This window comes from Chryseobacterium sp. MMS23-Vi53, assembly GCF_047651245.1.
Lineage (GTDB): Bacteria > Bacteroidota > Bacteroidia > Flavobacteriales > Weeksellaceae > Chryseobacterium.
In genome coordinates this window covers 4423429-4481099 of the sequence record NZ_CP180265.1, presented here as the reverse complement: position 1 = coordinate 4481099, position 57671 = coordinate 4423429, and the positions used below count along the sequence as shown (strand labels likewise).

Below are 57671 nucleotides of genomic sequence, written 5' to 3'. Positions count from 1 at the left end.
AATTCACGGAACAAATCTCTGTCTTCCGCTCTGTTGATCGCTGAAAGTTTTGTTCCTAAAACTTCTACTTTACATTCTTCAAGAATTCCTGATTTTTCCAATTCTACCGCCATATTCAGGCCTGTTTGTCCACCCAAAGTTGGTAAAAGCGCATCCGGACGCTCTTTTCTGATGATATGACTTACAAACTGAAGCGAAATCGGCTCGATATATACTTTATCTGCGATTTCAACATCCGTCATAATCGTTGCAGGGTTTGAGTTGATCAAAATTACCTTGTAGCCTTCTTCTTTTAAAGACAGACAAGCCTGCGTTCCTGCGTAATCAAATTCCGCCGCCTGACCGATGATGATTGGACCTGAACCGATTACTAAAATTGTTTTTATGTCGTTTCTTTTCATTTTTTTCTTTTTTATTATTCCATGGGTTTCACCCACGGCTATTCATATTGAATCCTTCGGATTCGTTGAATTCTGATACTTAAATTTCAGCGGCGAATTGCACGCAGCCCGACTTGAGCGGAAATCCTTTTTTGCCATCCTGATTTTTCTATTTTAGCCGAAATGTTCTGCAAAAAAGATTGGGAGCGGAAGGCGGATTAAGCTGCCCAAATTAATCTTCTACTTTTTAAAATCTTCCATTAACTGGATAAACTCATCAAATAAATAGTTCGCATCTTCTGGACCTGGACTAGCTTCCGGGTGATACTGAACAGAGAAACAAGGGTGAATTTTATGTTTCAGACCTTCGTTTGTTCTGTCGTTCAATGCGATGTGCGTTTCAATTAAATCTGTTCCTTTTAAACTTTCCTGATCAACTGCATACCCGTGGTTCTGAGAAGTGATGGCCACTTTGTTTTTCTCTAAATCCAACACCGGGTGATTTCCTCCTCTGTGTCCGAATTTTAATTTGAACGTTTTTGCTCCACAAGCCAAACCGATCAATTGGTGCCCTAAACAGATTCCGAAAATGGGAACTTTTCCTAGAATTCCGTTAATCATTTCAAGAGCTTGTTGGTTATCTTCAGGATCTCCAGGACCGTTTGACAACATTACTCCGTCCGGATTCATCAGTAAAATTTCTTCTGCCGTCACATCCTGAGAAACTACCGTGATATCGCAGTTTCTTTGAGATAATTCTCTGATAATTCCTAATTTAGAACCAAAATCTACCAATACTACTTTCAACCCTCTTCCCGGATTTGCGTAAGGTGTTTTTGTAGAAACCTGCTCCACTTGGTTTGTTGGGAAGTTTGTTGATTTTAATTCTGCAACCACTGCACTTTCGTCTGCATCAGCGTTTACGATTTTACCTTTCACAACTCCGTGGTTACGAAGAATTCTTGTCAGTCTTCTGGTGTCGATTCCTGAAATCCCTGAAAGGTTTTTCTTTTTAAATAATTCATCTAAAGTAATCTGAGTACGGAAATTTGAAGGCAAATCACAAAGTTCTTTTACGATAAGACCTTTGATAGCCGGTTCGATACTCTCATAATCATCTCTATTAATCCCATAGTTTCCGATTAATGGATAGGTCATACACACAATCTGACCGCAGTAAGACGGGTCAGAAATCAGTTCCTGATACCCTGTCATTCCGGTATTGAAAACCACTTCTCCCGCTGTTTCCAATTCTGCTCCGAAACCTTCTCCATGAAAAACTTCACCGGACTCCAGTATTAACTTTTTCTTCATTTTAAACTTTTATCTCTTATTATTTATTTTATTGATCTTCATTAACAGATCGCTCCTACGGAGCTCTTTTAATCTTTATCTTTGTTCCATGGGTTTCACCCATGGCTATTAATAGATCGCCCTTCTGGGGCTTGGATAATCTTTATCTTTTTTTGTTTTCCACGGATTTCACCTGTGGCTATTGATATTTCGTCCCTTCGGGGCTCACCAACTTTTTACTTATTTCTTTTAGATTGGCTCTTTTTATTTAAAAGTATATCCTTCTTTCTCTAAGGCTTCTTTTAAGATTGCCATTCTTGCGAAAACACCGTTCTGCATTTGTTTGAAAACTCTTGAGCGTTCGCATTCTACCAAGTCGGTATCAATTTCAACTCCTCTGTTGATGGGAGCTGGGTGCATGATGATGGCTTCTTTCTTCATTGCTTTTTCTCTTTCTTTCGTCAAACCATATTTTCTGTGGTATTCTGAAGCTGAGAAGCTCATTTTTGCATCGTGTCTTTCGTGTTGGATTCTCAATAGCATCAAAACATCAACCTCAGCAATTAATTGATCAACATTTAAATATGTTCCATTAATTAGAGCGCCCTCATCAAACCATTGTTCAGGTCCTGAGAAATATACTTTTGCGCCTAATCTCCTCAAGGCTTCTGCGTTTGAATTGGCAACTCGGCTGTGTTTCACGTCTCCTACAATTCCTACCTTTAAGCCCTCAAATTTTCCGAATTCCTGATAGATTGTCATTAAATCCAGCATACATTGAGAAGGGTGGTTTCCTATTCCGTCTCCACCGTTGATTACAGGAATTTTAATATTCTCTAACTCATCAAAATATCTGTCTTTCTTATCTCTTATTACCACAAGATTTACTCCAAGACTCTCGATGGTTTTTACCGTGTCATAAAGACTTTCCCCTTTGTTTACTGAACTATGAGAAGCATCGAAAGAAACGACCTGTAAACCCAATTTTCTTTCGGCAATATCAAAACTTGTTTTTGTTCTCGTACTGTCTTCGAAGAAAAGATTTGAGCAAAAAACTTCTCCTTCAATTTTAGCAGTTTTTCCGTTGGCAAAAGCCAGTGCTTCTGTTACTATACTGTTGATTCTCTCGGTGCTTAGTTCTGTAATCGTAAACATAATTTCTTTAATTTTTTACAAAAAAAAAGCGAAGAAAATATCTTCGCTTAATATAAATAAATATCGTAAAGGGCGTCTACGCCCGGTAATTCTAATGATATAAATACTGTGTTATTCATTAGGTGCAAAGATACAACAATTTCATAAACCAACAAAATCTAAAACCGATTTAGATTAAAAAAAATTAATCATACTATATTTTAATTTTTAAATACTATTTTTGTTAAAACTCAACCCTTCTATTATATGGATTTAAAAGACAAAATGATTCTCAGTATTATTCAGGAAGACTCGACCTTATCGGTGAAAGAAATTTCAGAAAAGATCGGGCTTACCTTTACTCCGACGTATGAACGCATCAAACAACTGGAGAAGCAAGGAATTATTGAGAAGTATGTCGGACTTTTAAACCGTGAAAAATTAGGGTTAAATATTGTCGTGTACTGCAACGTTCGTCTAAAAGAACAATCTCAAAAAGTATTGGAAACATTCGAGAAAAATGTTGGTAAACACGATGAAGTTCAGGAAATCATCAGTCTTTCCGGTGAATACGACTATATGTTGAAGATCATTGCAAAGGATATCAATTCTTACAATGAATTTGCCGTGAACGTTATTTCAAATATTCCTAATATCGGACAATATCATAGTTCTATCGTGCTTCACGAGGTAAAAAAATCTACTAAGTTTAAGATTGATTTGGATTAAAATTATATTTAAACTAAAACTTTCCCTTTATAATCTAGATGCTTCGACAGGCTCAGCATGACATTTCTAATATTAACTGTTTTTATTAACGATTCATTTGTAGCGGTGTCATGCTGAGCCTGTCGAAGCATCTCATCATCAAATCTAAACAATTCTCCTGTTTAAATTCAACCTAATAATTTATTTTTCAGTTTATTAAATTGATATTCAATTTTATCCAAACAAAGATTCCCAATACTTCCCTGATGGGTATGATTTAAGTTTTCAATTTCAAAATCAAACTCATTATTTTCAATCTCCTGCCCTACTTTTACATACGCATCGCGGAATGAACTTCCATTTTTTACTTCTTCATTAATTTTCTCTACGCTGAAAAGATATTTATACTTTTCATCTTCCAAAATGCCGTCTTTTACCTGAATGTTTGGCAAGGTGTAATTTAAAATTTCCAGACATTCTTTTAACGAATCGATTGCAGGGAAAAGAATTTCCTTTGTCAACTGCATATCTCGGTGATAGCCAGAAGGTAGATTATTGGTCAACAAAATAAACTCATTCGGCAACGATTGAATTCTGTTGCAACGCGCGCGAACCAGTTCGAAGATATCCGGATTTTTCTTGTGAGGCATAATGCTGCTTCCCGTTGTAAATTCTTTAGGAAAGCTTATAAAATCAAAATTCTGACTCAAATATAGACACACATCATAAGAAAATTTACCCAATGTTCCCGCCAAAGTCGCCATTGCCATTGACAACATTTTCTCTGATTTTCCACGTGTCATTTGAGCATAAACTGAATTATAATTCATAGACTGAAATCCTAAATTATACGTCGTACTTTCACGATCGATCGGAAAAGATGAACCATAACCTGCCGCCGAACCCAGTGGATTTTTATTAATGATATTTTTTACTGAAAACAATTGTTCAACATCATCCAACAACGCTTCTGCATACGCACCAAACCATAATCCAAATGAGGATGGCATCGCAATCTGTAAATGGGTATATCCCGGAAGCAAAACATTTTTGTGCTGTTCTGCCAGTTTGATTAATATTTGAAAGAATTTATCTGTTAAAGCTGTAATTTCACGGATTTCATCAACTAAATACAGTTTAATATCTAATAAAACCTGATCGTTACGAGATCTTGCCGTATGTATTTTCTTTCCGGTATCCCCTAATTTTTCAATTAAAATAGATTCAACCTGAGAGTGAATATCTTCCGCACTTTTATCAATTTCAAAAGTTCCGTTTTCGATATCTTCTAAAATTCCTGCCAAAACAGACAACATCTTTTCTGATTCATCATGGGAAATAATTCCAACTTCTGCCAACATTTTACAGTGCGCCATTGAACCCTTGACATCGTATTTTGCCAGACGTTCATCAAAGTCAAGATCTTTTCCGACTGTAAATTTATTGACTAATATATTCGTGGCAGTATTATCTTTTTGCCATATTTTTTTCATAAAATTTCTTTTTTGTTGGAAGATGGAAGCTGTGAGGGATAGAAGTTTACCATCAACTGTTTTATCTTCCTTTTTATTTAATTTAAAATATAATTTTGTCATTCCGACGAAGGAGGAATCTCTTTTAAAAACGCTGGAGATTCTTCAATCCACTTCGTTCCTTTCAGAATGACAATTCTAAGTGTTTTTATTATAAAGTTGCATTCGAATAACAGACTACAAAAACCCCATCATCCTGCTTCAAGCCTATAACACTTTCTCCAAAATTTTAATATAAATCTCAATTCCTTCCGCGATTTCTTCAATGAAGATAAATTCATCTGCAGTGTGAGAGCGCCTGCTGTCGCCCGGACCGAGCTTCACAGATGTACAAGGAATAATCGCCTGATCGGATGAAGTTGGCGAACCGTAAGTTGTCCTTCCGATTTCCAGACCGGCCTGTACGAACGGATGATCCATTTCAATTTTTGAAGAGTTTAGCCTGAAAGATCTTGCCGTTAAAGTTGATTTCATCTGCGACTGAATAATTTCAAATGCTTCTTTATTGGAATATTCATCGGTCACTCTTACATCTAAAGTAAAAGTACATGATTCCGGAACAACATTGTGCTGAACTCCCGCATGAATTCCCGACAACGTTATCTTTACCTCACCTAAATAATCCGAAACCTTTGGAAATTTGAAACTCAGAATATTCTGCAAATCTTCCATACATTTCACAATCGAGTTATCATCATTCGGATGAGCAGCGTGAGAAGGAGTGCCTTTCATTTCCCCGTCAATCACCAAAAGTCCTTTTTCTGCAATCGCCAGATTCATCTGCGTGGGTTCTCCTACAATGGCGAGCTCCACATTCGGAAGCTGTGGAAATAAAGCCTCGATCCCATCAAACCCTGAAATCTCCTCCTCTGCCGTCAAAGCAATAACTAAATTATATTGTAAATCTTCTTTATCATAAAAATGTAAAAAAACCTGCGCCATTGAAACCAAAGAAGCTCCCGCATCGTTGCTTCCCAATCCGAATAGTTTCCCGTCCTTTTCTATTGGTAAAAACGGATCTAAAGTATACGCTTTATTCGGTTTTACAGTGTCGTGATGCGTATTCAGCAAAATTGACGGTTTGAAAACATCAAAATTTTTATTCACCGCCCAGATGTTATTTTTAAACCGTTTTGTAGGAATATTGTTCTTCTTGAAAAAATTTTCAATCTCCACCGACGTATTAAATTCATCTTTGCTGAATGATGGAATCTCAATCAGTTTTTTCAGCAATTCTACTGCATTATTCAGTAATTCATCTTTACTATAAACAGATTTCAGTTCCTGCATGATGGTTTTCTATATGGTTTTTTAGTTCGGTTTCTTTAATTAAGAACACCTTTCTTACATTATTTTTTACTGCTCCAAGAGCATTTTCTAACTTTGGAAGGATTCCTTTGTGAAGTTTTCCTTCATCTTTTAAGGCTGAAAATTCTTCTTCTGAAATATTTTTAATGGTAGATTTCGGATTGTTTATATCTTCCAAAACTCCATTTTTGTCAAAGCAATACAATAATTCAACATCGTATTTTACCGATAAAGCCTGTGCAATAACCGAAGCAATCGTATCTGCATTCGTATTGAAAAGGTGACCTTTTTTATCATGAGTAATCGCCGAAAAAACAGGCACTAATTCAAGTTTAAGCAACTTTGAGATCAACTTTCTATTCACACTTTTTTCGGTGATGTCACCTACAAACCCGAAGTCAATTTCAGCATGTTCTCTTTTTTTGGCTTTAATTAAATTGGCATCTGCACCCGAAAAACCTATGGCTTTACACTTCTTTTGCTGAAGTTTTGCCACAATATTTTTGTTGATTCCTCCCGCATAAACCATCGCCACAATATCCAACGTATCTTTGTCAGTGATTCTTCGTCCGTTCACCAGCTTTTGCTCAATGCCTAATTTATCTGCTAAAGTCGTTGCTAATTTTCCGCCTCCATGAACAAGGATTTTCTTTTCCTGAATTTCAGAAAACTGTTGAAGAAATTGTTCTAATAATTCCTCATCATCGATTAATGCTCCGCCAATTTTTATGATGTATAATTTTTCTTTCATTTTTATACATTTTTAGATAGGATTACATCCTATCCTGATTTAAGTAGTCCTTTTAGGACTCCAATAATTTATTTAGAATTCAACTCATCTAAGATTTCAGAGAAAACCACCTGAGCCGAGAAAATTCGGTTTTTTGCCTGCTGATAAATGATAGAATTTTCACCATCCATTACCTCATCACTCAATTCTACATTTCGACGAACCGGAAGACAGTGCATTACTTTTGCCTGATTGGTATTTTCTAATTTTTTATTCGTCAGCATCCAGCTTTCTTTTACCTCAGGCATTGCCGCATAATCATCAAAAGACGACCAGTTTTTAACATAAATAAAGTCTGCATCTTTTAATGCTTCATCCTGATCGTGAATTACTTCCACATTTTTTGTGAAATTTTTATCCAAATCATATCCTTCAGGATTGGCGATGACAAAATCCACATCCATTTCCTGCATCCATTCTGCAAAAGAATTTCCTACTGCGTGGGCAATCGGCTTGATGTGAGGCGCCCAAGTTAAAACCACTTTAGGCTTAAGTTCTTCTTTCCAGTTTTCTGTAATCGTGATACAGTCTGCTAAACTCTGCAAAGGATGACGTGTTGCCGATTCCAGTGAAATCACCGGAACTTTTGCATGCTGCTCGAACTGGCTTAAAATACTTTCATTAACATCATCTTCTTTATTCTTCATTCCAGCAAAACAACGAACCGCAATAATGTCGCAATATTGATTTAATACTTCAATCGCATCTTTAATATGTTCAACTGTATCGCCGTTCATTACCGCACCATCTGCAAACTCCAAATTCCATGCTTCCTGGGCAGCATTTAACGTTAAAACATTTAAACCTAAATTCTGTGCTGCAATCTGACTGCTTAAACGGGTTCTTAAACTTGAATTTAAAAATACAAGTCCAATGGTTTTTCCTTTTCCTTTCTCGGTTTCCGAAAGAGGATTTTCTTTAATGTGTAAAGCTTTTTTTATAATTTCCTGTAAGTTTTCAACATCACTTACCGAGGTGAATTTTTTCATTTTGAATTGATTTTAAAGATTTTTTATCTTACATATTATGTTGAGTTTTTAACGCTATGGTTGTAAAGTTTTTTTTTCGATTTAAGTTGAAAAATATTTTCGATCCCAAGGGCGTTTCACTCAGCAATTGAAAGGTATGTTGTCATTCTGACGAAGAATCTCATACAACCTTTAATTCGATAGAGATTCTTCACTCCACTTTGTTCCGTTCAGAATGACAGACTTTATAATTTTCACAGGTTAATATTCTCCAACACTTCTTTCAAAGCATTAATAAAAATATCAGTTTCTTCTTTTTTAATGTTAAGAGCCGGAAGAATCCTCAACACAGCCTTATCATTAGAATTTCCTGTGAAAATATGATGATTGTACAACAGGCTGTTCCTCGCTTCCGAGCAATCCCTATCAAGTTCAATCCCAATCATCAACCCTTTCCTTCGGATCGTTTTAATATGTGGAAAATCTTTAATTTCATTTTCAATATAAGCGCCCATTTGCTGAGCATTTTCTATAAGATTTTCATCTTTCATGACGTCTAATACCGCAATCGCTGCAACACAAGCCAAATGATTTCCTCCGAAAGTTGTTCCCAGCAAACCGTTGCTTGCCTCAAATTTCGGGTGAATCAAAACGCCGCCGATTGGGAAACCATTTCCCATTCCTTTAGCTGTGGTAATAATATCCGCTTCGATCCCAAATTCCTGATGGGCAAAGAAATAACCGCTTCTTCCGTATCCTGACTGAACTTCATCCAAAATCAAAATAACATCATGTTTTTTACACAATTCTTTGATTTTAGTTAAAAATTCAACGGTTGGAATCATAATTCCTCCAACTCCTTGGATTCCTTCTATTATTACAGATGAAATTTCGTTTCCTTGCTTTTCGAAAACCTGTTCAAGCTGCTCGATATTATTCCATTCAGATTTGATGAATCTTTCATCATAGTTTACCGGAGCTACAATTTTTGGATTATCTGTAACCGAAACTGCTGCCGAAGTTCTTCCGTGGAATGAACCTGAAAAATACAGCACTTTATTTTTTCCATTGTGGAAAGAAGCCAGTTTTAAAGCATTTTCATTCGCTTCAGCACCTGAATTGCACAGAAACAGATTGTAATCTTCCAAGCCTGAAAGTTTTCCTAATTTTTCTGCCAGTTCAGTTTGTAATTCATTCTGAACCGAGTTTGAATAGAAAGATATTTTATCTAACTGGTTTTTTAATTGATTCTGATAATGCGGATGGTTGTGCCCGATAGAAATCACGGCATGACCTCCGTAAAAATCAAGATATTTTTCTCCTTTATCATCCCAAAGAAATGATCCCTGAGCTTTTACAGGATTTATGTTGAATAATGGATATACGTTGAATAAATTCATATTTTGTTTTTTTATCAATTTCTTTTGCCTTGAAGCAAAAGAAACAAAAGTTCAAGACTGGAAACTTCCGCTAAAAAATATTTTTGTTCTCTAAAAATTCTAAAACTTGCGCGAAATTTACATTTGTTCTTCGGTTCGACATTTGTGTCGTGCTTCGAACAGTAGAATTTTCTTAACGTTCACAAAACTATTTTTCTTAACGCTCCATTTTCCTAGGTCGTTTTTAAATGGAGTTATAAATTCACAATTGACTCATTGACAATTCACAATTTTAATTCACTTTTAAAACGCAATCGGCTTTAAGTTCAATCCTGAATTTTCTTCCCAACCCATTGCAATATTCATATTTTGGACAGCTTGTCCGGAAGCCCCCTTCAACAAATTGTCAATCGCTGAGTGAATGACCGCAACATTCCCACATTTTTCAATCTGTATCACACAGCGATTTGTATTGACAACCTGTTTTAGATCAATTGCTTTTTCGCTTACCTTCACAAAAGGCTCATCTGCATAAAAATCCTTAAACAATTGCTCAATATCTGAAAGTTCTAAATCTGTTTTCACCGTGGAACTTGTAAAAATTCCCCTCGCAAAATCGCCTCTCCATGGAACGAAATTTAGATTAATTTCATTTGAATTAAAAGAAACTAACTGCTGTAAAATCTCATCCACATGCTGATGCGTCAAAGTTTTATAAGCTGAAATATTATCATTCCTCCAAGTGAAGTGCGTCGTCGCCTGTAAAGACTGACCTGCACCTGTTGAACCTGTAATTCCTGTTGTATAAACTTCATTCAACAAACCTTTTTGTGCTAACGGAAGCAAAGCCAGTTGAATTGCCGTTGCAAAGCATCCCGGATTCGCAATACTTTTCGCCCCTGAAAGTTGTTTTTTGTTGATCTCAGGTAATCCGTAGATAAAATTTCTGTTTTCGAAATTACCGTCTAAGCGAAAATCATTTCCTAAATCAATGACTAATGTTTCATCTTTTACAGCATTTTGAGCCAGCCAATTTTGACTTTCTTTGTGAGGAAGACATAAAAATAAAATATCTACATCTTCAGATTGGTCCGTTAAAACCATTTCACAAACTGTCGCTAAATCCGGGTACAAATCTGAAATCTTTGTTCCCGAATTCGAACGACTATATAAAAAACGCAAAGACACATGAGGATGAAAAGCCAGCAGACGAACCAGTTCGCTTCCTGTATAACCGTTGGCTCCGATAATTCCTGCTGTTTTGTTAATTTCAATCATTTTTATTATTGTCCATAGGTTTCACCTACGGCTACTTTATTGAACCCTTCGGGTTCTATGTTTATGTTGATCTTTTTTAATCCATAGGTTTGGCTTCGCCGAATCTCGTTCCTCGATTTCACCTACGGCTATTCCTATTGAACCCTTCGGGTTCGTCATCATAATGTTGAATTAATCTGATGATATATATTTAATGAATTGCTTACAATTTTGGTGTAGCCTTTCACATCTTCGCCTGTCCATGCTCTGTTTGCTTCTCCGTAGCTTCCGAATTTATCAGACATTAAATCATGTTGAGATTCAATTCCATTTAAAATAAATCTGTAAGGATGAAGGGTTACAAAAACTTTTCCACTGACTGTTTTTTGAGAATCTACCAAGAAAGACTCAATATTTCTCATCACAGGATCTAAGAAAAGTGCTTCGTGAAGCCAGTTTCCGTACCAATCGGATAATTGAGACTTCATCATCTGCTGATATTTTGAAAGCGTATGTTTTTCCAATAAATGGTGCGCTTTGATAATCACGGATGCTGCTGCCGCTTCAAACCCAACTCTTCCTTTGATTCCTACAATCGTATCTCCCACGTGAATATCACGACCGATTCCATAAGCTGAGGCTAATTCTTCAATTTTCTGAATCGCATAAACTGAATGTTCAAAATTTTCTCCGTTTACCGCTACAACTTCCCCATCTTTAAACTCAATTTCCAAGTCCGAAGGCTGAGTTTCTTTAATTTGAGAAGGAAAAGCTTCTTCCGGAAGATAATTTCTTGAGGTCAATGTTTCTTTTCCACCCACTGAAGTCCCCCAAAGCCCTTTATTAACCGAATACTGTGCTTTTTGGAATTCCATTTCATAGCCATGATTTTTCAAAAACTCGATTTCTTCTTCACGGGATAAAGCCATATCACGAATCGGCGTAATGATTTCCACATTAGGACATATCACCTGAAAAATCAAGTCAAAACGAACCTGGTCATTTCCTGCACCGGTACTTCCATGAGCAATGGCGTCGGCTCCGACTTCAATTGCAAATTTTGCAATTTCCTGCGCCTGAATGGTACGTTCCGCACTTACAGAAAGAGGATAAGTATTATTTTTTAGCACATTCCCAAAAATCAAATACTTCACACAAGAATTATAATAATCTTCCTGAGCATCCACGCACCTGTATTCTTTTACCCCAAGATTCAGGGCTTTTTTCTCCAGTTCTTTTTCCTCTTCTTTTGAAAAACCTCCGGTATTTACAGTTACTGCATACACATCATATCCCAGTGTCTCACTAAGATATTTAGCACAGTAAGAGGTATCCAAACCTCCGCTAAACGCTAAGATTACTTTCTTGTTCATTGCTATATTTAATTTCCGGCTGCGTATGGGCAGCTCCATTTTTTGTTATATTTTCAGGAACGAAAAGCATGGCCGTACACAGGCAGTTTTTACGTTCTTTTTTCATTAAAATTTCATAGTTCACACAGTTTTTACAGCCGTTCCAGAACTCTTCATCCTGAGTCAGCTCAGAATAAATTACTGGTTTGTAGCCTAAATCACTGTTGATTTTCATCACGGCAAGACCTGTCGTAAGCCCAAAAACTTTCGCATTTGGATATTTATCTCTAGATAATTGGAAAACTTTATTTTTAATTAAAGTCGCAGCACCCCTTTCCCTATATTTTGGTGAAACAATCAACCCGGAGTTGGCCACAAACTGACCATGCGACCAGGTTTCTATATAACAGAAACCTACCCACTCTCCGTTTTCAGTAGCCACCACAGCATTGCCTTCTGAAATTTTTTTGCTTAAATATTCTATGGAACGTTTGGCAATCCCCGTTCCTCTACGCTGTGCAGAATCGTACATTTCCTGCTGTATTTCACTCACATACATCAGATGTATGGATGAGGAAATTTCTATTTCCATTTATTTATCTAAATTTTTTGGCAAATTTAAAATATAATTTCTTTTAAAACCAAATAAAAAAGATAATTTTATTGAATTAATATAATATACAGGTAATTTTATCTTTACACTAAATTAATATTTTGCTAAATTATTATATATTTGCTAAAAAGATATAGATATGGAAAATCAATGTCCTAAATGTAATGGTAAAAAAGTGGTAAAAAGCGGAATCGTGAATGAAAAACAACGTTTTCTTTGCAAGGATTGCAATTACTATTTTACCGTAAAAAAATTAGGAAAACAAATTGATGATTACTACGTAACAAAAGCATTACAACTATATCTTGAAGGTTTAAGTTTTCGTGAAATAGAGAGGATTATCGGTGTTTCTCATGTTACAATTAGTTCATGGATCAAGAAATATAATATCGTAAGACCTCCTCATTCAGAATTTCATCCGGTGTATAAAATTTTAAAGCAAAATGAACTGATTGAATATATGAGCAAAGAAGAAAATATTAAAAATTCAGGCTTAATTATTACTCAGTTTGCTGATAAATATATGCTGATAAAATGGGAAAGATTTAAAAAATAGGCTTTAAAAAGTTATGAGTTTCGAGTTATAAGTTATGAGTTTTATTACAGATAAATAAAATCATAAATATTTAAAAATCAAAATATTAAATAATATTTTAGTACAAAAATTCAAACATTTTAAAAACTTATAACTTATAACTCGAAACTCATAACTATATAATTAGCACTAATATATATTAAATTTCTTCAAATAAATTATTAATTCCAATTTGGCTTTCATAAAAAATAACGCCAAAAAATGATAATTTATGAAGAAATTACTCACTTTTATTGGATTAGCTTTAATCAGCAATTCTTTATATTCTCAAGGTTCGCCTGATTATGGAAATGGACTGAAAGTTAACTTAAATCAACAAGGCGATAAGTATGTCAGATTTATTTTGTGGGACCAATTTTGGTTGAGAAACACCCAAATGAACCCTGGAAGTATGGTTGGCGGAGAACCTACAGATAATTCCTGGAGTCTAGGGAACAGACGATTACGTGCTTTAACATATGCCCAAATTTCCAAAAGATATATGATTTTAGCACATTTTGGAATTAATAATCAGACATTTATCAACGGTGGTGGTTCGGGAACTTCAGGAACGGGAGGCTATGGAAACGGGAAAAAGCCACAGATGTTTTTTCATGATGCCTGGAACGAATATGCAGTTATTTTACCTGGTGAAGCGGGCAAATTCAGCTTATCTCTGGGAGCGGGATTGCATTACTATATGGGACTTTCCCGAATGACAATGGCTTCAACATTGAATTTTCTTACCGTCGACTCCCCTATTTTCTCATGGCCTTTGATTGACAATTCCGATCAGTTCGCCAGACAATTGGGAATGTTTGCGAAGGGAAAATATGGAAAATTGGAGTATCGTTTTAGCCTAAACAAGCCTTTTGCGACAGATTTAACGCCAACAAATGTTACAGATCCGGCAAAAGCAGTAGCCGTTGATAACAATGGAAATCCGAATTTCTCAAAAGCCGGATATGTTGAATATCAATTTTTGGATGAAGAATCTAATCTATTGCCTTTTAAAGTTGGATCTTATTTGGGAACGAAAAAAGTTTTTAATGTTGGCGCAGGTTTTTATCATCAAAAAGACGGAACGAGAACTTCAGTGAATTCAACTATTGAAAAACACGACATTACCCTCGTTGCCGTAGATGCTTTTGCAGATATTCCTTTGGGAAATGCAAAAAATAAAATGGCAGTTTCGGCCTATGCAGGATATTACAATTATCAATTCGGGCCGAATTACATCAGGAATTTAGGGATCATGAATATTGCTTCTGCAGATCCAAATTTTATTGGCGATAAAGCGATTGCAGGACCGGGAAATCTACAACCTACTATCGGAACAGGTAATATTATCTACGCACAAGCTGGTTTGCTCTTGCCAAGTCAGGCAGAAAAACCGAAAATCAGAATCCAGCCTTTTGCAGCTTATACACATAAAAGTTTTGAGGCTTTTGATAAATCTTCCTCACAATTTGATGTTGGTGCAAACTGGTTTATCGATGGTCATCACGCGAAAATTACAACGCAGTATTCTACAAGACCAACTTACACAAGTCCGACGGAAAGCCCAAAATCTAAAGGAGAATTCATTGTGCAATTCCAGATTTATTTATAAAACCGTTGAATTTTTAACCACAAAAGATACAAAAGACATTATTCTGTTTAGAAAGACAAAGTTTACAAAAGAATAAAAATCAAAGATTTTCACCAAAAAATATTCTACAAATTTTATCGAAGATAAAATCTTTGAGTCTTAAAAAATAAATACAAAAACTTTTCTTGTGCCTTTGCGATTACCAACAGTTAAAACAAATTTTTAGAAAACTCAATATCAATTTAAACTAACATCAAAATTTAAGCAATATGAGCGAAAATCATCACGATGCCTACGAAAATATGACCGACAAGCAGAAAAACCGCACGATTTGGAGCGTGATCACTGCATCATCACTCGGTACACTGATAGAATGGTACGATTTCTACATCTTCGGAAGTCTGGCCGTAGTTTTAGCAACGAAATTTTTCCCGGCAGATAATCCGACCGCAGCATTTTTATCTACGCTTGCAACTTTCGCAGCAGGATTTGTGGTAAGACCTTTTGGAGCATTGTTCTTCGGAAGATTGGGAGATATTATAGGAAGAAAATATACCTTTTTGGTAACTTTATTAATCATGGGGTTCTCAACATTCCTGATCGGATGTATCCCAAGTTATGAAACCATTGGATTTATGGCACCTGTTTTAGTTTTAATTTTAAGATTATTACAAGGTTTGGCTTTAGGAGGTGAATACGGAGGTGCCGCGACTTATGTTGCCGAATATGCACAACCCCATCGCAGAGGTTACTGGACATCATGGATTCAAACCACTGCAACGGCGGGACTTTTCATTTCATTGATTGTTATTCTAGTTACAAAAACAACACTTTCCGCCGAAGAATTCGATGGTTGGGGTTGGAGAATTCCTTTCTGGATTTCCATTTTAATGGTAGGAGTTTCTTACATCATCAGAAGAAACATGAAAGAATCTCCGCTTTTTGCTAAGGCTAAAAGTGAAGGAAAAACTTCAAAAAATCCTCTAAAAGAAAGTTTTGGGAATAAATTCAACTTTAAATTTGTCTTATTGGCATTATTCGGAGCCGCGATGGGACAAGGGGTAATTTGGTACACCGGACAATTTTACGCCATGAGTTTCCTTCAAAAAGTAATGAACGTAGAATCTGCGCAAGTCGATTCATTAATGGCAACAGCCTTATTTTTAGGAACGCCTTTTTTCGTTTTCTTCGGATGGCTTTCGGATAAAATTGGTCGAAAAGCAGTGATGATGACAGGAATGCTGGTTGCAATTTTAGCATACAGACCTATTTATGATTCCATGTTTAAAAGCATTAATCTTGAAAACAAAACTGTTGCAGCGAACGGAATTACAGAGAAAAGAACAGCGAAAATTCATGATAAAATCACAACCGACAGCCTGGTAAGCTTCCATAAAGAAACATTGTACACCGACGGAACTTTAATTAAAAAAGACAGCGTTGTGCACTGGTCACCAAGCGGACCCGTTATGAAAGACGGAAAAGCGGAAGAACCGAAAGTTTCCCAAAGCATCAAATTAGCTGACAATACAAAATGGTATTTGGTATTTTTAGTATTCATTCAGGTGATTTTTGTAACGATGGTTTACGGTCCGATTGCGGCATTCCTAGTTGAAATGTTCCCCGTGAGAATCCGCTATACATCAATGTCTCTACCATATCATATTGGAAACGGAGTATTTGGAGGCTTGCTTCCGGCAGTTGCAACTTATTTAGTAACAACAGGAAAAGAAGCAGGACACGCAACATGGTATCTGGAAGGACTTTGGTATCCTATCGGAGTTGCCGCAGTCTGTTTATTGATCGGATTGTTTTATCTTAAAAATAAGAACAATAATATTCACGATTAAGCATTAAATCACTTAAAAATTTATTAATTTTAAATCAACTAAAAATGAACGGACTCAAAAAAATATTAGGTATAGTTTGGATAGCCATTGCGCTGGTGGTGGGATATTTCGGAATTACAGTGTTGGGAATCCCCAAAATCACCTCAGGAAAACAGGAAGACCTGGTTTTCGGGATCATTATTCTCTTTGTTTTAATGCCAATCATCTCAGGCGGAATGGCGATATTCGGTTATTATGCTTTAACCGGAGAATATTCTGATGACAATGTTTAAATAAAATAAGTTAGTGGTAATTGGCGGATCTTTTCGTTCGTCAATTATCTTTTATATAGCATGAAAAAAAGACACGAACAAAAGCTAATCATTCTGAGCATCGGGCTTCTGATTGCTTTCAGTATTCCTGTCTCATTGTTATTCAATAGTGACAAGGAAGTTTTTGGTTATCCGATGATGTTGATTTATATTTTCGCTGTCTGGATGGTTTCCATCATTATTTCTTTTATAATCGTAAAAAGATATGATGAGTAGTTTCGCTTTATTTACCGTGGTTATGTTCTATCTCGCACTTTTGTTCTTAGTTGCTCATTTGGCAGAGAAGAAAAAAAGCAAGATTTGGATCAACAATCCTTATATCTACGCGCTTTCTCTGGCGGTATACTGCACAGCTTGGACGTATTACGGAAGCATTGGTGTGGCTGCAACAAGCGGACTAAATTACCTTCCTATTTATATTGGTCCCATCATCGTTATTCCTGCCTGGATTTACATTAATACACGAATTGTAAGAATTGCAAGAGTCAATAAGATAAGCAGTCTTGCAGATTTTATTTCATTACGATACGGAAACAGCAGGAGTTTCAGTGCGATTATTACGATCGTGTGTCTTTTAGCGATTGTTCCTTATATCGGTTTGCAAATCAAAGCGATCTCCGAAACTTTTCATTTGGTAACAGAAACTCCGATGTCAAATGATATTTTGACGGATAACGCAACTTTCGTTGTAGTTTTAATTGCTTTATTTTCATCTTATTATGGAACAAAATACGTTGATGCTTCGGAAAAACGTTTGGGAATTATTTCTGCGATCGCTTTAGAAAGCTTTCTTAAGCTTTTCTTTATCATCATTTTAGGATTATTTGTTATCTATTTTGTTTTTGATGGGTTTTCCGATATTTATCAAAAAGCCAGTCAATTTGATGACTTCAAAGAAAAAAACACTTTCAACGGCGTTGAAGGTGCGATGAACTGGATGGTTTTGTGCATGATTTCCGGAACGGCAATCTGCATTCTTCCAAGACAGTTTCACACGGCTATCGTTGAAAACAGACAGGAAAAACATATCAAAACAGCGATCTGGTTTTTCCCACTTTACTTGTTGATTTTTACTGTATTTATCTTTCCGATTGCGTGGGGCGGAAGACTGATCTTTGAAGGACAAAAAGTAAATCCGGAGTTCTACTCTATTTTGATTCCACAGCATTTTGGTAATACCTTAATTACCGTTTTGGTATTTCTCGGAGGATTAAGTTCCTGTATTTCGATGATTATCATTTCGGCGATTACTTTATCCATCATGCTTTCCAACAATTTAATTATTCCTTACGGATTATTAGGAAAGTTAAAATCCGAGAATGAAGCACAAAATACAAAACTCATTACTAACATTAGAAAGTTCAGTATTTTCGCATTGATTATTATGGCGTTTGCCTTTTATAAATATTTTATTTTAAAAACGTCACTCGATTCTGTTGGATTGATTTCATTTGTCGTGATTGCACAATTGGCACCCGCATTTTTCGGAGCTATTTTCTGGCGGAGAGGAAGCTACAAAGGTGCAGTGATCGGATTATTGGCAGGATTGATCATCTGCTATTTCGGATTGATTATTCCGCAGTATTATTTTTCATACAACCAGGAATTCAAAGGAGTTTTAAGAGAAATGTATGATGCTTTTGATTTCTTTAAAATTTCATTTCTGGGAAGAATTCCACAGATTTTCTTTTGGTCGATTTTAGTGAATACAGGCTTGTTTGCCATTCTTTCCGTGAGCAGCAAAGGAAATTATCGTGAAAGAAATTTCGCCGAATTGTACGTTGATATTGATAAATATATTCAAAATCATGAAAATGCATTTATTTGGCGCGGAACTGCTTATGTTTCAGACATTAAAAACATTCTTGAAAGATTTTTAGGTAAAAATAAAACAGAACAGGCACTAAGAATTTTCAATTTAAAATATAATATTGATTCTCAGACTGAAACCGCAGATTCAAGATTTATCAAATTTTCGGAAAACCTATTAGCAGGGAGAATTGGAACTGCTTCTGCGAAAATTTTGATTGAAGGTGTCACCAAAGAAGATAAAATTTCTTTAAAGGAAGTTTTAAACATTTTAGAAGAATCCAAAGAAAATATTACACTAAATAAAAAGCTAACCGAACAATCGGAAGAGTTACAAAAATTATCCGATGATTTAAGAAAAGCCAACGAAAGTTTAATCATTAAAGATCATCAAAAAGACGATTTCCTGGATTCCGTTGCTCACGAATTAAGAACCCCAATTACTGCAATCCGTTCGGCAGGAGAAATTTTGGCAGACGATGACGATATTCCCTTGGAAATCAAAAGAGAATTTTTAAATAATATCATTACAGAATCTGATCGATTGAGTGAAATCATTAATGATATTCTTTATTTAGACAAACTTCAACATGGCGAAATCGTTTTAAATATTCAGGAAAATAATATTATTGAAACTTATAAAAAAGCAGTAAATCCACTTTTGCATTTGATTCATCAGAAAAATATTCATTTAAGTGAAGTTAATCTTCTCAATAATTTTGTGTTTGAATATGATGAAGCGAGAATGATTCAATTATTTCAGAATATTTTAGGAAATGCTTTAAAATTTACAGATGAACAGGGAACGATTCAAACTAAATTATCTGAAAGGGAAAATCATTTAATCATTACAATTTTTAATACCGGAAAACATATTCCCGAAGAAGATCTGGAAATGATTTTTGATAAATTTTATCAGTCAAAAAATCAAAATATTTTAAAACCAACAGGAAGCGGACTTGGGCTGGCTATTTCGAAAAAAATTGTACAAGCTCAAGGCGGAACGATAAAAGCAGAAAACAACGGACTCGGCGTGACTTTTACGGTCATTTTGCCAAAAAAACAATTGTTTAAACAATCATGAACCCGATAGGGTTCAACAATAATAGCCGTAGGTGAAACCTATGGGAACAGATAAATAAAATACAAACCAGAACCCGATAGGGTTCAATAACAAAAACACAGATGAAAAAATGGGAACTTATCGACAAATATTTTATCACATTGTTTTCGGGACAAAACATCGTGAACCAACAATTAATGAAAAGAATGAATCAGAGCTATACAGATATATTTGGGGTATATTAAAAAATAAAAAATGTAAATTATACAGAATTAATGGAATGCCAGATCACGTTCATATTTTTTGTGATCTACATCCCAATATAAATCTCAGTAATTTGGTAAAAGATATAAAAGTTGCAACCAATTTATGGATGAAAGAATCGGGATTGTTTACTGAATTTTCTGGATGGCAGGAAGGATACGGAGCATTTACCTATTCAATGATAGAAAAGGAAAGAATTATAAATTATATAAAAAATCAAAAAGAGCATCATAAAACGGAAACATTTGAGATTGAATTTAAAAAGCTTTTATCGGAACATGGAATCGAATCAGAATGACATAGAATTAATAATATTCAACCCTCCGGGTTGATTTAATGCGAATCCTATTCATATACCATAGGTTTTACCTACGGCTATTAAAATTGAATCCTTCGGATTCTCAAAAAAAGAAAAAACAATGAAGTTGAACACAGCTAAACACCAACAAAACACCTTATGAAAAAGATAATTATTGCGGATGACGAACACAAAATATTAATGTCACTGGAGTACAGTTTCAAGAAAAACGGTTATGATGTTTTCATTGCCAGAGACGGAACTGAAGTTTTGGAATTCCTGAAAACAATGACTCCAGATGTAATTTTATTGGATATTATGATGCCGAATCTTGACGGTTACAGTACATTGGAAATCATTAAACAAGATGAAAAATTAAAAGATACAAAAGTCATTTTCCTGAGTGCAAAAAATAATCCGAAAGACATTGAAAAAGGCTTGGAAATGGGAGCTGATGCTTATGTAACGAAACCTTATTCAATTAAAAAACTGATACAGCAGATTGAGGAAATGTTTGAATAGAGTTTGAGATGATAGAGAAAAGATAAAAAGACTTTGCACACCATCATTGCTAAGGAAATTAAGCACAGACTGCTACGCTCCTTACTGACCAAAACACGAAAATTAATATGGATACAGATATTTTATTTAAACAAAGCATAGAAGACAAAGAGAATTTCTGGAAAGAACAGGCTCAGCAAATCGACTGGTTTGAATTTCCTACTACCATTCTCTCAAAAGACGAAAAAAATTACACCCAATGGTTTTCCGACGGAAAGCTTAATATGTGTTATCTATGTATAGATAAACATATTGAAGACGGTTTTGGAGAGCAGATCGCAATAGTTTATGATTCTCCGGTTACAAATCAAAAGAAAACCTACACTTTCAGTCAGGCAAAGGAAGAAATTTCAAAATTAGCAGGAGGTTTAGCATCCTTAGGTTTGAAAAAAGGTGATACGGCCGTTATTTATATGCCGATGATTCCGCAGACATTGTTTGCGATGTTAGCTTGTGCGAGAATTGGAGTGATTCATAATGTGGTTTTTGGAGGTTTTGCCCCTAATGAATTGGTTGTGAGAATTGATGATTGTAAGCCCAAAGCTTTAATCACAGCAACCGCAGGAGTAGAAATTACAAAGAGAATTCCTTATCTACCATTAGTTGAAAAAGCAATTGAATTAGCTCAGGATAAAGTTGAAAATATCATCGTATACAACAGAAAATTAGCAGACAATCAACATGAAATGTTTGACGGGTTGATCGATTATGAAGAATTAGTCCAAAAATCAGAACCCGCAGATTGCGTTTCCGTGGAATCCAATCATCCGCTTTATTTATTATACACTTCAGGAACAACAGGAAAACCCAAAGGAATTACACGTGACACAGGAGGTTACGCAACAGTTTTGAAATTTTCCATGAAATATATTTACGGCGTTGAACAAGGAGAAACTTATTGGGCAGCTTCCGATTTTGGCTGGGCGGTTGGTCACAGTTTTTCGGTTTACGGTCCCTTAATTAACAGAAATACAACCATTATTTTCGAAGGAAAACCCATCATGACTCCCGATGCAGGAACGTTTTGGAGAATTATTTCAGAATATAAAGTTTCGGTGATGTTTACTGCTCCGACAGCGATTCGTGCGATCAAAAAAGAAGATCCGAATGGAGAATTGGTGAAAAAATATGATTTAAGCCATTTCAAAAAACAGTTTTTGGCTGGTGAAAGATGCGATGTTGCAACGTTGGATTGGTTTGCAGAACACATCGGAGTTCCCGCAATCGACCATTGGTGGCAGACAGAATCCGGTTGGCCGATGTTGGGTTTAATGACTTTTGATAAAAATTATAAAATCAAAAGAGCTTCAGCCGGAAAACCAATTCCGGGATATGATATTAAAATTTTTGATGAAAACGGTTATGAACTCGATGCGCATCAGGAAGGTTATTTAATTATTAAACTTCCACTTCCACCAGGAGCTTTGCTCGGAATTTGGAATGACAATGATCGTTTTCAAAATAGTTATTTGTCGCAGTACAACGGTTATTATTTCTCAGGAGACGGCGCAATAAAAGATGAAGACGGATATATTTTCATCACAGGACGAGTGGATGATGTCATTAATGTAGCAGGACATCGGCTTTCGACCTCTGAAATGGAGGAAATTGTTTCGTCGCATCCCGATGTTGCAGAATGTGCCGTTGTTGGAATTGATGATGAATTAAAAGGTCAAATTCCTTTTGCATCGGTTGTTTTAAAGAATGGTTCAATGATTTCAGAAGAAGACGTTGAAAAGGATATTGTAAAAACCGTTCGTGAAAAAATCGGAGCTGTGGCTTGTCTTAAAAATGTGATGATTGTAAAACGTTTACCGAAAACACGATCAGGAAAGATTTTAAGAAATTTAATCAGAACTTTATTAGACGGAAAAGAATTTCAGATCCCATCGACGATTGATGATGAGAAAATCATTGAAGAAATTCAACAAAAAATCGTGGAATATAGGGCTTAAACAAGAAAATAAATATAAATTTAAATAACAAAAATTCAAATTTCAAAAACGATAAGGATATGAGTAATTATCAAATTGAAGATTTACCGCATTATTTTGAAGAGTATAAAAAGTCAATTAAAAATCCTAAAAAATTCTGGGATAAGATTGCCGATCAGAATTTCGTGTGGTATCAGAGATGGAGTAAGGTCGTAAAATATGATATGAATGAAGCGAAGATCACTTGGTTCAAAAATGCAAAATTAAATATTACGAAAAACTGCTTAGACAGACACCTTTCCGTAAGAGGCGATAAAACCGCAATCATTTGGGAACCAAACGATCCAAAAGAAGAAGCTCAGCATATTTCTTACAACGAATTATATACGAGAGTCAACAAAACAGCCAATGTTTTGAAAGACATGGGCATTGAAAAAGGCGACAGAGTGTGCATTTACCTTCCTATGATTCCGGAATTGGCGATTACCATGTTGGCTTGTGCTAAATTAGGGGCTGTTCACTCAGTTATTTTTGCGGGATTTTCCGCTTCTGCCGTTTCTTCAAGGGTAAATGACTGCGGGGCAAAAATGGTCATTACTTCAGACGGAAGTTACCGTGGAAGCAAAGTTTTAGACTTAAAAAGTATCGTTGATGAAGCGCTTGAAAAAACACCTTCTGTTGAGAAAGTTTTGGTGGTAAAAAGAACCAAAAACGAAATCAAAATGAAAGAAGGCAGAGATTTTTGGTTAGCAGATTTGTATGAAAAAGCGTCTTCCGATTTTGTTACCATCATCATGGATGCTGAAGATCCACTTTTCATATTGTATACTTCAGGCTCCACTGGAAAACCAAAAGGAATGCTTCACACTTGCGCCGGATACATGGTTTACACTGCTTATACTTTTAAAAATGTATTCAATTATAAAGAAAATGATATATATTGGTGTACTGCTGATATTGGCTGGATTACAGGGCATTCTTATATTTTGTACGGACCACTTTTAAATGGTGCAACGACTGTTATTTTCGAAGGCATACCAACCTATCCAGAACCGGACAGATTCTGGGAAGTTATTGACAAGCATAAAGTTACCCAGTTCTACACCGCTCCTACTGCAATTCGTTCATTAGCGAAAGAAAGCGCGGAGTGGGTGGATAAGCATGACTTAAGCTCGTTAAAAGTAATCGGTTCCGTTGGTGAACCCATTAATGATGAGGCTTGGCATTGGTTCAACGATCATGTTGGAAAGAAAAAATGCCCGATTGTTGATACTTGGTGGCAAACCGAGACGGGAGGAATTATGATTTCACCGCTTCCATTTGTTACGCCGACAAAACCAACCTATGCTACCCTGCCTTTACCAGGAATTCAGCCTGTTTTGATGGATGATAAACGCAATGAAATTTCAGGAAATCAGGTAACGGGAAATCTTTGCATCCGTTTTCCGTGGCCGGGAATTGCAAGAACAATATGGGGTGATCATCAGCGATATAAAGAGACTTATTTTACTGCTTTCCCAGGCAAATATTTCACGGGAGACGGCGCTTTAAGAGACGAAGTCGGCTACTACAGAATTACCGGTCGTGTGGATGACGTGATTATCGTTTCGGGGCACAATTTGGGAACAGCTCCGATTGAAGACAGTATCAATGAACATCCTGCTGTGGCAGAATCTGCGATTGTTGGCTATCCTCATGACATTAAAGGAAATGCTTTGTACGGCTTTGTAATTCTAAAAGATTCCGGAGCAGACAGAAAGCAGGAAAATCTGGTAAAAGAGATCAATCAGTTGATTTCAGACCAAATTGGACCAATTGCTAAGCTGGATAAGATTCAGTTTGTTTCAGGGCTTCCGAAAACGCGTTCAGGAAAGATTATGCGTAGAATTTTAAGAAAAATCGCGGAAGGTGATTTCAGTAATTTTGGGGATATTTCTACGTTGTTGAATCCTGAAATTGTGGAGGAAATTAAAAATGAAAGAATAGATTAATTTATTTTCAAAGCTTGTCATCCTGGAAGGATCTAGATGTAGTATTAGAAAATAGAGTGAAAAGATTCTTGTTTAGATCCTTTCAGGACGACAAACTCGACTTTTCTCCAAAAATGTTTAAATTATTGACTGCAACTCTAGCCCCGATTGCAACGACATCCTTTTGTGGAGCAAAGCGGAACAAAAGATATAGTGGAAAGCGGGAAAAAGCTTCAAATAAAATTAAACAAAAATGCGCAGAAATTTTTCCGCGCATTTTTTTTATTTGATAATCTTGATGGATTGCCTTCCCAAATTGGAATGGATATCCAACAAATAATTTCCTTTTGGATAATTAAATTCTAAAGAATATTTTTTCAAACCTTTGTCATTCACGTCATCTTTAAGAATATTTTTGATGAATTTCCCGGAAATATCATACAAACCAATAATGATATGATCGGAATGCACATAATGAATATTCAGGTTAAGCTTATCTTTAACAGGATTCGGAACCACTTCTACTTTTAGTTTTCGGTCCTGCTTTTCACTGGAAACCTCATGAGTCGCTAAAGTTCCCTTCGTCATTTTATAAACATTGGTTCCGGCAGCATAAGCCAAATCATCGTTGATGATAAAAATTCGATTTAAAGAACCGCCAACTCCTGTGTTTGTCCATGTATTTCCGCCGTCGAAAGTTTCGTAAAATCCGGTATTATGACCTCCCATCCAACCATGAGTTGCAGAAGTGAAACCAACTGCCTGAACATAGTGATCGGGAAAGTCTTTCATTTCCCAGGTCATTCCTCCGTTCAAAGACTTCAATAATTTTCCGGTATTAGGAAGTTCAGATTCTATAGAACAGAAAATATTATTGCCCAAAAGCTGAATTTTCCATACATAATCATTCTGAATGTTGGTATTGTAAATTTTAGTCCATGTATTTCCACCGTCCATTGTTTTCAAGAGTACGCCTCCATCATCATCGCTTCCACCTGCATATCCCACATTTTCCGAGACAAAAACTACTTCTACCAAAGCATTCGCGTAACTCGACATATCGATATATTGCCAAGTATTTCCGCTATCCGTCGATTTGATGATATAAGCCGGATAAAACCAAGCTCCACAACCGTACACAGTAGAAGTTCCCACACAATCCAAACCGCAGATAGCTTGTGGATAAGGAGAAATATTATTTACTCGTTGCCAAGTTGCGCCACCATCAACGGTTTTGTAAAAATTGTTGTTTAAGGTTCCGAGAAAACCGACATTTTCATTGAGAAATTCAATATTTCTGTAGTACTGATTAGTTGCTGAGCTTACAATTTGTTGCGTCCAGGTTGTACCTCCGTTTGTTGTTTTGAATACGGCTCCATTTCCGCCCTTTGCTGCCCAGCCAACATTTTCGTTAAGGAAAAATACATCGTCATATCTTCCTGTTCCGTTGGATGGTGGATAAGAAAAAGCAGACCAATTATAGGTTTGGGCCTGAACTAAGCCTGTAAATAAAGATAGAATTAAAATAATTTTTTTCATGGTTAATTTTTGAATCACAAAATTCAATTATTTTAAAGAAGTACACAAGAGTTGCATTAAACTTATTTTTTAACATTTAATCAAACGACTGTTCAATAGATATTCTTAAAAAAATTAACTTTAATTTATAGATAAAATAATTAATTACAAATTTTATTGAAATTAATTTAAAATAATAAAGAAAAATTTATTATCTTTAAAGTACAATTTTAAAACTATTGCTTATGTCAAATATATTAGCTGGATTATTTGAACATCACAGCGATTATAAGAAACTCGAAGCCGATTTGGAAAATTCAGGATTCGACAATTCAGATTACATTGTATACCTCAATGACGGACATCACTCTCAATATTTGGTGAGTGTTGCAGTGAAAGATGGCAATCAAATAGATAATGCCCGGAGCGTTTTTAGTGAAAATACTGTTTTAAAAACATATCTCTTTGAAAACATGGGTATTGAACAAGCCAATTATATGAATATTAAAAGTTTTATTGATGCCAGAAACCGAGCAGATATCCACAATTGTCCGGATGTAAAAATCAAAGGTTCAACAAGCGGAATGGATTCTGAAGTCAAATTTTAAACAATTTTAAGATAAAAAATTAATAACCGGAAATCCGTGGAGCGTTCCACGGATTTTTTTGACTTTGAAAAGTGTAAAAAATTTCGTATTTTCGTTTAAATATAGGCTTTTACACAAATGAGTTACGACTTAGAACAAGAAAACAAGGAGATCCTTGCTAGATATAAGGATCTGATTTCTAACACATACCGAACGCTGAATGAGGAAAATAACAAGCTCATCCGAAAAGCATTTGATATTGCATTAGACGCACACAAAGACCAAAGGAGAAAATCTGGTGAACCCTACATTTACCATCCCATTGCTGTTGCAAAAATTGTAGCTACAGAAATTGGATTGGGAGCATCTTCTATTGCCTGTGCGCTTTTACATGACGTTATTGAAGATTCCGATTATACGTATGAAGATCTGAAGAAAATATTTGGTGAAAAAATTGCCGATATTGTGAATGGACTGACGAAGATTTCCATCATGAATCATCAGAATATTTCGGTACAGTCTGAAAATTACAGAAAGCTTTTACTCACTCTTTCTGAAGACTTTAGAGTAATTTTAATTAAAATTGCAGACCGTCTTCACAATATGCGTACGCTGGAAAGCATGGCTCCGGATAAGCAAAAGAAAATTGCCTCAGAAACAGTTTATATCTATGCTCCGATGGCACACCGTTTGGGTTTATATAATATTAAATCTGAGCTGGAAGATCTCTCTTTAAAATACAATAATCCAGAGGTTTATAACGAAATCACGGAAAAATTGGAACTTGCCAAAGAAAACCGTGAAAGATATATTGAAGAATTTAAAACTGAAGTTTCTGAAAGATTAAATGAAGAAGGTTTAAATTTCAAAATAAAAGGTCGTGCAAAAGCCATTTCCTCTATTTACAGAAAAATGCTGAAACAAGGCGTTTCTTTTGAGGAAGTATTTGATAATTACGCTATTAGAATCATTTATAAATCCGACGCGAAGAACGAAAAATTCTTGGCTTGGAAAATTTATTCGATTGTAACGGATGTTTATCACAGTAATCCTTCGAGAATGCGTGACTGGATCACACAACCGCGTTCAACAGGTTATGAAAGTTTGCATTTAACTGTGCTTGGCCCTGATAGAAAATGGATTGAAGTACAAATTCGTTCCGAAAGAATGGATGAAATCGCCGAAAAAGGTGTTGCAGCGCATTACAAATACAAAGAAGGATATAAGCAGAGTTCTGAAGACAGAAATTTTGAAAACTGGGTAACAGAAATTCGCGAGGTTCTGGAACAACAACAAAACCTTTCTACGTCGGAACTTCTGGATAATATCAAACTGAATTTATATTCAAAAGAGGTTTTTGTATTTACGCCAAAAGGCGAGATTAAAATTTTACCAACAAATGCTACCGCTCTTGACTTTGCATTCTCTGTTCACTCCGATCTGGGAATGAAGTGTTTAGGAGCAAAAATCAATGGAAAATTGGTTCCGATTTCGTATGTTTTACAAAACGGAGATCAGGTTGATATTTTATCCTCTCAAAATCAGAAACCAAAATCCGACTGGCTAGAATTTGTTGTTACTTCTAAAGCTAAGTCTAAGATTAAGAGTTATTTAAACTCTCAAAAAAATCAGATTGTAGAAGAAGGAAAAGAAATTCTTCAGCGAAAACTTCGTCATGCTAAAATTGCATTTAGTGAAGATGAAGTCAACAAGCTTCAAAAGTTCTTTAATTTAAAAACTTCACAGGAACTATTCTTAAAATTCCAAACTAACGAACTGGATGCGAGTAGTTTAAGAAAATACATTGAAAGTAAAAACGTATTTAATAATTTACTTTCAAGGTTCAGAAAATCACCTTCAAAAAATACGGTTTTTGATGAACCTAAACATCAAAATCTGGACATGATCGTCTTCGGAAAAGACGAGGAAAAACTGAACTACAGCTACGCAAAATGTTGCACGGTAATTCCGGGTGACAAAATTTTCGGATTTATCACGATTTCTGATGGTATTAAAGTTCACAGTGACAACTGTCCAAATGCAATCAACCTTCGGGCACAATACGATTACAGAGTGATTCCGGCAAAATGGGTGAACGCTGAAAGCTTCCAAAACAGAGTAAAAATAGAGATCGAAGGACTTGATAGAATGGGTATGATCAATGACATTACAACCGTAATCAGCGGTGCGATGGGAATGGATATGAAAAGTATGTCGATTGAGTCAAATGATGGAATTTTTACAGGTTCGATTAATCTTGAGGTGAAAAATAAAAGCCAACTGGAACAAACATTCAAAAAACTTAAAGATATTAATGGGGTGTCAAGAGTGAGACGACTTTAATCTTAAGATATGAATTTAACAGTATATTTTAAAAAGTTTTTCAAAAGCAATCAATCTTCGGGAATTATCCTGATTTTCTGCGTTTTTATTTCATTATTAATCGCAAATTCTGCTTTTGCTGAAAACTTTCAACATTTTTTAGATCAGGAAATTGGTATCAATTTATTTCATCTGAAATATCCGGTAAGTATTTGGATTAATGATGGTTTGATGGCAGTTTTCTTCCTTTTGGTCGGTTTAGAAATCAAAAGAGAAATGGTAGAAGGAGAACTTTCATCATTCAAAAACGCGTCGCTTCCTATTTTTGCTGCTATTGGTGGAATGTTTGTTCCTGCCATAATTTATGCAGCTTTCAATTCTGGAACGGAATATGCGAATGGTTGGGGAATTCCCATGGCGACGGATATTGCATTTTCATTAGCAATTATATCAATGCTAGGAAAAGGAATTCCAAATTCGATTAAAATTTTCTTGGCTGCACTGGCAATTGTAGATGATTTGGGAGCAATTTTGGTAATTGCTATCTTCTATACAGAACAAATCCATTGGACGTATTTATTATTGTCTTTTGGAGTTACAGCTTTATTATTTTTATTGAATTTCTTGAAAGTCACGAAAATAATTTTCTATATCATTCCTGGATTATTTTTATGGTATTTCCTTCATCACTCGGGAATTCATGCAACGATTGCGGGAGTTTTATTAGCATTTTCAATTCCAACTAATACTTCTAATGTAGAAATTTCACCTTTAGAAAAACTGGAACATTCTTTACATATTCCTGTGAGTTTTTTCATTATGCCAATTTTTGCGTTGACCAACACAAATATTACGTTCAATAACGAAATGGTTTCAGGATTGACAAGCACTTTAGGATTAGGAATTATCGCAGGCCTTATTTTAGGAAAATTAATTGGAATTAATTTATTTTCATTAATAGCTATTAAACTAAAATTGAGTTCGTTGCCTCAAAACAGTTCGTGGACGCAAATGATTGGAGTCGGACTTTTGGCGGGAATTGGTTTTACAATGTCAATCTTCATTGCATTGCTTTCATTTAAAGAAGAAATTCAAATTCAGGATGAAGCCAAGTTTGCTATTTTAATTGCATCATTTTTAGCCGCAATTTTAGGCTTTCTTATTTTGAAGATAAGTTCTAAAAATCAGATAATTGAGGAGGAAAATTAATTTTCTTCCTCTTCTTTTCTATTACCATTATTAAATTTCCAACGGTGTTCGTCATCACTTTCTAAATTGGGTTCAGTATTTTGGGCGTGATAACCTGTTGCTTCTTTTTTAAGTTCATCAGAAAGTAACTTTTCAATCCTTAACTTTCTTAGAGCCATGTTCAATTCATTTCCAAAAAGAAGGAGATATACATTTACATTTACCCAAACCATCAAAAGAATCATGCTTCCGATGGATCCGTAAAGTACATTATAACGGGCAATGTTTTTAACATATAAAGCGAAAAAATAGGTTGTTACCACAAACAAAACCGTCGTTAAAATTGCTCCCGGAACTGCTTGTCTGAATCTTGCAATTCTCACTGTTCCTAACCAATAAAATAGTGTCAATAAGATGAAATAAAATAATGGAAATGAGACAAATCCAATAATTTTTGAAAGATTATCGACAAGCCACGAAATATCATAAACCGGTGTAAATAATTTTAAAACAACCTCGGAATAATATACACCAAAAAGCGCCAAAAATACGATTGTTATAAACCCGATCGTAATGAAGAATGAAAGAATAAATTCCTTTACATCTGTCATTTTTTCATCTGTATTTTCGTTGAATCCGTTAATTAATGAAAAAGTTCCGTTTGTTGCAAAAACCAAAGCCAAAACCACAGTAAAACTACTGATTCCCTTCATATTAGGAACAATATTCGATTCAATATAACTTCTTACATCATTCTCCATTTTTGCAGGAAAAACATTGTGAATCAAAACTTCAAAAATATAGAACTGCAATTTGTCATAATGAGGTAGATATGGCAAAACTGACAATAGGAAAAGAATAAATGGAAATAAGCTGATGGTAAAACTCCACGAAATGGCTGCTGCTTTTCGCCCGATTTTCCCTTTGAAAATACCTCTGACATAGATCTGAAACATCTGCCAAAGCGATATTCCCAATACAGGAATATGAATATCGTCGAAAAACTCTTGAACCTTCAAGATAAATTTAGGAAGTTTTATACCCATTTTTACTTTAAAATATTATCTATTTTATCAAAGTTTCTATTTACAAATTTAGGAGAATTAAATCGGAAACCTAATCCAATTCTAAATAACCACAATGTCGTAGAATAAAAATTTTCATTTGAACTATTGATCCAATTCAGTTGTGTTCCGCCTCCAAAGAACCATTTTCCGTTGTCATATCCGATTCTTGCATTAGAATATAAGCCTACATTAAATTCATGAAAATCTTCATCTATCAATTTAGAATAATAAAATTCAGGATAAACTTCTATAATCGCATACCAATTATCTTTAATCATTTTCTGAACACCACCACCCGATCTTAAAGCAATTCTAAAATCTTTTGTTGGAACATCATCTTCTTCATCTATAAAAACTTCATCGTTATAAATAGTTTTATTAGTATTGCTCAAAGCATTGTACTGATAGAAGAACCCTGTACTTAGGACAAAAACATCCTTTAAAGGTTTATAAGTCATGTTGTTGAAACTTCTGTAGTCCACTTTTTTTCCTAGCCATAAGTAACTTGTTTCCCCTTTTATAGAACGATATTTAGCATCTGGAAACTTTAAATATCCTTCTTCGTTAAAATCACCTCCATATATCAGCTGCATAAATTCTTTGGTGTCCTGAAAATATAAACCTTTAACCTGGCTTACATTTATAGTTTGTCGAAGTTTAGGAGTAAGAAAGAACGTAAAACCTAAATTGAAATATTTTGACTTTCCTTTCTCAGGATCATCATTATTGATTTTAGTAAGTTTGGGTGCAAAAGAAAAACTTACATCCAACCATCGATATCGTAGAAAAAATTCCGTGTAGAAAGCATCGTTTGGTCGAAGTCGAAAAACCTTGTCTTCATATAGCAGGCCAAAAGTATTGTGAATGTAGCTTAATCCCGTAACGACAGAAATTTTGTTTTTGTCCTCTTCCACATACTTTTTAATCTCCTCATCACTCATCTCCTGACTATAGGAAATCAATGAAAATAATAAAACCGTAAAAGAAAGGATTTTTGTCTTCATCATAATGGTGTTATTACAAAAGTAATGATTTTTTTAAACTTTAAAAATCTTCTTGAACTGGCAGATTATGACATTCTCTAATTTATGAATATCTTTGCAGCTTCAAAATATTTAAAAGGTAAAAAATGCAGATTAATTTGCTTTGTATTGGTAAAACGGATGATAAGGAAATAACTTCTCTGATAAATTATTATCTGAAACGTCTTCCAAAACACTGGAATTTCGAGATTATAGAAATTCCTGATGTGAAGAATGCAAAGAATCTTTCTCCAGATCTTTTGAAGAAGGAAGAAGCTAAATTATTCTCTAACCATATTGATAAAAATGATTTGGTTGTAATTCTTGATGAAAAAGGAAAACAGTTTACCAGCCGAGAATTTGCACAAAAAATAGATAATTGGATGAATTCTTCTATAAAAAAAATTCACCTTTTGATTGGTGGTGCTTATGGTTTTTCAGAGGAAATTTATAACAGAGCCAACGAAAAAATGTCTTTATCTAAAATGACTTTTACGCATCAGATGATTCGTTTGTTTATCGTTGAACAGGTATATCGTGCGGATCAGATTTTGCAGGGGAAACCTTATCATAATGACTGATTATCTGCTTAATTTAAAATATAAAACATCCGATACGTCAGTTCGAGTAGAAATTATTTGTAATGAATGAAAAATAATTTTGTATCGAGAAACTTTTAATAAAATTCTCGATACGATTTTTTCAAAATCTACTCGAATTGACGTTGGCTTTTTATTTCAGATTATATTTTCGCTTTCAAACCAATCTGCCTTTTTGCTTCTCCAACTACGAAAGCAACAGAATTTGCGATATTAAAGCTGCGAATTAATTTAGACATTGGAATGGTTAAGTGATTTTCAAAACGGTCTAAAACATCTTTACTTAAACCAACACTTTCTTTTCCGAAAACCAACCAATCACCATCATGAAAATCGGTTTCAAGATAAGATTTTTGAGCATGTGAACTCATTAGAAAAACTCGTGATTTATCCGGGATATTTTGCATCCATTCATCAATATTAGCGTATTCTGTCACGTCAAGATGTACCCAATAATCTAGTCCTGAACGTTTTAAATTTTTATCATTAATGACAAATCCGAAAGGGTGAATGAGATGTAATTTACTTTCCGTACCAACACACAATCTTCCGATATTTCCTGTGTTGTTGGGAATTTCCGGTTCTACGAGAACAATGTTTAACATGATGATTTTTTCTGTCTGCAAAAATACTTAAAACAAATTAAGTTTTAGCTAAGCCTTTCATCTTTATAAAAAAGAAAAAACAGACTTTAATGAGTCTGTTTCCGTTAATATTTTCTTTTTCCTATTTTGGTTTCGGCTCGGCGGCTTCGCCGCCGAGCCGAAACCAAAAAATTTTAAAATTATTTCTTCACTTCACACTTTTCATAGTATGATAGAAGCAAAGGCTTTTCATAACCCAAACTCACGGCTTTATCCAAACTTGCACAAGCTTCTTTAGGCTTTGCTGTTTCAAATAAAATTAAGGCTTTATTCACATAAGCCTGAGCAAATTTAGGATCAATAGAAATTGCTTTGTTTACGTCTGCAAGAGCTTCTTTATTTTTCTTTAATTTAAAATACACATCTCCTCTTCCGCTGTATAAAAGAGATTCCGGTTTTTCTGAAATCAAAGTATTATAATCTTTTAAAGCACCTTCAAGATCTCCACTGTTCTTTTTAAGATTGGCTAGACCTGTCCTTGCATAAATATTATCCGGCGCAAAACTTAAAATTTGGTTTAAATCTTTCGCTGCTAAATCCTTTTTGCCTAAATTTTCATATACTTTAGAACGTGTAAGGTACATATCTGCGTTTTCAGGAGAAATAGAAAGACCTTTATTTAAATAATCCAAAGCGGTCTGTTTATTTCCTTTTTGTCCGTGGATTGCACCCAGATTGGCGTACACAGCAGCAGACATTGGATTGGCTTTTAAAGCAGATTCATACGACTTGAAAGCAGAAGTTGTCTTTCCCAGTCGTCGTTGAGCAGTGCCAAGATTATTATAATATTCAGACTGAATTTGTTGAATTTTTTCGCTTTGAGCCAATTTGGTATATTCCTCTTCAGCGCATTTGTAATCAGCTTTCTGGAAACATTCTTCCGCCTTTTTTTTGTCCTGGGCATAAAAATGCATCGACGTAAAAGCTAATGCTACAAAAAATAAGTGTTTTCTCATGCGTTTATAGTTTGTTTATTGATCACTTTTTTTGCGAGTGCACCAAAAATCACTCCCAATAAAGTTCCAACAAACGCCCCCACCAAAATATCTATCGGGAAATGCACTCCTAAATATATACGGCTATATGAAACCACAGCCGCCCATACAAATATAGCATAAGGAAACCATTTAATTTTATTTTTCAGTAAAATAGTTAAATAACTTGCTAAAAAAAAAGTATTAGAAGCATGTGCCGAGTAGAAACCGAATTGTCCGCCGCACTTTACAATTCTCATGTGATGCTCCAAAGTAGGATCGTGACAAGGTCTTAACCTTTCTACCCCATGTTTGAAAACACTAGCTAACTGGTCGGAAACCGTAACTCCGAGAGCAATAAATATCAGGATAAAAGCTAGAGATCTTAGTTTATAATTTTTATATAAAAGATAGCAGAGAATAATATAAAGCGGAACCCAAATCCAAGTGCTTGAAATCAGCATCCAAAACTGGTCGAAAGGCGTATCTCCCAAATTATTGAGAAACAAAAACACCTTTTTATCTTCCTGAATAATTTCCTCCATCTGTTATCTGCTTACAGGCCCTTCATAAGTTTCATCATCCGAAGGTTTTATTTGTGGAGTTTCTGTAGAAGCCTTTGGTTCTGTAAGTATATCCTTTTCCACATCTTTCATTGGATTGAAATCTTTCGCCGCATCTTTCACTTTTTCAATTTCACGTTTGATCTCGGAAACAGGGTTGTCTGTTTCTTTCATGATCTCAGTTTTGATGTCTTCCACTGCTCCACGCATTTTTCTTACGCCTGCTCCTAAGTCACGCGCAATTTGAGGAAGTTTATCCGGTCCGAATAATACAACGATTGCCACGGCAATGAGTGCCATTTCTCCAATGCTTAATTCCATTTGGTAAAATTACGAAAGATTATGCAATTGTATTATGTTATTAATCAATTTTAAACAAATTTTAAGATTTAACTGTTTAAGATTTCTAAGGTTTAGGTTAAAGTTTTGTGCTTCGAGTTTTACAACTTGACTATGAATGCTTAAATTAATTATTCTCAATATGGTAAACTTCCATCATCCATCTTCCAACTCCCCTTCCTCAAAATCTTTTTTAAAGAAAATTTAATTCCCATTAATTTGATTTAATATAAAATTATTATTAAATTTAAAGACGTTGAAATAGTGTTAAACTAAATTCATAAACTTTATATTTTCTTTCAAAAGCAACAGGGAATCAATCGATTCCCTGTTTTTTTATTCGATAATATCTTTGTTTGAATTTTTATTTTTAAAATTGAAATAAGTGATAATGACACTCACCGTCATTAAAATAAATGCCAAGAAAAACGGCGCTCCCGAAAACTTGAACGGTGCTTCATCATGTGTGAAGAAATAAAATAAATTCGTCATCATCGGAGGACCAATAATGGATGTTGCGCTCATTAAACTTGTCAAAGCTCCCTGCAATTCTCCCTGCTCATTTGCCGGAACACTTTTCGTAATCACAGATTGTAAAGCTGGTCCGCAAATTCCTCCCAAACAATATGGAATTAGGAAAGCAAACATCATCCAACCCTGTGTTGCAAAGGCAAACAGCAACATTCCGACAGCGTATAAGGCTAACCCGTAATAGATACTTTTCTGTTCTCCTAATTTGGGTGTTGTCCATCGAATTAAAACACCCTGCACCAATCCTACCAATAAACCGACGACACCAAGTGAAATTCCGACCATTCTTTCGTTCCAACTGAATTTGTACATGGTGAAGAAACTCCAATTGCTTTGTACGGCGTGTCCTGCGATGTAAATTAAGATTAATGAAACAATTAATCCCGAAATTTCAGGGTGTTTACCTAAAAATTTAAATGAACCAATGGGATTTGCCCTTTTCCAGTTAAATTCTCTTCTCTTGTCTTTATCTAAACTTTCCGGAAGGATGAAATATCCGTATAGGAAATTCAATAAACATAATCCTGCTGCAGCGTAGAAAGGAACTCTTGAGCCATAATGTCCTAAAACTCCACCCAAAACGGGTCCGATAATAAATCCAAGTCCGAAAGCAGCACCAATTAATCCAAAATTCTTGGCTCTGTCTTCATCTGTTGAAATATCCGCAATGTATGCACTTGCCGTTGTTACACTTGCTCCGGTGATTCCGGCAATGATTCTTCCTAAGAAAAGCCACCAAATGGTTGGTGCTAAAGCAAGGAAAATATAGTCTATTGCAAATCCGAAAAGTGAGATCAAAATGATGGGTCTTCTTCCGAATTTGTCACTTAAATTTCCGACAACGGGAGAGAAAATAAATTGGGTAAAAGCGTAGGCAAATCCCAACCAGCCACCGTATTTGGCGGCTTCACTTATATCACTGTGAATCAGTTCCTCGATCAGCTTCGGAACAACGGGAATGATGATGCCCCATCCCGTAATATCAATCAATAATGTAATAAATATGAAGCCGATAGCAGCTTTTTTCTTTGAATTCTCCATAGTTGTACAAAAATAATCAAATAAGGAAAAAGAATGAGTATAAATTATTGGTTGTTTGTTGATTGTTGGTTTCTTGTTTTGATTGTAACTAATTGTATGCTTTGCTTTTTGATTTGAGCTTTATTAAATTTCTTTCGCTTAGGAAGACAAACTTTACCGATCAAAACCAAGGTTTTTGAAACCTTGAGGGTTTATTTTTATAACGGCATTATTTCCTAGCACTGAATTGAGAGTTTTGGACTTGAATTAATTTTAAAAACAAACAACAATCAACTAGAAACTAACAACCAAAAGACAACAAAAAAAGCCTTCCAAAAATGAAAGGCTTTTTCTTATTTATTGTAGTATAAATTATTTTGAAGCAAGTACTTCTTTGTTGGTAGTCGACTTACCATGAACTTCTTCTTCCTTACCGGTTTTCAAGAAGTCGTAAGCAATTGCCGACGCTACGAAGATGGATGAGTATGTACCGAATCCGATACCGATTAGCATTGCAAACATAAATCCTCTCAAGTTATCTCCACCAAAAATGAAGATGGCCAAGATTACCAAAATCGTAGTAAATGAGGTGTTGAATGTTCTACCTAGCGTACTGGAAATAGAGTCATCGAATAATCCTGCTAATGTTAAAGATTTTTTCTCTCTTAAATATTCTCTAATTCTGTCGAAGATAATTACCGTGTCGTTGATTGAATAACCCAATACTGTCAAAATCGCAGCGATGAAATCCTGGTTGATTTCCATGTTGAACGGCATATATTTGTGAAGCAATGAATAGGCTCCCAAAATGATCACCGCATCGTGGAATAGAGCAGCAACCGCACCTAGTGAGAATTGCCATTTTCTAAATCTTACCAAGATGTAGATAAAGATCATTGCCAATGCAGCTACAACTGCATAGATTCCGTGGATTTTGATGTCGTCTGCTACAGAAGGTCCTACTTTCTCAGAAGAAACAATTCCTGCGTGTTCTTTATCCGCAGATTTGAAATCTTTTAAAGAAATACCTGTAGGTAAGTTAGTTTTTAAACCTTCATATAGTTTTTGTTCAATAATCTGGTCAGCTTTTAAAGATTCGTCTTCGATAAGGTAATCTGTAGAGATTTTTAATTGCTTATCGTTTCCAAAAGTTTTTACTTCAACTGAAGAGTTTTTACCATCTTCTGTTTTGAATAATGTTACTAATTTTTCTTCAACAGCTTCAGCTTTTACATCTTTATCGAATCTTACCACATAGTTTCTACCCCCTGTAAAGTCGATACCATATTTGAAACCGTGTGTTGCAATTGAAATGATACAAACAACTGTAAGAACGGCAGAAATAATGTATGCATATTTTCTTTTTCCGATGAAATCGATCCAAGTATTTCTGAATAGGTTCTTCGTAGCCGGAGTCCAAACAGAAAGTCCTTTTCCTTTATTCAATCTAGAGAAGATCATTACTCTTGAAAGTAATACAGAAGTGAATAACGTCATCGCGATACCGATCATTAACGTCAATGCGAAACCTTTGATAGGTCCTGTTCCGAAGAAGAACAATACAACCGCCGTTAAGAAAGTAGTCGTGTGACCATCGATAATCGCATTTAATGCATGTTTGAAACCATCTTTATAAGCTTCAAGAATACTCTTTCCTGCGAATAATTCTTCTTTTGTTCTTTCATAAATAATAACGTTCGTATCGACGGCAACTGCCATTGTAAGAACGATACCTGCGATACCTGGAAGCGTAAGCGTAAAATCTCCCGAATCCATAATACCGAAAATATAGAATAAGTTGATAATCATTGCAATTACCGCATAAATACCAGCTCCACCATAGTAGAAAATGATATAAACGATAATAATACCAAATGCGATAATGAATGACATTAAACCTGCATCAATAGACTCTTGTCCTAAAGATGGTCCTACAACTGTAGCCTGAACTACTTTTGCACCTGCAGGTAATTTACCAGCACCTAGAACGTCTACCAATTCTTTAGCTTCTTCCTGAGAGAAGTTACCAGAGATCTGAGTTCTACCGTTAGGAATAGCATTTACAACGTTCGGAGCTGTATATACTCTATTATCAAGAGTTACTGCAACTGGTTTTCCAACGTTTTTCTCTGTTAAAGTTTTCCATTCTTTAGCACCTTTAGAATCCATCTGCATGTCTACAACTACTCTGCTCAGCTCATCATAGCCTATGCTTGCAGTTTCAACAGCACCATCTACAGGAGCTTTTTGGTTGATGTTACCTCTGATTGCGTACAATACCAAGCTTTCGCTGTCTGTAGCTTCAGGTTTGTAACCCCACATGAACTGTGTATATTTAATGTTAGCAGGACGTAAAGACTGAGCAACTTTGCTGTTCAAAATTTTGTTTACAGCTGCAGTATCAGAAAGTTTTACGTTTGCAACACCATTTGTTCTTAATTTGTCAATGTGTAAAAGGTTGATGAAGTTTGTTGTTTTAGCAACACCCATAGAATCACCTTTTGCAGCCACGATCGACGTTAATGTCTGGAAATATGGTGCAATTTCAGGAACTTGTTGTACTTCCCAGAATTGAAGTTTTGCAGAAGTTTGAAGCATTTTCTTCACCTTGTCGATGTCCTTCATACCTGGCATTTCCACAGAAATTCTAGCAGTACCCGGTACTCTCTGAACATTTGGCTGGATAGCTCCCAACTTATCTATTCTGGTTCTGATTACCTCAAAAGCTGTACCTACAGATGCATCGATTTTTCTTTTAACAATGCTTTTTACCTGTTCATCAGGCGTGTTGTACTTCACCTCAGTAAGTGTAGTATTTCCGAAAATTTCCGGATCTGCCAACTTCAGGTTTGTACCTTTAGCTTTGTTGATTGCATCGAACTGATCAAAGAAGTTGTCGATGTAAGATTTTGTAGAATTCTTTTGAACTTCATCAGTCTTGTTTAAAGCTTCAATAAGAATCGGGTTGGTAGAATAATTCGTAAGATCGTTTACAAGATCTCTCTGATTAATCTCCAAAAGAACATTGATCCCCCCTTTAAGGTCAAGACCAAGTTTCATTTCCTTTTCTTTTGCTTTAGAATAATAAAGTTTTGTGAATCCTAGATTCAGTGTATCCTTAGAAAGTTTTGCAATTTCTTTCTGATACTTCTCCGGATTGTCTCCTGCAATAGCAGTCGCCTGCTTTTCAATTTTGCTGGCGTACCATGTTGGTAATAGCTCGTTTAAGCAAATCAACCCTAGTACAATAGCAACAATTGTAATAAGTCCTTTTCCTTGCATTTTGTTATAACTACGTTAAATTAAGTCGGCAAATATAATCATTTTATTGAATTTTATGAATTTTTAACAACAGAAATCGTTTATTTTCAGATATATCGGTATTCTTATTTTTATTACAGATTTAATATTTTTTTCGTGGTATTTTGATGAATTTTTCAATAATTGATTGGTACGAAATTTTCATTCAGATTTAATACACTAAATATCAAAATATTATGAAAAAACTACTTTTTGCAGCAGGGATGTTTTCTTCCCTGTTTATTAATGCACAAAACATTAGTCTGGAAGAATTTGCTACCGGATTTACAGCTCCTGTCGAAATTACGAATGCCAATGACAGCCGATTATTTGTCGTTCAGCAAAACGGAATCATTAGAATTGTACAGCCAAATGGAACCATTAATTCAACTAATTTTTTAAACATAAGTTCCAAAATCACTTATGGCGGTGAAAGAGGACTTTTAGGACTTGCCTTCCATCCACAATACTCGACCAACGGGTATTTTTTTGTGTATTATAACGACACAAGCGGGAATATTACGGTAGCAAGATACACCCGAAGTTCAAATCCCGATGTTGCCGATGCAAGTACGGAAAAAATTATTTTGAACCAGCCCAAACCGTTTGATAACCATAACGGTGGAAGCATCCATTTTGATCCTAGTGGCTATCTTTGGGTGGTTACGGGTGATGGAGGAAGCGGCGGAGATCCGAATAACAATGCGCAAAATAAAAATTCTCTTTTGGGAAAAATGTTGAGACTCGACATCAATTCTACGGGACCTTACAATATTCCACCCGGAAATCCTTTCATTGGAATTGACGGAGCCGACGAAATCTGGGCTTATGGATTGAGAAATGCATGGAAATTTAATTTCGATACAGTGTCTGGTAATGCGATGATTGCAGATGTTGGACAAGGGCAAATCGAGGAAATCAACAGAGTTCCGATTACACAAGCCGGAATTAACTTTGGATGGCGATGCTACGAGGGAAATAATGCTTACAATACAACAGGTTGCGCGAGCCAAACAACGATGACTTTCCCAGTAGCTGTGTATGACCACTCTGGAGGAAAATGTTCGATTACAGGAGGTTATATTTACAGAGGAACGGCTTATCCGGCTTTGCAGGGAAAATATATTTTTGCAGATTATTGTTCTACACAGATTGGGATTTTGAATAGTGATAATTCAATCACCTGGACATCAGCATTTTCGGGGAATAATTTTTCAACTTTTGGAATTAATAATCAAAATGATTTGTTCGTAGCTGCTGTGAATAACGGAAAAATATTTAAAGTAACATCAGGAACTTTAGGTACTCAGGAGAATGATAATTTAATGCAAATTAAAGTCTATCCCAATCCAGCTTCTAAAAAGGTTTTTATTGAAAACTTAAAAGACAAAAATACCTCCGCAGATATCATAAGTTTTGATGGAAGAAAAGTATTGGAATCTGCAAAAATCGAAAATGACAACAGTATTAATATTTCCGGAATTCCTGCAGGTGTTTATTTTATTAATTTAAAATCTGGAAACTTGAAATCTTTTAGTCAAAAGCTAATTATTAAGTAAAAATATTCTTAAACATTTTTTGAAGCCTCAATTCTTTTCGATTGGGGCTTTTTTATAAAATATAATATTATAAACATCGGAATAATTATTACAATTCTACTTATTAATGAAAATCTTTCTGTCTGCTCATCAAATAAAACGTTAGTAGCTAATGTTACCAGCAAAAACGCCAATAAGAAAAATACGATTTCAAGAGTTGATAAATTTCTCACTTCTTTTTTGTCTGATTTAAATTTTGAACTCAAAATCCAAAAAGCTAAAAATAAAATCATAAAAGGAAAAGACCAGATTCTATACGTATCATACGCAATGGAATGAAGCAACAGAGGAATAAAAGCAATTACAGCAAGCAAAATGAATAGTTGGATGTTTTGTTTTAATTTAAATTCTTTAAAGATCATCAAAAGAGAAAAAAGGATCGGGATTCCATAAAAAACTGTTCCTTTTGATATAAATAATCTTTGAATAAAACTTCCGCTCTCTTCTTTAAAGTAATAAGAAAAACTTTTTGTGTATGCTGAACTTACTGAATCTGCCGGTTTTTCCGCTATAAATGGAATTTGTTTTAAATAATTAAAAATCAAAGAAAAGTAATTTTCGCCAATTATTTCCTGATATATCGAAACCGAAATTGTCGTTACAAAAGGTAACACTAAAAACAAAGTAAGCTTCTTTACAATATTCTTTGAAAAGATATTTTTAAATGAAAAATTTTCAATTGAAATCTCATTAATAATCAAAGCGAAACAACTTATTGGAATCATCAAGAAAAAAGAAATCTCATGAATCAAAATGCAAAATGTCGCAATCAAAGATGATAAGAGGATTTTCTTTCGTTGAATTAAATAAACAATTAAAATCGTCAACAAAAAGACAACATGATCCAGATATCCAATTAAGTGCGCTGAAAATATAATATATTGAGACAGAAAAAAGATCAATAAAAATAATATTCTATAAAAACTATTTTCTTGTTTAAAAATTTCTTTACTAGTAATTATAAATATCAAAATATATAGCAAAAACAAAATTCCTGCTGAAAAAATTAAAATATTAAATTCATTTTTCTCAAAAAACCATCCAAAAATTTCACCAGCCAAACCTCTTTTGATAAATCCAAACCTGTAATCGAGCATCCAATGTGCTTCTGCCCAGTCATTCGGAAATCTTATAGTTTTTAAAACACTAAAAATCAGTGCATACAAATACAATATTACCAAAAGAACTTTTCTACTCATAGACTAGATCGTCATGGAGAAAATTCTCGTTTCCGGCTTATTTCTCATCATTCTAAGGTCAAAAACCATTGCTACATTTCTTGTAAATGCTCTTCCTTTTTCTGTAATTTTTATCTGATTTTCATGAATTTCCACCAATTCGTCTTTTTCCATTTCCTTCAACATTTCGAATGCATTTTCAAGCTCTGGAAAAGAATTATTAACGTCAAAAATAGTTTCCAGCTGACACATTAAATTCAAAATATGTCTTCTTACTATCAGATCTTCATCATTCAAAATATGACCTTTTACAACAGGGATTTTACCTTCTTCAACCATTTTTTGGTATTCCTCCACCGTTTTCACGTTTTGCGCAAAAGCATACCATGAATCCGAAATCGCAGACATTCCCAAACCAACCATCAATTGAGTCTTGCTAGAAGTATAGCCCATGAAATTTCTGTGCAATTTTTTCTGAATCAAAGACTGGTACAAATCATCATGTTCCAAAGAAAAATGATCCATTCCAACCTCAATATAGCCTAATTCTTCCAATAATTTTTTACCATCCTCATACAAACGGCGCTTTTCTTCACCACTTGGCAAATCATTTTCGTCGAAACCTCTTTGTCCAACACCTTTTACCCACGGAACGTGCGCGTAGGAATAGAACGCCAAACGATCAGGTTTTAGCTCCATTGTTTTGCGAATGGTATATTCCATCGCTTCCCATGTCTGATGCGGCAGTCCAAAAACAAGGTCATGACTTATTCCTCTGTAACCAATCTCTTTTGCCCATTCCGTCACTCTTTTTACATTTTCAAAAGGCTGAATTCTGTTGATCGCCTTCTGAACTTTCGGATCGTAGTCCTGAACTCCAAAACTTACCCTTCTGAAACCTAATTCATACAAAGTTTCCAAATGCTCTCTGGTCGTATTATTCGGGTGCCCTTCAAAAGAAAATTCCTGATCTTCTGCAATTTCAACCGTTTCGAAGATTCCGGTTAATAATTTTCTTAAATTTTCCGGAGAGAAAAAAGTCGGCGTTCCTCCACCCAGGTGAAGTTCTTTCAGTTTTGGTTTTTCGTCGAACAATTGAAGATACAATTGCCATTCTTTCAATACACTTTCCAAGTATGGAATTTCAACGCTGTGTTGTTTTGTAATACGTTTATGACACGCACAAAAAGTACATAAAGCCTCGCAAAAAGGCAGGTGAATATAAATAGAAATTCCTTCCTCTGCATTCGTCTCCTTAAAAGTCCTGATCACACTTTGTTTCCACTGCTCCGGAGTGAAAGAATTTTCATCCCAATAAGGAACTGTAGGATAAGAAGTGTAACGTGGACCCGGAATATTATATTTATCTATTAAAGAATTCATTTTTGATTTAAAATTTTAATCTGAAATTCCAAATGGAACTTCATTATGCAAAATTAAATATATCTTATGAATTTTGAATCATGAAATATATTAGGGTTTATTTTCGAAATTTATAATGAGTCTAAATACCTCTTCCGCAAATTTTTGTCCTAAATCGATGTATCCCGCACTATTATAATGCCATGGATCGTCACCATAACCGTAATTTTTAGTCGAACGAACAATGGCAGCATTTTTATCATTCAGTACAAATTTCTCCTGAGCATATTGCACCAACTCACCCATTTTCCAAACTCTGCCGGATTTATCTTTCCCCGAATCTGAAATTTTTCCGATTACAACAGGAAGATCGTCTGTCAACATTGTTGCTCTCATTTGGTTCATTAATATTTTTAAATGATCGTAATATTTGTTGGCAATTTCTTCCGTGTAACTTGCGTCGCCTTCACCTTGCATCCACAGAATTCCCGAAGGAACAATCACATCTTTTTTACCGTCTTTATCAATATCCGTTTCAGACAAAGCATTTTTTACAGTTTTTAAAAAATTATCGTATTGATTTAAGCCATTTATTCCATTAAAATCAGAATCCCAACAGCCGAAATTTCCTCTTGCAACACTGTCAATTGAAGTTCCTTCTCTGGCGTATTTTATTAAGGCAATTTTATCATTCGGAAATAATTCTTTCATCTTTTTTGCGAAAGACATTTCCAATCCAAATCTGTCGGAAAGTATATTTGTTTTTCCGTCTGTTTTAAAACCAGTTCCATGTCCCGGTTTCAAAACTTCCCACTTTCCTACTCCTCCGTTCAAGTCTCCGTCTGGAACAGAATTTCCCTGAAAAATATAAACATCTTTAAACGATTTTAAATCATTCGGAAGATCTTTATTAAACCCAAAACCATTCATATTCGATTGTCCAGCCAAAATGAAGACCCGGATCTTTTGTGTATAAAATAAAGTCGGAATTAATAAAAAGAAGAATATTTTTAATGTTCTCATGCAGAAATTTTAATCAAATTTAAATTGAAGATCGTTATAATGAATACTATTCGTAAAGATATGTTCTATGATTGAAATTTAGAATTTTAATTTCATCACAGAAATTTTCCCATTTCCTGCAAAAACAACTGTATTTTCATCAACCCATTTGCACACAAAAAAACCTTTCTCATCGGAAATTTTCGTCCATGTTTTTCCAAAATCTGAAGAATAACTGATGTGTTGATCTCCAACGGAAATTATTTCTTTTCCATTAGAGTTTGGTTTAATTTTTACACAAGTCGTATAACCAGCATTCTTTCCTGAAGCCTGAATTTGCCAGGTTTCACCACCGTCGTTTGTAGTTGCTATATTGTTGATATTTGCATCCTGTTTTGTATAATCTCCTCCAACGGCAATACCGAATTTATCATTCAGGAAATCAATAGAATACATTCCTTGTGAAGATTCTCCCTGAATAAATGGAGTTTCGAAAACCTCTATAGATAGATTTTTCATTCGTAATATTCTAGAAGACTTGCCACCTGTTGCTATCCAAAGATTCGATTTATAAGAAGCTATATTAGTATTACTTGCCGCAAATGCAGCTTCACCTTCCTTTAGTTTTACTCTATCATGATTTGTGAAGCCAACATTATAAAAACTGTAATTATTCTTACTCGCCAGTAATGTTACTAATTTTAAATTCAAATCTTTATCTGGATCGCTAAACGCAAAACCTGCTTCATTTACAAAATGAAGAGCATCATAAAAAGCTGTTTTAGCCGTATCCCGGAAAACGATTTCATATTTTAAACTTTTTTTATTAATCTTAAAAAACTCGGCCGGGCTTTCTATGTTGATTGTGTAGAAAAAATTCTTACTCTCTCCTAATGTTCTAAACTGTAATTTTTTTTCTGATAATCTTATCTGTTTTTGATTCTTCAGATTTTTTAAATCAACAAAGCCAAACTTAGAATCTGTTCCGCTGTACCAGACTTTATTGTCATAGATTTCCAAGGCACGAATGCTTATTTTATCGTTTAAAATCGTTTTAAAACTTTCGATTTGCTGAGAGAATGTAAAAATTCCAAAAAATGAAAATAAAAATGGTAATAGCTTTTTCATATTTACAAAAATAAAAAATCCACAGAATTCTGTGGATTTTATTTTGATTTATATTTTAATATTAATCTAAATCTGGTTTTTCCAAAGGCTCTTGTTCTGCCTTGAAAGTTTCTCCATAACCTCCATTTTGAAGTTTTGAGTTTCTCTTACTGTAAAGGAAATAGATCACAAATCCGATAGCCAACCAAGCTAAAGAATACATTTGAGCTTCTTTACTCAAGTTGATAATTAAGTAAACATTGATCGCAATTCCGCAACAAGCCACTACAGGCAATGCAGGAACTTTGAAGTTTCTCTGTAAATTAGGTTCTTTTACTCTCAATACCCAAACTGCTACACAAACCATTGTAAACGCGAATAACGTCCCGAAACTTGTCATGTGAGCAAGATCATTAATCGGTGTTAAAGAAGCAATTACAGAAATTACAATTCCTAAAATAACAAGGTTTTTTGAAGGAACTCCCGTTTCAGGATTTACTTTTGAGAACGTTGCAGGAATCAAACCATCTTTAGACATTCCTAGGAAAATTCTAGACTGTCCCATGATCATTACCATCAATACTGAAATCAAACCAACTGTTGCAGCAATTGTAATAATATATCCAGCCCAAGCCTGACCTGCAATATCAAACGCATAAGCTACAGGAGCTTTAATTGCATCAGGATATTTCCCAAGCGGATTGAAGTCTGTATAATGCATCATTCCTGTTAAAACAAGAGATACCAAGATATATAAAAGTGTACAGATTACCAATGAAGCAATGATCGCAAATGGTACATCTTTTTTAGGATTAATAGCTTCTCCAGCCTGCGTGGAAACGGCATCGAAACCTACGTAAGCAAAGAAAATTGCTGATGCTCCCGCGACCACTCCGCCGAAGCCGTAAGCTGTGTGTGACACTCCATTCTCTGTAATTACAGTTGGAGCAGGAATGAATGGCTGCCAGTTTTCAGGGTTGATGAAGAAAGCTCCGGCAATGATTACGAAAATAATCGCAGAAACTTTAAGCATTACGATGAAATTATTTGCTTTTGCAGCACCTTTTGTTCCTCTTAATAAGATTGAAATAACAACTAAAACGATAAAAAACGCCGGTAAATTCATTGAGAAACCAGAGTTTCCTGCAGCGATGTATGTTTGTGGGTCTGTTGTAAGATATTCCGGGAGGTGTAGTCCAAACATTTTGAGGAGTTTACCAAAATACCCAGACCAGGAAACGGCGACGGTCATAGATCCCATTGCATATTCCAAGATCAATCCCCAACCGATGATCCAAGCGAAAATTTCCCCTACAGTTCCGTATGCGTAAGCATAAGCAGAACCTTCAACAGGAAGAATTGATGCAAACTCTGCATAACATAAAGCCGCAAAGACACATGCGATCCCCGCAATTACGAAGGAAAGCGCCAATGCAGGTCCCGCATTATAGTAAGCTCCCGTTCCTGTAAGTACAAAGATCCCTCCGCCAATAATTGCTCCGATCCCAATAGCAGTAAGGCTCCATTTTCCTAAAACGCGTTTCAGCTGGCTCTTTTTGATATCAGCTTCATAGGCGCTCATTGGTTTTTTAACCCAAATTTTAGACATATTTTAATATTTATTAAAGATTTACGAAAATATAAAAATTTTATAAACCTTAACGTTTATTGATAAACTTTAATCATTTATTTTAAATTAAAAAACTTAAAAAACTGATTTTCATAATATTTAAATCATTTTAAAGTCTCTGTTTTTTTGTTTATTTTTGATCACATGAATTTATACGATCTTTTCGTAAAACCCTACGAAACCTACACAACACTACAGATTTTCCTGGAATCGTTTGCTACGGTTTTCGGAATTTTAAGTGTTTATTTTTCAATTAAAAAAAATATCTGGGTTTATCCTACAGGAATTATTTCAACATTAATTTATGTTTATATTCTCTTCAATTTTGGGTTGTTGGGCGATTGTATGATTAATGTTTATTACACGGTAATGAGTATTTACGGCTGGATTTTATGGGCAAAAAGTTCGGAAGACCATGTTCATGTGGATGTAACTTGGGCCTCAAAAAAAGAGTGGTTGTATGGAATTTTGCTTTTTATTTTAAGTTTAATTCTAGTAACAATTATATATTACTACAAACCTTATATTGATAATCAATTTTCTATGAAAGGAACAAACCTTGGCTTATATCATTTGGATTGGGGAAATTGGCTGGATGTTGTCACCACTTCTATATTTTTGGTTGGAATGTGGTTTATGGCGAAAAGGCGCATAGAGAACTGGATTTTCTGGATTATCGGCGATTTTATTTGCATGCCCATGATGATTTATAAGGGACTCGGAATCACTTCGGTTCAATATTTGGTATTCACTATATTAGCTATCGTAGGATATCTAAATTGGATAAAAAGTTTTAAAGAAAAAAAGTACAATAGAGACATGAAAAATTTATTAAAAATAGCATTTGGTGTTATAATGCTAACTAGCCTGACAGCTTGTACTGTCTATTCCGATCCATACGGAAGTAACGGATATGGAGATCCTTACTATAACAATGGATATTATTACGCACCTCAAGGATACTATGGAAATGGTGGATATTGGGGGAATGACGGATATTATTACAGAAACGACTATACCTATTATTATGATAACGGAATGCCGTATTATTACTATAATTACAACAATTCCAGAAGAAAAGTATATGTAGAAAGAAGATCCGGAAACGGACAGACCACTTCTCAGAGACCAAACAACGGCTTCAGAGGTGATGGGTTCAACAATAGTGGTAATTCGAATGGTGGTTTCAGACCGAATAACGGGCAAAACAGCCAAAGACCAAACAACGGATTCAGAAATCAGAATAATCAGGGAGGAAACAACAACAGCGGAGGATTCCGAAACGGGTCATCGAATAATAACTCAAACAGTGGAGGATTTAGAAATAATTCCTCAGGTAACAGTAATTCGAACAACAGTGGCTTTAGAAACAACTCTTCATCCAGCGGCAATTCGAATAACGGAGGGTTCAGAAACAGTTCTCCTCAGCCACAGCAATCTTCACCACAGCCAGAAAGAAGCACTGGAGGCGGATTTAGATAAAACGATTATAAATAACGAAACGAACAGCTAACACTGTTCGTTTTTTGTTTTAATTGTAGTAATTTTGCATGTTCAATTTTAAACAAACTTTAAATATTTTTTAACCACAAAGAAACAAAAGATTAACACATTATAGTATTTTAAGTTCATTATTAAATCGCAGATAAGATAACATTAGTTAAAAAAAATCTTTGATTTTTACTTTTTGATAACTCTTGTTTGCTAATCGTAAAATACATTAGAATATCTTACCTTTTTTGTGGCTAAAAAAATTAAATTTTAAACAAAATATTAGACTAGAAAATATGGAATTTTATAAATATCAAGGTACTGGAAACGATTTTGTAATGATCGACAACCGTTCCGGAGAATGGGATGACCTTTCAATTGAAAATATTCAGAAACTTTGTGACCGTCGTTTTGGGATCGGTGCAGATGGACTGATTAAAATAAATTTAGCCGAAGGTTATGATTTTGAAGTTGATTATTATAATTCCGACGGTTCAAAAAGTTTCTGCGGAAACGGAGCTCGTTGTTCGGTAGCTTTCGCCTTTTTCCTTGATATTTTTGAAGGTAATTGTAAATTCATCGCGATCGATGGAGAACATGTTGCCGAAATCCACAACGGAATCGTAAAATTACAGATGTCTGATGTAGAAACTATTTCCAACGATGGAAAAGACAGCGTAATGGATACCGGTTCTCCACATTATGTAAAATATGTTGAAGATTTGGTGAATTACAATGTTTTTGCAGAAGGACATGGCATCAGAAATTCTGAAAATTATAAAGAAAAAGGAATCAATGTAAACTTTGTAGAAAAAATTGCGGATGAAGAGATCTTCGTAAGAACCTATGAACGAGGCGTTGAGGATGAAACATACAGTTGTGGAACAGGAGTTACGGCGTCTGCTTTAACTTTTTTACAAAATAACAATCTAATTTCTGTAAAAGTTAAAACTTTAGGTGGAAATCTTAAAGTATATGCTGAAAAAAACGGAAATTCTTTCCAAAATATTTGGCTGGAAGGTCCCGCAAAACAGGTTTTTAGAGGAAAAGTAGATCTTATTTAAAAACAAAAAACTTTTAACACCATTTAAATGAAAAAAGTAATTCTTATGATCATCCTACTTGTAATTGTAGTAGGTGGATTTTTTGGATTTAGATTTTATAAAAAATATTACGGAAACAACATCGAAAAAGATGGGTATGTTTTGATTCCTCATCAGGCGAATTTTAAACAAATCTTGGATTCTGCAGCAAAATATGTTGATAATAAAGAGTCTTTCGAAGCCGTAGCAAAAGAAAAGGGATTAGATAAGTATTTTAAACCGGGACGCTATCATTTCCAGAAAGGTTTAGGAAACTCGAATCTAATTAATATGATTAAAGCTGGAAACCAAAGCGAAAACAGCTACAGAGTCGGAGATTTTGAAAATATTTACAGACTGGTCGGAAGAGTAACAAAAAAAACCGAGATAGATTCTGCTAAATTTTCAAAAGGACTGGACGAAATTGCTGTAAAAAAAGGATTTACAAGCGCAGAAGATCTTAAGAAATATTTCTTTATAGACACGTACAACTTCTTTTGGACGGTAACTCCGGAAGAGTTTTTCCAAAAATTTGAAAATCAGTACAATGATTTTTGGAATAGTGAAAGAAAAGCGAAAGAGCAGCAATCGGGTTTAACGAGAGATCAGATCTATTCTTTGGCGGCAATTGTTTATAAAGAATCGGGAGGAAAAAAAGATGAAATGAAAACGATTGCAGGATTGTACATTAACCGTTACAAAAAAGGAATGAAGTTACAATCGGATCCTACGGTAATCTATGCGATCAACAGACAAACGAATTTCATAAAGCCAATTAAAAGGGTTTTGTATAAACATCTTTCTACACCATCACCTTATAACACATATGCTAATGCGGGAATACCTCCGGGACCAATTTGTATTGTGGACAAGAATGCTGTAGATGCTGTTTTGGATGCAGAAAAGAATGATTACATTTTTATGTGCGCAGATCCTGCGAGATTGGGCTATCATAAATTTACGGCGAGTGCGGAGCAGCATGCAATTAATGCAAAAGCTTATCAAAACTGGCTAAATTCCAAAAATATAAAATAGAAAATAAATTTAACTTTATTTTAACAATTTAATAATTAACGTTTAGCAACTTAAAGCGACATATATATTTACAAATAATAAATTAAACTTAATATCTCGAAAATTATCCAATTAACAATTTCGTAATATTAGGGAAAATCTTTCACGATTTTACACAAAAAATACCTTATGAATCAGACGGAAATCATTAACATTTTTACAAAAAAAACCTTAGGGCTTACTTTTGTACTTTCGGCAGCGGCATTTGCCTTTGCTCAGGAGAAGGTAGGTATTTCCGGGTCAGTTGTCAGCAAAAACAATCAGCCTGTTCCTTATGCTTCTGTTACTTTTAGTAATAAAGCGAATAAATTATTCAGCGATGCTGCTCTTACGGACGAGAAAGGTCAGTACAAACTTGATCTTGCTCCGGGAACTTACGACATCACTGTGGAAGCAATCGATTACCAGAAAAGTGTTGTCAACAAACAAATTACAGCAGCAGGAAATATCGGTGCGTTAGCCATCGAGCCAGAAAAAAGCGCAACCAATGTAAAAACTGGAGATATTCAGGGAATTGTACTTACTGCGCCTTCTACAAAGCCTTATAAAGTAGAATTAGATAAAAGAACTTATGATCCGTCGCAGGACATTGTAAGTAAAGGAGGAAGCCTTCAGGACGTGCTTTCAAATGTACCTTCAGTTTCTGTGGAGACAGATGGTACAGTTTCTATGAGAGGTAGTTCGAATGTAAAATTCTTAATTAACGGAAAACCTTCTGCTCTTCTTGGAATTGATGATGGTGCAAATGCTTTACAAAGTATTCCGGCTGATCAGATTGAAAAAATTGAGGTAATTACAAACCCTTCTTCAAAATTTGAAGCAAGTGGAACTGCCGGTATTTTAAATATTATTTTAAAGAAAAGTAAAAAAACAGGATTCAACGGTAGTGTTATCGGGACTTTAGGATATCTTCCTCAAACTAACCTAAATACAAACTTAAGCTGGAGAAAAGGTAAATTTACCTGGTTCCTAAATGGTGGCGGAGGATACAGAGAATCTAAAAATACCAGTAGAAATAATGCCTGGTACAATAGTGGGGCAATAAACCAGACGGATAATGAATCGGTTACTAAAAGTAAAAATGATAATTACAATGCTTCCGGAGGTTTAACATTTGATATTACCGATAAAACATCCATTAATGCATCTGGAACTGTCAGAACTTTTGATAACACAAGTGATGGTAATGTTACCTATTACGATTATTTAGCTGGTGGAGGAAGTAATTTCAGACAAAGATTAAACAATGGAAGTGGTAATAATCTTGCATTTCAAGGTGATTTTGGATTAGATCATAAGTTTGATGATAAAGGTCAGAACATCTCTCTTTCATTAAGCTTACAGAGAAATCGTTCTAATAATGACACAGATATTTACGATACTGAAAATTATAATTTCAAACTTCAGGATCTGATTAATCAAAAAACGCTTAATAAATCTATAATCGCTAAAGCTGATTATGAATTGCCTATTGGTGAAGTTTCTAAAGTTGAAGCAGGATATAGATTGGATGTAAATAATAACGACTATTCTAACATGGTATTGGAAACAGAAGATATCGCAATACCCCCTTCTTATCTCGGAGATTATTCTTACAATGCTACCTATAAAGAAATGTTCAATGCATTTTATGTTCAATTTAAGAGTAAAATCGGAAAACTTGGATATCAATTGGGTTTAAGAGATGAAGTATCAAATGTTGATATTAATTATTTAAACCTATCTAATGATTCAAAAATCACATCTAAGAATTATAATAATCTTTTTCCTAGTGTATTCTTAAGTTATGAAATAGCAAAAGACAATCAATTCTTGGTAAACTATTCAAGAAGAATTGACCGTCCTCGTTCATTTTTCATGATTCCAAATCCTAGCTATAATGATAATCAGAACATTTTTGAAGGAAATATTGATTTAAATCCATCATATGTAGATTCATATGAATTTGGATATAGCATCTCTAAAAAGAATTTCACAATTAATCCTACTCTTTATTACAGACATACTGCTGATGATGTAAAAATGGCTGTTTATAATGCGATAAATCCTAAAAATAATCTTAGTACGTTTTACACAAGACCTATTAATGAAGGTACAGATGATAGATATGGTATGGATTTAAATTTCAATTGGGATGCTACAAAATGGTTGAAATTTATGGGTAATGTGGATTTGTTCCGATATAAAACAACAGGATCATATTTTGATGCGGCTAAAATGTCTGAACCATTATCTTTTGAAGGTAGCGGATTCTCTTCAAGAGCCAGATTAACATCTACATTTAAAATTGATAAAACTTTTAATTTCCAAATACAAGGATTTTATAGAGGAGGACAAAAAACTCAAAGTGTGGACAGAAAAGATATGTATGCTGTGAGTTTTGGTGCATCTAAAACAGTAATGAACGGTAATGGAACTATAAGCTTCAATATTCAGGATATTTTCAATACAAGAGCAATGCAATCCACAGCTTATGGACCCAATTATGTTAGAGATTCTTATATGCAATGGCAGCCAAGACAATTTACATTGTCATTCACTTATAGATTCAAACAAGGAGAGAAAATCGATCAACCAAAAAGAAAGAAAGACATCAACTCCAATGCAACAGGAGACGATCAGCAAGGAGGACCAATGTAATCCTTCTTTATATAGAACAAAAAATCCCGAAATTACTTTCGGGATTTTTTTTATTTTACTGTTTCGGCTCTTTCTAGTTTTGCCAATTCTGCTTCGTAGATTCTTTTTCTTAAATCACTGGAGGAAAACCTGTGGTCTCTTTTGTTGTAAAAGATTTCGATACCTTTTTCTTCGCAATACTTTTTACCTGTAAAATCCTTGTCCAGATAGTCGTCTCCAATAATTCTTACATCAATTACGAAAGACTTTAAAATATCCAAAAGATCTTCTTCCGTATAATAAGGAATAATCTCATCAACAGCATCTACTGCTTTTAACTGAATATATCTTTCTACAATAGTTTGTGTAGGCTTATTTTTGTTAGGACGATCGTGTGAAGGGTCTATCTGCAATCCGACAATAAGATAATCGCAAACTGTTTTAGCTTCCTCCAACATCTTGATGTGACCTGCGTGTAACAGATCGAATGAGGAAAACGTAATCCCTATTCTTTGTGTTTTCATATTAAATAAATTCTTTTTTTATGTCTAAATTTTGTTTTAAACGTTTCTTGTCTTTAAATATTCCTGCCATTGCCAAACCGTTCCCAAAGCCTCTTCGAGAGAAGTTTCAGACTTCCAGCCAAGCTCTTTTTCCGCCTTGTCAGCATTGGCATAAGCAATCGTAATATCACCTTCTCTCCTGTCGCAGATTTGATAAGAAACCTTCACATTATTTGCTGTTTCAAAAGCTTTCACGACTTCTAAAACCGAAGACCCCTTCCCCGTTCCAAGATTGTAAATATCAACCACAGGTTCGTCAGATTTATTCTCCATTAATCTTTTTAAAGCTGCAACATGAGCTTTAGCCAGATCCACAACGTAAATATAATCACGAACCGCAGTTCCGTCCTGCGTCGGATAATCATCACCCCAAACATTTAGTTTTTCGCGAATTCCGGCTGCAGTTTGCATGACGTAAGGTACTAAATTATTCGGAACTCCAATTGGTAATTCACCAATTTTTCCTGACGGATGCGCTCCAATCGGATTAAAATATCTTAATAACGAAATTTTTCGGTGATAAGCTTTAGCAAAATCAATTAAGATTTCTTCGCCCATCTGTTTCGTTTTTCCGTAAACGCTTTCAGGCATTTTCAGAGGAGTATTTTCATCGATCGGCATTTTGTCCGCCTGTCCGTAAACCGTACAAGACGAACTGAAAATGAAGTTTGAAATCTCTCTTTCTTTAAATTCCTGCAAAATATTGATTAATGAAAACAAATTATTCTCATAATAATCAATCGGCTTTACCTGACTTTCACCCACCGCTTTGAACGCCGCAAAATTGATACATCCATCAATTTCATGAGCATCAAAAACCTGAGTCAGCAGTTCTTTTCTTTTTAAATCAAAAGGGTAAAAAACAGGCTTTTTTCCTGTAATTTCTTCAATATTCTTTAAAATAAACTTTTCCGAGTGGGATAAATCATCAACAATAACAACATCAAAATTGTTATTTAAAAGTTCCACAACCGTATGTGAACCAATATATCCTAGACCTCCTGTTACAAGTATTGCCATTTTTTAGTAATTATTTTTTTAATCATTGTGTGTTCCTATTAGTTCTATACTTTCATATTTTAAGTCTTTATATTTAAATCGTTGAATTAAATACAAGAATCCAAATAATATTAAATATATGCAAAATGCAATTAAATAATCTGATTTATTTATACCAAAGTCTTTCATAATAAATATAGAATTTAAAATTCCTAATGAAAGTGTAATAATAATCGAAACTAGTAAACTTGATAAAACAAGTACTGAATTTTTGTTTTTCAGAATTAATAAAATCAAAGAAATAACGGATAAAATAAATATAGAAAATGTTGTAATAGAAAACAAAACCTCTTGGAAATCATTAAAAGAATTTGTTATAATTCTATTAAAGCCTGCTAGACCGAAAGAAGTCATAACAATTAAGCTTAATAAAATTCCTATCCAATAAACAAATTTATATCTAAAAATTTTCTTTTTCATCTAATTTATCCCATAAACTCCAACACAGCATCCGTAATATACTTCAACTGCTCATCATCCAATTCCGTGTGCATCGGAAGAGAAATTACCTGATCCAACAATTTATCCGTATTTACAAAATCTGCATCGTTACTTTCCTGATAATAAGCCTTTTGCTTTCTTAAAGCCACAGGATAGTAAATCATTGCCGGAATATCTTTTTCAGCTAAAAACTTTTGCAAATCATTACGTTTTCCGTTCAAAATTCTCAAAGTATATTGGTGAAAAACGTGTGTAGAATTCTCTGCTCTTTTCGGAGTCAAGATATGTTCGTGTCCGGCAAAAGCCTCATCATAATAATCTGCTGCTTTTCTTCTGGCTTCATTATAGTTGTCCAAATTAGGAAGCTTTTTTCTTAAAATCGCTGCCTGAATACTGTCTAAGCGAGAGTTTACCCCCACCTCATCATGATAATATCTTTCGTACATCCCATGATTTACAATTCCTCTCAAACGGTGAGCCAGCTCATCATTATTCGTGAAAATTGCACCTCCGTCTCCGTAGCAACCTAAATTTTTAGATGGAAAGAAAGATGTTGTACCCACTGTAGACATCGTTCCTGCACTTTTTACCGTACCGTCAGAAAAAGTATATTCTGAACCGATTGCCTGTGCATTATCTTCGATGACGTATAAATTATTTTCTTCAGCAATCTTTAAAATTTCCTCCATATTAGCACATTGTCCGAAAATATGTACAGGAATGATCGCTTTTGTTTTGGGCGTAATTGCTTTTTTTATCGCTTCTGTTGAAATCGTAAACGTATCATAATCTACATCTACCAAAACAGATTTTAATTTTAATAAATGAATAACCTCCACTGTCGCCGCAAAA

Annotated in this window: 48 protein-coding genes and 1 pseudogene (2 of these 49 only partly in view); 20 read left to right on the top strand and 29 right to left on the bottom strand. The window is 34.7% G+C overall.

Annotated features, from left to right (window positions below; genetic code table 11):
* From carB to ACKX2A_RS19915, 3 genes are all read right to left on the bottom strand, one after another.
* On the bottom strand, positions 1-401 hold the beginning of the coding sequence (gene carB, locus ACKX2A_RS19925) for a carbamoyl-phosphate synthase large subunit (protein WP_415326763.1). Its footprint begins 2779 nt before the window's first position; 401 of the gene's 3180 nt are visible here — the first part of the coding sequence; the start codon lies at positions 399-401; its stop codon lies off the left edge, out of view.
* A gap of 219 nt (positions 402-620) precedes the next feature.
* On the bottom strand, positions 621-1694 hold the full coding sequence (locus ACKX2A_RS19920; protein WP_415326762.1) for a carbamoyl phosphate synthase small subunit: 1074 nt from the start codon (positions 1692-1694) through the stop codon (positions 621-623).
* A gap of 243 nt (positions 1695-1937) precedes the next feature.
* Entirely contained in the window at positions 1938-2828 is an 891-nt protein-coding gene (locus tag ACKX2A_RS19915) for an aspartate carbamoyltransferase catalytic subunit (protein ID WP_415326761.1), read from the bottom strand.
* 246 nt (positions 2829-3074) lie between these two features.
* Between ACKX2A_RS19915 and ACKX2A_RS19910 the strand changes: the two genes are divergently transcribed.
* Positions 3075-3536 (top strand): Lrp/AsnC family transcriptional regulator, encoded by a 462-nt coding sequence (locus tag ACKX2A_RS19910; protein ID WP_415326760.1) that lies wholly within the window; start codon positions 3075-3077, stop codon positions 3534-3536.
* A 167-nt stretch (positions 3537-3703) separates the two neighbouring features.
* Here the strand turns inward: ACKX2A_RS19910 and argH are convergent, their stop codons facing one another.
* The 8 genes from argH to ACKX2A_RS19870 form a co-directional block, all read right to left on the bottom strand.
* On the bottom strand, positions 3704-5008 hold the full coding sequence (gene argH, locus ACKX2A_RS19905; RefSeq protein ID WP_415326759.1) for an argininosuccinate lyase: 1305 nt from the start codon (positions 5006-5008) through the stop codon (positions 3704-3706).
* 246 nt (positions 5009-5254) lie between these two features.
* Entirely contained in the window at positions 5255-6337 is a 1083-nt protein-coding gene (locus ACKX2A_RS19900) for a M20 family metallo-hydrolase (protein WP_415326757.1), read from the bottom strand.
* Positions 6312-7106, bottom strand: a complete 795-nt coding sequence (argB, locus tag ACKX2A_RS19895; RefSeq protein WP_415326755.1) for an acetylglutamate kinase — start codon at positions 7104-7106, stop codon at positions 6312-6314. The genes ACKX2A_RS19900 and argB overlap by 26 nt, the downstream gene beginning before the upstream one ends.
* A gap of 68 nt (positions 7107-7174) precedes the next feature.
* A complete protein-coding gene (locus ACKX2A_RS19890; RefSeq protein WP_415326754.1) occupies positions 7175-8134 on the bottom strand; it encodes an N-acetylornithine carbamoyltransferase in 960 nt (319 codons plus the stop codon).
* Between the two features lie 233 nt (positions 8135-8367).
* Entirely contained in the window at positions 8368-9513 is a 1146-nt protein-coding gene (locus ACKX2A_RS19885; protein ID WP_415326753.1) for an aspartate aminotransferase family protein, read from the bottom strand.
* Between the two features lie 282 nt (positions 9514-9795).
* Complete coding sequence (argC, locus tag ACKX2A_RS19880) at positions 9796-10770, bottom strand: N-acetyl-gamma-glutamyl-phosphate reductase (protein WP_415326752.1); 975 nt, start codon at positions 10768-10770, stop codon at positions 9796-9798.
* 158 nt (positions 10771-10928) lie between these two features.
* On the bottom strand, positions 10929-12122 hold the full coding sequence (gene argG, locus ACKX2A_RS19875) for an argininosuccinate synthase (protein WP_415326751.1): 1194 nt from the start codon (positions 12120-12122) through the stop codon (positions 10929-10931).
* Positions 12094-12693, bottom strand: a complete 600-nt coding sequence (locus ACKX2A_RS19870; protein ID WP_415326750.1) for a GNAT family N-acetyltransferase — start codon at positions 12691-12693, stop codon at positions 12094-12096. The genes argG and ACKX2A_RS19870 overlap by 29 nt, the downstream gene beginning before the upstream one ends.
* 160 nt (positions 12694-12853) lie before the next feature.
* Here ACKX2A_RS19870 and ACKX2A_RS19865 point away from each other — a divergent pair, with 160 nt between their 5' ends.
* The 10 genes from ACKX2A_RS19865 (at position 12854) to acs (ending at position 24960) form a co-directional block, all read left to right on the top strand.
* A complete protein-coding gene (locus ACKX2A_RS19865; protein WP_415326749.1) occupies positions 12854-13270 on the top strand; it encodes a transposase in 417 nt (138 codons plus the stop codon).
* Positions 13271-13520: 250 nt separating this feature from the next.
* Entirely contained in the window at positions 13521-14900 is a 1380-nt protein-coding gene (locus ACKX2A_RS19860) for a porin (RefSeq protein WP_415326747.1), read from the top strand.
* A gap of 248 nt (positions 14901-15148) precedes the next feature.
* Positions 15149-16729 (top strand): MFS transporter, encoded by a 1581-nt coding sequence (locus ACKX2A_RS19855; RefSeq protein WP_415326746.1) that lies wholly within the window; start codon positions 15149-15151, stop codon positions 16727-16729.
* A gap of 44 nt (positions 16730-16773) precedes the next feature.
* Positions 16774-17001, top strand: a complete 228-nt coding sequence (locus ACKX2A_RS19850) for a DUF6814 family protein (protein ID WP_415326744.1) — start codon at positions 16774-16776, stop codon at positions 16999-17001.
* Positions 17002-17061: 60 nt separating this feature from the next.
* Positions 17062-17256 carry a hypothetical protein gene (locus ACKX2A_RS19845; protein WP_415326743.1) on the top strand — a complete coding sequence of 65 codons (195 nt, stop codon included), beginning with the start codon at positions 17062-17064 and terminating at the stop codon, positions 17254-17256.
* Positions 17249-19933 carry an ATP-binding protein gene (locus ACKX2A_RS19840; protein ID WP_415329512.1) on the top strand — a complete coding sequence of 895 codons (2685 nt, stop codon included), beginning with the start codon at positions 17249-17251 and terminating at the stop codon, positions 19931-19933. Before ACKX2A_RS19845 ends, ACKX2A_RS19840 begins: the two co-directional genes overlap by 8 nt.
* Before the next feature lie 109 nt (positions 19934-20042).
* Positions 20043-20474: an IS200/IS605 family transposase gene (tnpA, locus tag ACKX2A_RS19835; RefSeq protein WP_415326741.1), complete on the top strand. Its 432-nt coding sequence runs from the start codon at positions 20043-20045 to the stop codon at positions 20472-20474.
* Positions 20475-20633: 159 nt separating this feature from the next.
* On the top strand, positions 20634-20996 hold the full coding sequence (locus ACKX2A_RS19830) for a response regulator transcription factor (protein WP_415326740.1): 363 nt from the start codon (positions 20634-20636) through the stop codon (positions 20994-20996).
* 107 nt (positions 20997-21103) lie between these two features.
* A complete protein-coding gene (locus ACKX2A_RS19825; protein WP_415326739.1) occupies positions 21104-22990 on the top strand; it encodes an AMP-binding protein in 1887 nt (628 codons plus the stop codon).
* 59 nt (positions 22991-23049) lie between these two features.
* The gene (gene acs / locus ACKX2A_RS19820) at positions 23050-24960 is read left to right on the top strand and encodes an acetate--CoA ligase (RefSeq protein ID WP_415326737.1); all 1911 of its coding nucleotides are present in this window, start codon (positions 23050-23052) and stop codon (positions 24958-24960) included.
* Positions 24961-25221: 261 nt separating this feature from the next.
* Here acs and ACKX2A_RS19815 read toward each other — a convergent pair whose 3' ends face one another.
* Positions 25222-26478, bottom strand: a complete 1257-nt coding sequence (locus ACKX2A_RS19815; protein WP_415326735.1) for a T9SS type A sorting domain-containing protein — start codon at positions 26476-26478, stop codon at positions 25222-25224.
* Positions 26479-26702: 224 nt separating this feature from the next.
* Here ACKX2A_RS19815 and ACKX2A_RS19810 point away from each other — a divergent pair, with 224 nt between their 5' ends.
* The 3 genes from ACKX2A_RS19810 to nhaA all read left to right on the top strand — a co-directional run bounded on the left by ACKX2A_RS19810 (position 26703) and on the right by nhaA (position 30575).
* The gene (locus ACKX2A_RS19810) at positions 26703-27065 is read left to right on the top strand and encodes a hypothetical protein (protein ID WP_415326733.1); all 363 of its coding nucleotides are present in this window, start codon (positions 26703-26705) and stop codon (positions 27063-27065) included.
* 117 nt (positions 27066-27182) lie between these two features.
* Complete coding sequence (locus tag ACKX2A_RS19805; RefSeq protein ID WP_415326732.1) at positions 27183-29387, top strand: RelA/SpoT family protein; 2205 nt, start codon at positions 27183-27185, stop codon at positions 29385-29387.
* 9 nt (positions 29388-29396) lie between these two features.
* Entirely contained in the window at positions 29397-30575 is a 1179-nt protein-coding gene (gene nhaA, locus ACKX2A_RS19800) for a Na+/H+ antiporter NhaA (RefSeq protein ID WP_415326730.1), read from the top strand.
* Here the strand turns inward: nhaA and ACKX2A_RS19795 are convergent.
* Both ACKX2A_RS19795 and ACKX2A_RS19790 read right to left on the bottom strand, forming a co-directional pair.
* Positions 30572-31600: a YihY/virulence factor BrkB family protein gene (locus ACKX2A_RS19795; protein ID WP_415326728.1), complete on the bottom strand. Its 1029-nt coding sequence runs from the start codon at positions 31598-31600 to the stop codon at positions 30572-30574. The genes nhaA and ACKX2A_RS19795 overlap by 4 nt on opposite strands.
* A 2-nt stretch (positions 31601-31602) precedes the next feature.
* Complete coding sequence (locus ACKX2A_RS19790; RefSeq protein WP_415326726.1) at positions 31603-32628, bottom strand: DUF4421 family protein; 1026 nt, start codon at positions 32626-32628, stop codon at positions 31603-31605.
* A gap of 122 nt (positions 32629-32750) precedes the next feature.
* Here ACKX2A_RS19790 and ACKX2A_RS19785 point away from each other — a divergent pair, with 122 nt between their 5' ends.
* Positions 32751-33224, top strand: coding sequence for a 23S rRNA (pseudouridine(1915)-N(3))-methyltransferase RlmH (locus ACKX2A_RS19785; protein WP_415326724.1), 474 nt, complete (start codon positions 32751-32753; stop codon positions 33222-33224).
* Positions 33225-33385: 161 nt separating this feature from the next.
* Here ACKX2A_RS19785 and ACKX2A_RS19780 read toward each other — a convergent pair whose 3' ends face one another.
* The 6 genes from ACKX2A_RS19780 to secD all read right to left on the bottom strand — a co-directional run bounded on the left by ACKX2A_RS19780 (position 33386) and on the right by secD (position 40595).
* Positions 33386-33847 carry a tRNA (cytidine(34)-2'-O)-methyltransferase gene (locus ACKX2A_RS19780; RefSeq protein WP_415326722.1) on the bottom strand — a complete coding sequence of 154 codons (462 nt, stop codon included), beginning with the start codon at positions 33845-33847 and terminating at the stop codon, positions 33386-33388.
* A gap of 179 nt (positions 33848-34026) precedes the next feature.
* Positions 34027-34842: a tetratricopeptide repeat protein gene (locus tag ACKX2A_RS19775; RefSeq protein WP_415326720.1), complete on the bottom strand. Its 816-nt coding sequence runs from the start codon at positions 34840-34842 to the stop codon at positions 34027-34029.
* Positions 34839-35405: a phosphatase PAP2 family protein gene (locus ACKX2A_RS19770; protein WP_415326719.1), complete on the bottom strand. Its 567-nt coding sequence runs from the start codon at positions 35403-35405 to the stop codon at positions 34839-34841. Before ACKX2A_RS19770 ends, ACKX2A_RS19775 begins: the two co-directional genes overlap by 4 nt.
* Before the next feature lie 3 nt (positions 35406-35408).
* Positions 35409-35744 carry a twin-arginine translocase TatA/TatE family subunit gene (locus ACKX2A_RS19765; protein ID WP_415326717.1) on the bottom strand — a complete coding sequence of 112 codons (336 nt, stop codon included), beginning with the start codon at positions 35742-35744 and terminating at the stop codon, positions 35409-35411.
* A gap of 354 nt (positions 35745-36098) precedes the next feature.
* The gene (locus ACKX2A_RS19760; protein ID WP_415326715.1) at positions 36099-37334 is read right to left on the bottom strand and encodes a TCR/Tet family MFS transporter; all 1236 of its coding nucleotides are present in this window, start codon (positions 37332-37334) and stop codon (positions 36099-36101) included.
* 351 nt (positions 37335-37685) lie between these two features.
* Positions 37686-40595 (bottom strand): protein translocase subunit SecD, encoded by a 2910-nt coding sequence (gene secD / locus ACKX2A_RS19755; protein WP_415326713.1) that lies wholly within the window; start codon positions 40593-40595, stop codon positions 37686-37688.
* Positions 40596-40810: 215 nt separating this feature from the next.
* Between secD and ACKX2A_RS19750 the strand changes: the two genes are divergently transcribed.
* Positions 40811-42172 (top strand): PQQ-dependent sugar dehydrogenase, encoded by a 1362-nt coding sequence (locus ACKX2A_RS19750; RefSeq protein WP_415326711.1) that lies wholly within the window; start codon positions 40811-40813, stop codon positions 42170-42172.
* An 8-nt stretch (positions 42173-42180) separates the two neighbouring features.
* Here the strand turns inward: ACKX2A_RS19750 and ACKX2A_RS19745 are convergent, their stop codons facing one another.
* From ACKX2A_RS19745 to ACKX2A_RS19725, 5 genes are all read right to left on the bottom strand, one after another.
* Positions 42181-43272, bottom strand: a complete 1092-nt coding sequence (locus ACKX2A_RS19745) for a hypothetical protein (protein ID WP_415326709.1) — start codon at positions 43270-43272, stop codon at positions 42181-42183.
* Positions 43273-43413: 141 nt separating this feature from the next.
* Complete coding sequence (gene hemN, locus ACKX2A_RS19740; protein WP_415326707.1) at positions 43414-44772, bottom strand: oxygen-independent coproporphyrinogen III oxidase; 1359 nt, start codon at positions 44770-44772, stop codon at positions 43414-43416.
* A 90-nt stretch (positions 44773-44862) separates the two neighbouring features.
* Positions 44863-45774: a sialate O-acetylesterase gene (locus ACKX2A_RS19735; protein WP_415326705.1), complete on the bottom strand. Its 912-nt coding sequence runs from the start codon at positions 45772-45774 to the stop codon at positions 44863-44865.
* Positions 45775-45852: 78 nt separating this feature from the next.
* Entirely contained in the window at positions 45853-46881 is a 1029-nt protein-coding gene (locus ACKX2A_RS19730) for a WD40/YVTN/BNR-like repeat-containing protein (protein ID WP_415326703.1), read from the bottom strand.
* Between the two features lie 61 nt (positions 46882-46942).
* Complete coding sequence (locus ACKX2A_RS19725; RefSeq protein WP_415326701.1) at positions 46943-48469, bottom strand: APC family permease; 1527 nt, start codon at positions 48467-48469, stop codon at positions 46943-46945.
* Between the two features lie 165 nt (positions 48470-48634).
* Here ACKX2A_RS19725 and pnuC point away from each other — a divergent pair.
* From pnuC to ACKX2A_RS19705, 4 genes and pseudogenes are all read left to right on the top strand, one after another.
* Positions 48635-49288 (top strand): annotated as a pseudogene (pnuC, locus tag ACKX2A_RS19720) (nicotinamide riboside transporter PnuC); the annotation flags it as partial.
* 989 nt (positions 49289-50277) lie between these two features.
* On the top strand, positions 50278-51045 hold the full coding sequence (gene dapF / locus ACKX2A_RS19715) for a diaminopimelate epimerase (protein ID WP_415326700.1): 768 nt from the start codon (positions 50278-50280) through the stop codon (positions 51043-51045).
* 27 nt (positions 51046-51072) lie between these two features.
* The gene (gene mltG, locus ACKX2A_RS19710) at positions 51073-52098 is read left to right on the top strand and encodes an endolytic transglycosylase MltG (RefSeq protein WP_415326698.1); all 1026 of its coding nucleotides are present in this window, start codon (positions 51073-51075) and stop codon (positions 52096-52098) included.
* 168 nt (positions 52099-52266) lie between these two features.
* On the top strand, positions 52267-54777 hold the full coding sequence (locus tag ACKX2A_RS19705; protein ID WP_415326697.1) for a TonB-dependent receptor domain-containing protein: 2511 nt from the start codon (positions 52267-52269) through the stop codon (positions 54775-54777).
* A gap of 50 nt (positions 54778-54827) precedes the next feature.
* Here ACKX2A_RS19705 and ACKX2A_RS19700 read toward each other — a convergent pair whose 3' ends face one another.
* The 4 genes in view from ACKX2A_RS19700 to ACKX2A_RS19685 are tightly spaced (at most 36 nt apart) and all read right to left on the bottom strand, a layout consistent with a single transcriptional unit that may run on beyond the window.
* On the bottom strand, positions 54828-55280 hold the full coding sequence (locus ACKX2A_RS19700) for an adenylyltransferase/cytidyltransferase family protein (RefSeq protein ID WP_415326695.1): 453 nt from the start codon (positions 55278-55280) through the stop codon (positions 54828-54830).
* A 36-nt stretch (positions 55281-55316) separates the two neighbouring features.
* Positions 55317-56339: a UDP-glucose 4-epimerase GalE gene (gene galE, locus ACKX2A_RS19695; protein ID WP_415326693.1), complete on the bottom strand. Its 1023-nt coding sequence runs from the start codon at positions 56337-56339 to the stop codon at positions 55317-55319.
* 18 nt (positions 56340-56357) lie between these two features.
* On the bottom strand, positions 56358-56798 hold the full coding sequence (locus ACKX2A_RS19690) for a hypothetical protein (protein ID WP_415326691.1): 441 nt from the start codon (positions 56796-56798) through the stop codon (positions 56358-56360).
* Between the two features lie 5 nt (positions 56799-56803).
* Positions 56804-57671 carry the 3' portion of a DegT/DnrJ/EryC1/StrS family aminotransferase gene (locus tag ACKX2A_RS19685; RefSeq protein WP_415326689.1) on the bottom strand. The gene runs 257 nt beyond the window's last position, so the window shows 868 of its 1125 coding nt (coding positions 258-1125); its start codon lies off the right edge, out of view — the gene reads right to left on this strand; it ends in the stop codon at positions 56804-56806.

Coding starts and splice junctions, on each gene's coding strand:
- ACKX2A_RS19920 (WP_415326762.1), bottom strand. CDS start 1,694: ATGAAGAAAAAGTTAATACTGGAGTCCGGTGAAGTTTTTCATGGAGAA.
- ACKX2A_RS19915 (WP_415326761.1), bottom strand. CDS start 2,828: ATGTTTACGATTACAGAACTAAGCACCGAGAGAATCAACAGTATAGTA.
- ACKX2A_RS19910 (WP_415326760.1), top strand. CDS start 3,075: ATGGATTTAAAAGACAAAATGATTCTCAGTATTATTCAGGAAGACTCG.
- argH (WP_415326759.1), bottom strand. CDS start 5,008: ATGAAAAAAATATGGCAAAAAGATAATACTGCCACGAATATATTAGTC.
- ACKX2A_RS19900 (WP_415326757.1), bottom strand. CDS start 6,337: ATGCAGGAACTGAAATCTGTTTATAGTAAAGATGAATTACTGAATAAT.
- argB (WP_415326755.1), bottom strand. CDS start 7,106: ATGAAAGAAAAATTATACATCATAAAAATTGGCGGAGCATTAATCGAT.
- ACKX2A_RS19890 (WP_415326754.1), bottom strand. CDS start 8,134: ATGAAAAAATTCACCTCGGTAAGTGATGTTGAAAACTTACAGGAAATT.
- ACKX2A_RS19885 (WP_415326753.1), bottom strand. CDS start 9,513: ATGAATTTATTCAACGTATATCCATTATTCAACATAAATCCTGTAAAA.
- argC (WP_415326752.1), bottom strand. CDS start 10,770: ATGATTGAAATTAACAAAACAGCAGGAATTATCGGAGCCAACGGTTAT.
- argG (WP_415326751.1), bottom strand. CDS start 12,122: ATGAACAAGAAAGTAATCTTAGCGTTTAGCGGAGGTTTGGATACCTCT.
- ACKX2A_RS19870 (WP_415326750.1), bottom strand. CDS start 12,693: ATGGAAATAGAAATTTCCTCATCCATACATCTGATGTATGTGAGTGAA.
- ACKX2A_RS19865 (WP_415326749.1), top strand. CDS start 12,854: ATGGAAAATCAATGTCCTAAATGTAATGGTAAAAAAGTGGTAAAAAGC.
- ACKX2A_RS19860 (WP_415326747.1), top strand. CDS start 13,521: ATGAAGAAATTACTCACTTTTATTGGATTAGCTTTAATCAGCAATTCT.
- ACKX2A_RS19855 (WP_415326746.1), top strand. CDS start 15,149: ATGAGCGAAAATCATCACGATGCCTACGAAAATATGACCGACAAGCAG.
- ACKX2A_RS19850 (WP_415326744.1), top strand. CDS start 16,774: ATGAACGGACTCAAAAAAATATTAGGTATAGTTTGGATAGCCATTGCG.
- ACKX2A_RS19845 (WP_415326743.1), top strand. CDS start 17,062: ATGAAAAAAAGACACGAACAAAAGCTAATCATTCTGAGCATCGGGCTT.
- ACKX2A_RS19840 (WP_415329512.1), top strand. CDS start 17,249: ATGAGTAGTTTCGCTTTATTTACCGTGGTTATGTTCTATCTCGCACTT.
- tnpA (WP_415326741.1), top strand. CDS start 20,043: ATGGGAACTTATCGACAAATATTTTATCACATTGTTTTCGGGACAAAA.
- ACKX2A_RS19830 (WP_415326740.1), top strand. CDS start 20,634: ATGAAAAAGATAATTATTGCGGATGACGAACACAAAATATTAATGTCA.
- ACKX2A_RS19825 (WP_415326739.1), top strand. CDS start 21,104: ATGGATACAGATATTTTATTTAAACAAAGCATAGAAGACAAAGAGAAT.
- acs (WP_415326737.1), top strand. CDS start 23,050: ATGAGTAATTATCAAATTGAAGATTTACCGCATTATTTTGAAGAGTAT.
- ACKX2A_RS19815 (WP_415326735.1), bottom strand. CDS start 26,478: ATGAAAAAAATTATTTTAATTCTATCTTTATTTACAGGCTTAGTTCAG.
- ACKX2A_RS19810 (WP_415326733.1), top strand. CDS start 26,703: ATGTCAAATATATTAGCTGGATTATTTGAACATCACAGCGATTATAAG.
- ACKX2A_RS19805 (WP_415326732.1), top strand. CDS start 27,183: ATGAGTTACGACTTAGAACAAGAAAACAAGGAGATCCTTGCTAGATAT.
- nhaA (WP_415326730.1), top strand. CDS start 29,397: ATGAATTTAACAGTATATTTTAAAAAGTTTTTCAAAAGCAATCAATCT.
- ACKX2A_RS19795 (WP_415326728.1), bottom strand. CDS start 31,600: ATGGGTATAAAACTTCCTAAATTTATCTTGAAGGTTCAAGAGTTTTTC.
- ACKX2A_RS19790 (WP_415326726.1), bottom strand. CDS start 32,628: ATGATGAAGACAAAAATCCTTTCTTTTACGGTTTTATTATTTTCATTG.
- ACKX2A_RS19785 (WP_415326724.1), top strand. CDS start 32,751: ATGCAGATTAATTTGCTTTGTATTGGTAAAACGGATGATAAGGAAATA.
- ACKX2A_RS19780 (WP_415326722.1), bottom strand. CDS start 33,847: ATGTTAAACATTGTTCTCGTAGAACCGGAAATTCCCAACAACACAGGA.
- ACKX2A_RS19775 (WP_415326720.1), bottom strand. CDS start 34,842: ATGAGAAAACACTTATTTTTTGTAGCATTAGCTTTTACGTCGATGCAT.
- ACKX2A_RS19770 (WP_415326719.1), bottom strand. CDS start 35,405: ATGGAGGAAATTATTCAGGAAGATAAAAAGGTGTTTTTGTTTCTCAAT.
- ACKX2A_RS19765 (WP_415326717.1), bottom strand. CDS start 35,744: ATGGAATTAAGCATTGGAGAAATGGCACTCATTGCCGTGGCAATCGTT.
- ACKX2A_RS19760 (WP_415326715.1), bottom strand. CDS start 37,334: ATGGAGAATTCAAAGAAAAAAGCTGCTATCGGCTTCATATTTATTACA.
- secD (WP_415326713.1), bottom strand. CDS start 40,595: ATGCAAGGAAAAGGACTTATTACAATTGTTGCTATTGTACTAGGGTTG.
- ACKX2A_RS19750 (WP_415326711.1), top strand. CDS start 40,811: ATGAAAAAACTACTTTTTGCAGCAGGGATGTTTTCTTCCCTGTTTATT.
- hemN (WP_415326707.1), bottom strand. CDS start 44,772: ATGAATTCTTTAATAGATAAATATAATATTCCGGGTCCACGTTACACT.
- ACKX2A_RS19735 (WP_415326705.1), bottom strand. CDS start 45,774: ATGAGAACATTAAAAATATTCTTCTTTTTATTAATTCCGACTTTATTT.
- ACKX2A_RS19730 (WP_415326703.1), bottom strand. CDS start 46,881: ATGAAAAAGCTATTACCATTTTTATTTTCATTTTTTGGAATTTTTACA.
- ACKX2A_RS19725 (WP_415326701.1), bottom strand. CDS start 48,469: ATGTCTAAAATTTGGGTTAAAAAACCAATGAGCGCCTATGAAGCTGAT.
- dapF (WP_415326700.1), top strand. CDS start 50,278: ATGGAATTTTATAAATATCAAGGTACTGGAAACGATTTTGTAATGATC.
- mltG (WP_415326698.1), top strand. CDS start 51,073: ATGAAAAAAGTAATTCTTATGATCATCCTACTTGTAATTGTAGTAGGT.
- ACKX2A_RS19705 (WP_415326697.1), top strand. CDS start 52,267: ATGAATCAGACGGAAATCATTAACATTTTTACAAAAAAAACCTTAGGG.
- ACKX2A_RS19700 (WP_415326695.1), bottom strand. CDS start 55,280: ATGAAAACACAAAGAATAGGGATTACGTTTTCCTCATTCGATCTGTTA.
- galE (WP_415326693.1), bottom strand. CDS start 56,339: ATGGCAATACTTGTAACAGGAGGTCTAGGATATATTGGTTCACATACG.
- ACKX2A_RS19690 (WP_415326691.1), bottom strand. CDS start 56,798: ATGAAAAAGAAAATTTTTAGATATAAATTTGTTTATTGGATAGGAATT.